General features: G+C 60.9%; 55 protein-coding genes (2 of these 55 running past the window's edge). 19 read left to right on the top strand and 36 right to left on the bottom strand.

The genetic code is table 11. The features are described 5' to 3' along the window. The 3 genes in view from GOX63_RS12675 to GOX63_RS12665 are tightly spaced (at most 45 nt apart) and all read right to left on the bottom strand, a layout consistent with a single transcriptional unit that may run on beyond the window. A protein-coding gene (locus tag GOX63_RS12675) for a GNAT family N-acetyltransferase (protein WP_170326340.1) crosses the window boundary here: on the bottom strand, nucleotides 1-641 show its 5' portion. 547 nt of this gene lie to the left of the window's left edge; the window shows 641 of its 1188 coding nt (coding positions 1-641); its start codon is at nucleotides 639-641; its stop codon lies off the left edge, out of view. 45 nt (nucleotides 642-686) lie between these two features. Further along, on the bottom strand, nucleotides 687-1454 hold the full coding sequence (locus GOX63_RS12670; protein ID WP_170326339.1) for a glycerophosphodiester phosphodiesterase family protein: 768 nt from the start codon (nucleotides 1452-1454) through the stop codon (nucleotides 687-689). After that, on the bottom strand, nucleotides 1451-1906 hold the full coding sequence (locus tag GOX63_RS12665; RefSeq protein ID WP_170326338.1) for a RidA family protein: 456 nt from the start codon (nucleotides 1904-1906) through the stop codon (nucleotides 1451-1453). Before GOX63_RS12665 ends, GOX63_RS12670 begins: the two co-directional genes overlap by 4 nt. 334 nt (nucleotides 1907-2240) lie before the next feature. Between GOX63_RS12665 and GOX63_RS12660 the strand changes: the two genes are divergently transcribed. Together GOX63_RS12660 and GOX63_RS12655 are read left to right on the top strand one after the other, a co-directional pair. Further along, nucleotides 2241-3011, top strand: a complete 771-nt coding sequence (locus GOX63_RS12660; protein WP_170326431.1) for an MlaA family lipoprotein — start codon at nucleotides 2241-2243, stop codon at nucleotides 3009-3011. Continuing rightward, nucleotides 3001-3609: an MlaC/ttg2D family ABC transporter substrate-binding protein gene (locus tag GOX63_RS12655; RefSeq protein ID WP_170326337.1), complete on the top strand. Its 609-nt coding sequence runs from the start codon at nucleotides 3001-3003 to the stop codon at nucleotides 3607-3609. Before GOX63_RS12660 ends, GOX63_RS12655 begins: the two co-directional genes overlap by 11 nt. Before the next feature lie 57 nt (nucleotides 3610-3666). Here the strand turns inward: GOX63_RS12655 and GOX63_RS12650 are convergent, their stop codons facing one another. From GOX63_RS12650 to GOX63_RS12635, 4 genes are read right to left on the bottom strand one after another with little or no spacing between them, the layout of a single operon-like run. Further along, nucleotides 3667-4764, bottom strand: coding sequence for an ABC transporter ATP-binding protein (locus tag GOX63_RS12650; protein ID WP_170326336.1), 1098 nt, complete (start codon nucleotides 4762-4764; stop codon nucleotides 3667-3669). Nucleotides 4765-4769: 5 nt separating this feature from the next. Continuing rightward, on the bottom strand, nucleotides 4770-5669 hold the full coding sequence (locus GOX63_RS12645; protein ID WP_170401212.1) for a carbohydrate ABC transporter permease: 900 nt from the start codon (nucleotides 5667-5669) through the stop codon (nucleotides 4770-4772). Beyond that, nucleotides 5662-6534, bottom strand: coding sequence for a carbohydrate ABC transporter permease (locus tag GOX63_RS12640; protein WP_170545878.1), 873 nt, complete (start codon nucleotides 6532-6534; stop codon nucleotides 5662-5664). Before GOX63_RS12640 ends, GOX63_RS12645 begins: the two co-directional genes overlap by 8 nt. A 59-nt stretch (nucleotides 6535-6593) precedes the next feature. Then, nucleotides 6594-7838 carry an ABC transporter substrate-binding protein gene (locus GOX63_RS12635; protein ID WP_170545876.1) on the bottom strand — a complete coding sequence of 415 codons (1245 nt, stop codon included), beginning with the start codon at nucleotides 7836-7838 and terminating at the stop codon, nucleotides 6594-6596. Between the two features lie 218 nt (nucleotides 7839-8056). Between GOX63_RS12635 and GOX63_RS12630 the strand changes: the two genes are divergently transcribed. Next, on the top strand, nucleotides 8057-8794 hold the full coding sequence (locus GOX63_RS12630) for a response regulator transcription factor (protein ID WP_170326332.1): 738 nt from the start codon (nucleotides 8057-8059) through the stop codon (nucleotides 8792-8794). Then, entirely contained in the window at nucleotides 8791-10242 is a 1452-nt protein-coding gene (locus tag GOX63_RS12625; protein ID WP_170326331.1) for a sensor histidine kinase, read from the top strand. Before GOX63_RS12630 ends, GOX63_RS12625 begins: the two co-directional genes overlap by 4 nt. Nucleotides 10243-10247: 5 nt before the next feature. Here GOX63_RS12625 and fliP read toward each other — a convergent pair whose 3' ends face one another. From fliP to fliF, 4 genes are read right to left on the bottom strand one after another with little or no spacing between them, the layout of a single operon-like run. Further along, nucleotides 10248-10979: a flagellar type III secretion system pore protein FliP gene (fliP, locus tag GOX63_RS12620; RefSeq protein WP_170326330.1), complete on the bottom strand. Its 732-nt coding sequence runs from the start codon at nucleotides 10977-10979 to the stop codon at nucleotides 10248-10250. Next, complete coding sequence (locus GOX63_RS12615; protein ID WP_170326329.1) at nucleotides 10979-11266, bottom strand: FliM/FliN family flagellar motor switch protein; 288 nt, start codon at nucleotides 11264-11266, stop codon at nucleotides 10979-10981. The genes fliP and GOX63_RS12615 overlap by 1 nt, the downstream gene beginning before the upstream one ends. After that, nucleotides 11259-11855 (bottom strand): ABC transporter ATP-binding protein, encoded by a 597-nt coding sequence (locus GOX63_RS12610; protein ID WP_170326328.1) that lies wholly within the window; start codon nucleotides 11853-11855, stop codon nucleotides 11259-11261. The genes GOX63_RS12615 and GOX63_RS12610 overlap by 8 nt, the downstream gene beginning before the upstream one ends. After that, on the bottom strand, nucleotides 11855-13444 hold the full coding sequence (gene fliF / locus GOX63_RS12605) for a flagellar basal-body MS-ring/collar protein FliF (RefSeq protein ID WP_170326327.1): 1590 nt from the start codon (nucleotides 13442-13444) through the stop codon (nucleotides 11855-11857). Before fliF ends, GOX63_RS12610 begins: the two co-directional genes overlap by 1 nt. A 119-nt stretch (nucleotides 13445-13563) precedes the next feature. Between fliF and GOX63_RS12600 the strand changes: the two genes are divergently transcribed. The 5 genes from GOX63_RS12600 to GOX63_RS12580 are packed head-to-tail and all read left to right on the top strand — an operon-like array spanning nucleotide 13564 to nucleotide 18288. Beyond that, nucleotides 13564-14061 (top strand): flagellar basal body-associated FliL family protein, encoded by a 498-nt coding sequence (locus tag GOX63_RS12600; protein WP_254435940.1) that lies wholly within the window; start codon nucleotides 13564-13566, stop codon nucleotides 14059-14061. Nucleotides 14062-14070: 9 nt separating this feature from the next. Continuing rightward, nucleotides 14071-14670 (top strand): hypothetical protein, encoded by a 600-nt coding sequence (locus GOX63_RS12595; RefSeq protein WP_170326325.1) that lies wholly within the window; start codon nucleotides 14071-14073, stop codon nucleotides 14668-14670. After that, on the top strand, nucleotides 14667-15242 hold the full coding sequence (locus tag GOX63_RS12590; protein WP_170326324.1) for a MotE family protein: 576 nt from the start codon (nucleotides 14667-14669) through the stop codon (nucleotides 15240-15242). The genes GOX63_RS12595 and GOX63_RS12590 overlap by 4 nt, the downstream gene beginning before the upstream one ends. 35 nt (nucleotides 15243-15277) lie before the next feature. Beyond that, complete coding sequence (gene motA / locus GOX63_RS12585) at nucleotides 15278-16147, top strand: flagellar motor stator protein MotA (RefSeq protein ID WP_170326323.1); 870 nt, start codon at nucleotides 15278-15280, stop codon at nucleotides 16145-16147. Next, nucleotides 16144-18288, top strand: a complete 2145-nt coding sequence (locus tag GOX63_RS12580) for a hypothetical protein (RefSeq protein ID WP_170545873.1) — start codon at nucleotides 16144-16146, stop codon at nucleotides 18286-18288. The genes motA and GOX63_RS12580 overlap by 4 nt, the downstream gene beginning before the upstream one ends. 67 nt (nucleotides 18289-18355) lie before the next feature. Here the strand turns inward: GOX63_RS12580 and GOX63_RS12575 are convergent, their stop codons facing one another. From GOX63_RS12575 to betB, 3 genes are all read right to left on the bottom strand, one after another. Continuing rightward, nucleotides 18356-19699: an MmgE/PrpD family protein gene (locus GOX63_RS12575; protein WP_170326321.1), complete on the bottom strand. Its 1344-nt coding sequence runs from the start codon at nucleotides 19697-19699 to the stop codon at nucleotides 18356-18358. Further along, entirely contained in the window at nucleotides 19696-22137 is a 2442-nt protein-coding gene (locus tag GOX63_RS12570; RefSeq protein WP_170326320.1) for a GcvT family protein, read from the bottom strand. The genes GOX63_RS12575 and GOX63_RS12570 overlap by 4 nt, the downstream gene beginning before the upstream one ends. Before the next feature lie 120 nt (nucleotides 22138-22257). Next, a complete protein-coding gene (gene betB, locus GOX63_RS12565) occupies nucleotides 22258-23712 on the bottom strand; it encodes a betaine-aldehyde dehydrogenase (protein WP_170326319.1) in 1455 nt (484 codons plus the stop codon). A gap of 192 nt (nucleotides 23713-23904) precedes the next feature. Between betB and GOX63_RS12560 the strand changes: the two genes are divergently transcribed. Next, complete coding sequence (locus GOX63_RS12560) at nucleotides 23905-24234, top strand: hypothetical protein (RefSeq protein ID WP_170326318.1); 330 nt, start codon at nucleotides 23905-23907, stop codon at nucleotides 24232-24234. 13 nt (nucleotides 24235-24247) lie between these two features. Here the strand turns inward: GOX63_RS12560 and GOX63_RS12555 are convergent, their stop codons facing one another. Next, nucleotides 24248-24751 carry a potassium channel family protein gene (locus GOX63_RS12555; RefSeq protein ID WP_170326317.1) on the bottom strand — a complete coding sequence of 168 codons (504 nt, stop codon included), beginning with the start codon at nucleotides 24749-24751 and terminating at the stop codon, nucleotides 24248-24250. Nucleotides 24752-24825: 74 nt separating this feature from the next. Then, complete coding sequence (gene trhO, locus GOX63_RS12550) at nucleotides 24826-25731, bottom strand: oxygen-dependent tRNA uridine(34) hydroxylase TrhO (protein WP_170326316.1); 906 nt, start codon at nucleotides 25729-25731, stop codon at nucleotides 24826-24828. Nucleotides 25732-25847: 116 nt separating this feature from the next. Here trhO and pncA point away from each other — a divergent pair, with 116 nt between their 5' ends. Then, complete coding sequence (gene pncA, locus GOX63_RS12545; protein ID WP_170545870.1) at nucleotides 25848-26441, top strand: bifunctional nicotinamidase/pyrazinamidase; 594 nt, start codon at nucleotides 25848-25850, stop codon at nucleotides 26439-26441. Here pncA and GOX63_RS12540 read toward each other — a convergent pair. Beyond that, on the bottom strand, nucleotides 26438-26878 hold the full coding sequence (locus GOX63_RS12540; RefSeq protein WP_367646715.1) for a hypothetical protein: 441 nt from the start codon (nucleotides 26876-26878) through the stop codon (nucleotides 26438-26440). The genes pncA and GOX63_RS12540 overlap by 4 nt on opposite strands. Before the next feature lie 250 nt (nucleotides 26879-27128). Between GOX63_RS12540 and pncB the strand changes: the two genes are divergently transcribed. Beyond that, a complete protein-coding gene (pncB, locus tag GOX63_RS12535; RefSeq protein WP_170326313.1) occupies nucleotides 27129-28421 on the top strand; it encodes a nicotinate phosphoribosyltransferase in 1293 nt (430 codons plus the stop codon). A 3-nt stretch (nucleotides 28422-28424) separates the two neighbouring features. Here the strand turns inward: pncB and GOX63_RS12530 are convergent, their stop codons facing one another. Genes GOX63_RS12530 through GOX63_RS12505 form a run of 6 tightly spaced genes read right to left on the bottom strand, consistent with a single transcriptional unit; the run spans nucleotide 28425 to nucleotide 35912 of the window. Then, the gene (locus tag GOX63_RS12530; RefSeq protein ID WP_170326312.1) at nucleotides 28425-29876 is read right to left on the bottom strand and encodes an aldehyde dehydrogenase family protein; all 1452 of its coding nucleotides are present in this window, start codon (nucleotides 29874-29876) and stop codon (nucleotides 28425-28427) included. A 32-nt stretch (nucleotides 29877-29908) separates the two neighbouring features. Further along, a complete protein-coding gene (locus GOX63_RS12525; protein WP_170545866.1) occupies nucleotides 29909-31507 on the bottom strand; it encodes an ABC transporter ATP-binding protein in 1599 nt (532 codons plus the stop codon). After that, entirely contained in the window at nucleotides 31504-32319 is an 816-nt protein-coding gene (locus tag GOX63_RS12520) for an ABC transporter permease (protein ID WP_170545864.1), read from the bottom strand. The genes GOX63_RS12525 and GOX63_RS12520 overlap by 4 nt, the downstream gene beginning before the upstream one ends. Further along, nucleotides 32316-33263, bottom strand: coding sequence for an ABC transporter permease (locus tag GOX63_RS12515; RefSeq protein ID WP_170545861.1), 948 nt, complete (start codon nucleotides 33261-33263; stop codon nucleotides 32316-32318). Before GOX63_RS12515 ends, GOX63_RS12520 begins: the two co-directional genes overlap by 4 nt. 40 nt (nucleotides 33264-33303) lie before the next feature. Beyond that, the gene (locus GOX63_RS12510; protein ID WP_170545858.1) at nucleotides 33304-34368 is read right to left on the bottom strand and encodes a hypothetical protein; all 1065 of its coding nucleotides are present in this window, start codon (nucleotides 34366-34368) and stop codon (nucleotides 33304-33306) included. Between the two features lie 56 nt (nucleotides 34369-34424). Continuing rightward, nucleotides 34425-35912 carry an ABC transporter substrate-binding protein gene (locus GOX63_RS12505; RefSeq protein WP_170326307.1) on the bottom strand — a complete coding sequence of 496 codons (1488 nt, stop codon included), beginning with the start codon at nucleotides 35910-35912 and terminating at the stop codon, nucleotides 34425-34427. Nucleotides 35913-36082: 170 nt separating this feature from the next. Between GOX63_RS12505 and panB the strand changes: the two genes are divergently transcribed. From panB to glpK, 3 genes are all read left to right on the top strand, one after another. Beyond that, nucleotides 36083-36922 carry a 3-methyl-2-oxobutanoate hydroxymethyltransferase gene (gene panB / locus GOX63_RS12500; RefSeq protein WP_170326306.1) on the top strand — a complete coding sequence of 280 codons (840 nt, stop codon included), beginning with the start codon at nucleotides 36083-36085 and terminating at the stop codon, nucleotides 36920-36922. Continuing rightward, nucleotides 36919-37761, top strand: a complete 843-nt coding sequence (panC, locus tag GOX63_RS12495) for a pantoate--beta-alanine ligase (RefSeq protein WP_170326305.1) — start codon at nucleotides 36919-36921, stop codon at nucleotides 37759-37761. Before panB ends, panC begins: the two co-directional genes overlap by 4 nt. Nucleotides 37762-37828: 67 nt before the next feature. After that, entirely contained in the window at nucleotides 37829-39307 is a 1479-nt protein-coding gene (gene glpK, locus GOX63_RS12490) for a glycerol kinase GlpK (RefSeq protein ID WP_170326304.1), read from the top strand. Between the two features lie 13 nt (nucleotides 39308-39320). On the opposite strand, the gene smpB is transcribed toward glpK, so the two are convergent. The 10 genes from smpB to GOX63_RS12440 form a co-directional block, all read right to left on the bottom strand. After that, on the bottom strand, nucleotides 39321-39803 hold the full coding sequence (smpB, locus tag GOX63_RS12485; protein ID WP_170326303.1) for an SsrA-binding protein SmpB: 483 nt from the start codon (nucleotides 39801-39803) through the stop codon (nucleotides 39321-39323). Nucleotides 39804-39850: 47 nt separating this feature from the next. After that, nucleotides 39851-40393 (bottom strand): isopentenyl-diphosphate Delta-isomerase, encoded by a 543-nt coding sequence (idi, locus tag GOX63_RS12480; RefSeq protein WP_170326302.1) that lies wholly within the window; start codon nucleotides 40391-40393, stop codon nucleotides 39851-39853. Nucleotides 40394-40601: 208 nt separating this feature from the next. Further along, nucleotides 40602-41015, bottom strand: coding sequence for a c-type cytochrome (locus GOX63_RS12475; RefSeq protein ID WP_170326301.1), 414 nt, complete (start codon nucleotides 41013-41015; stop codon nucleotides 40602-40604). Between the two features lie 113 nt (nucleotides 41016-41128). Beyond that, nucleotides 41129-42145 (bottom strand): P1 family peptidase, encoded by a 1017-nt coding sequence (locus tag GOX63_RS12470; RefSeq protein ID WP_170326300.1) that lies wholly within the window; start codon nucleotides 42143-42145, stop codon nucleotides 41129-41131. A gap of 9 nt (nucleotides 42146-42154) precedes the next feature. Beyond that, complete coding sequence (locus GOX63_RS12465) at nucleotides 42155-42901, bottom strand: SDR family oxidoreductase (RefSeq protein ID WP_170326299.1); 747 nt, start codon at nucleotides 42899-42901, stop codon at nucleotides 42155-42157. A 54-nt stretch (nucleotides 42902-42955) separates the two neighbouring features. Then, a complete protein-coding gene (gene arfB / locus GOX63_RS12460) occupies nucleotides 42956-43375 on the bottom strand; it encodes an alternative ribosome rescue aminoacyl-tRNA hydrolase ArfB (RefSeq protein ID WP_170326298.1) in 420 nt (139 codons plus the stop codon). A 264-nt stretch (nucleotides 43376-43639) separates the two neighbouring features. Further along, nucleotides 43640-44284 carry a queuosine precursor transporter gene (locus GOX63_RS12455; protein WP_170326297.1) on the bottom strand — a complete coding sequence of 215 codons (645 nt, stop codon included), beginning with the start codon at nucleotides 44282-44284 and terminating at the stop codon, nucleotides 43640-43642. A 91-nt stretch (nucleotides 44285-44375) separates the two neighbouring features. Beyond that, a complete protein-coding gene (locus GOX63_RS12450) occupies nucleotides 44376-45257 on the bottom strand; it encodes an esterase-like activity of phytase family protein (RefSeq protein ID WP_170326296.1) in 882 nt (293 codons plus the stop codon). After that, on the bottom strand, nucleotides 45230-46093 hold the full coding sequence (gene mepA, locus GOX63_RS12445) for a penicillin-insensitive murein endopeptidase (protein ID WP_170326295.1): 864 nt from the start codon (nucleotides 46091-46093) through the stop codon (nucleotides 45230-45232). The genes GOX63_RS12450 and mepA overlap by 28 nt, the downstream gene beginning before the upstream one ends. Further along, the gene (locus tag GOX63_RS12440) at nucleotides 46090-47457 is read right to left on the bottom strand and encodes an MFS transporter (RefSeq protein ID WP_170326294.1); all 1368 of its coding nucleotides are present in this window, start codon (nucleotides 47455-47457) and stop codon (nucleotides 46090-46092) included. Before GOX63_RS12440 ends, mepA begins: the two co-directional genes overlap by 4 nt. Before the next feature lie 131 nt (nucleotides 47458-47588). Between GOX63_RS12440 and GOX63_RS12435 the strand changes: the two genes are divergently transcribed. The 3 genes from GOX63_RS12435 to yaaA all read left to right on the top strand — a co-directional run bounded on the left by GOX63_RS12435 (nucleotide 47589) and on the right by yaaA (nucleotide 50807). Then, entirely contained in the window at nucleotides 47589-47879 is a 291-nt protein-coding gene (locus tag GOX63_RS12435) for a YggT family protein (protein ID WP_170326293.1), read from the top strand. A gap of 84 nt (nucleotides 47880-47963) precedes the next feature. After that, nucleotides 47964-50003, top strand: coding sequence for a DNA helicase RecQ (gene recQ, locus GOX63_RS12430; protein ID WP_170326292.1), 2040 nt, complete (start codon nucleotides 47964-47966; stop codon nucleotides 50001-50003). Nucleotides 50004-50036: 33 nt separating this feature from the next. Beyond that, nucleotides 50037-50807, top strand: coding sequence for a peroxide stress protein YaaA (gene yaaA / locus GOX63_RS12425; RefSeq protein WP_170326291.1), 771 nt, complete (start codon nucleotides 50037-50039; stop codon nucleotides 50805-50807). Here yaaA and GOX63_RS12420 read toward each other — a convergent pair. Both GOX63_RS12420 and GOX63_RS12415 read right to left on the bottom strand, forming a co-directional pair. Further along, entirely contained in the window at nucleotides 50798-51256 is a 459-nt protein-coding gene (locus GOX63_RS12420) for a VOC family protein (protein ID WP_170326290.1), read from the bottom strand. The two genes, yaaA and GOX63_RS12420, sit on opposite strands and share 10 nt — an antisense overlap. A 9-nt stretch (nucleotides 51257-51265) precedes the next feature. Then, a complete protein-coding gene (locus GOX63_RS12415) occupies nucleotides 51266-53467 on the bottom strand; it encodes a response regulator (protein WP_170326289.1) in 2202 nt (733 codons plus the stop codon). Between the two features lie 117 nt (nucleotides 53468-53584). Between GOX63_RS12415 and GOX63_RS12410 the strand changes: the two genes are divergently transcribed. After that, the gene (locus tag GOX63_RS12410; protein ID WP_170326288.1) at nucleotides 53585-54430 is read left to right on the top strand and encodes a 2-keto-4-pentenoate hydratase; all 846 of its coding nucleotides are present in this window, start codon (nucleotides 53585-53587) and stop codon (nucleotides 54428-54430) included. On the opposite strand, the gene GOX63_RS12405 is transcribed toward GOX63_RS12410, so the two are convergent. Beyond that, nucleotides 54431-55341: the 3' portion of a hypothetical protein gene (locus GOX63_RS12405; RefSeq protein WP_170545855.1), read on the bottom strand. The gene runs 1132 nt beyond the window's last position; 911 of the gene's 2043 nt are visible here — the last part of the coding sequence; the start codon falls outside the window, past its right edge; it ends in the stop codon at nucleotides 54431-54433.

The raw sequence follows: 55341 nt of genomic DNA, 5'->3' as shown, positions 1-55341 counted from the left end.
CAGGCCTGGGCTCGCTCCTTGCGGATATTCTTGCGTTTTCGCGAGGACAGCGCATCCAGAAAGCCGTCGAAATCCGCGTATGCGTCATTGAGCCAGTGAAATTGCTGCGACGTACGAAGCATAAGGCCCATCTGTTCGCCGGCGATGGCCTCATCTTCGGTGCAGAAGGTAGCGTGCAGCGAGGACACCCGATTGTCGGCGGCCAGTTGCACCGCGCCTTGTACCAGCGCGGACATGCCCACTGCCTCGTATCCCGGTCGTACCAGAAAGCGCCGCCCAGTGGCGGGGGTGAAGGGCACGGCGATCTGCAGCTTGGGGTAATATCGCCCACCCGCGTTTTCATAAGCATGGGCCCAGTTATGGTCGAAGATGTACTCGCCCTGACTGTGCGACTTGGCGTACATCGGCGCCGCCCCGATCAGCATCCCATCCAGATAGGCGGTCAGATATTGCGGCTGCCAGCCGGTGCCCCGCCCGACCGAGCCGCTGTTTTCCAGCGCCGACAGGAACCGATGGGTGGTGAACGGGTCCAGTGGCCGCCCGCCATCAGCGACCTCGGGGCAGGCGCAACTGTCCCAGTCCTCAGAGGAAATCTGCGAGAGCGATCCCAGAACCTGAACTTCGATTTGCGCCTGATCCATGTGCCCTCCGCGTCTGACCTTTATCTGTGACGGAGCGGGACGGGTTCAACCCGGATGTTGGGCCAAATAGCCTTCGAAGGTCACATTGTCGGCAACCGCGCGGGCCAGTGCCTCTTGTTCAGGCGATCGCACCGTCCAGCACAGAATCGGCACGCCCTGCGATTTCAGCTCGGCCACGCGGGGGCGGGACAGGTCTGCGGCCTCATGGCTGATGAAACTGGCACCGACCCGGTCGAAATCGGGAATGTTGCGCAGGTGATCGCAGACCTTCTGCGGCAACAACTCCTCCTTGGGCTGATATGAACAGGTCACGATGCCACGCGGCAGATGCGGTGCAAGCCGCGCCAGTTCGGCCACCGAGTTGGGGTTGAACGACATCAGCGCCACCGGCCCGTCATAACCCTGCAGCGCACGCACCGCGTCCGCCTCAAGCGGCCCGACATCGGAGCCCATCGCGCCGTCCTGGTCCTTGAACTCGATCAGCAGCGGCACCTTGCCACCCACCATCTCAAGCACCTCGTCCAGTGTCGGGATGCCATCTTCAGCGTGCAGCAGCTGGGTGGCCTGCGCCTGCGCCGCCGAGATCTGCTGAATCGGGCCAGACTGCCCGGTCAGGCGCGTCATGTCATAGTCATGAAACACCATCGCTTGGTTGTCCGAGGTCAGTTGCAAATCGATCTCGATGCCGTAACCGGCCTCGATCGCAGCTTGAATGGCCGCCCGGCTATTTTCCGGGCGGTTGTCCGACTTGTCATGCAGCGCCCGATGCGCGATCGGGGTCTGCAGGAACACGGAAGGCAGGGGCGGTGTCATTGGACCTCGAAAATGCCTTCGATTTCGACGGCCACGCCTAAAGGCAGAGCGGCGGCACTGACGGCGGAACGGGAGTGACGGCCAGCATCACCCAGCGCCTCGACCAGGAAATCGGACGCGCCATTGATGACCTGAGGCTGGGCGGTGAAATCGGCAGTCGAGTTCACGAAACCGGTCAGCTTGATCACCCGCACCAGCTTGTCGATATCGCCGCCACAGGCCGCCTTGACCTGCGCCAGCAGGTTGATGGCGCAGACCTTTGCCGCCGCCGCTCCGGCCTCAACCTCCATGTCATCGCCCAGCTTGCCGGTGATCAGATCATCATCCTTGGAGATCTGACCCGACACATAGACGATGTTGCCGACCCGCACAAAGGGGACGTAATTCGCTGCCGGTGCGGGCGCGTCCGGCAGGCTAACGCCGAGGCTTTCCAGTTTTGCTGCGATGCTCATGAGGTTTCCTCCAAATCTTGAGTCGCGGCGAAGCTAACCGGGACGGGCAAATTCGGAAAGTCAGAAAACGGGGATGGACGTGCCCGAAAGGTGGGCGTAACTCTTCTTATTCCGAACAGTTGAAGCGGTGCCGCTTTACCTCAGCCCATCGGGCGGGTTAAACGCTATCTGTTTCATATTGGTTGTGAAACGTATATGTGACGTCGGATTAGGCCGCGCTATGTGGCCATAGGCAGTATTGATTGATAGTTCGGGTCAACGGCCCGAATGGTTTGGAGTTGCAAAGACCGTGTTGAGCAGACCACGCCTGAAACACCTGATCGTTCTGTCCCTGATGGCAGTCCTGAGCGCCTGCGCCACGCGGCCTCCGGAAGGAACCCCGCCAAATGAGGTGTTCGATCCCTATGAGCGAAACAACCGGGGCATTCACAAATTCAACCTCGGCGTTGACCGGTTTCTGTTTCGACCGGCGTCAAAAGGGTACGTCAAGATCGTGCCCGACCCCATGGTGACCAGTTTCAGCAATTTCGCCGAGAATCTGACGCTGCCAGGGCAGGCGGTCGATTACCTGCTGCAGGGCAACCCAAAGCAATCCGGCAACGCGCTGCTGCGCTTTGTCATCAACATGACAGTGGGCGGAGTGGGTCTGTCTTCACCGGCAGACGAGTTGGACCTGCCTCCCGTGGACACCGATTTCGGGGAAACCCTGCACGTTTGGGGTGTGGGTGAAGGCGCCTATGTCGAACTGCCCTTCTATGGCCCGTCAACTCAGCGGGACGCGATTGGCGTTGTGGTCAACCTGTTCTCGAACCCGATCAATTTCAGCCCCACCCGACCGGTCGACAATATCGGTGTCTATGCTGAGGTGGTGCGCCGAATGGGTGATCGGGGCCGGTTCTCGGACACTGTCGATTCGATTTTGTATGAAAGTGCCGATAGTTATGCGCAGGCACGAACAATTTTCATCCAGAACCGCCGCTTCGAACTGGCACGCGATGATGAGGAAGCCTATCTGGGCCTGTATGACGACCCCTATTCCGAAACCGGGACCGACCCTGTCAGGGACCCCTACCTAGACCCCTACGAGGACCCCTATGCCGAATAACCATTTGAACCGACGCGGCTTTATCGCCACCGGCCTGGCCGGTGTGATGCTGACCGCCCTTCCCGCCTTTGCCCAGACCGAAGCCAGCGCCAAGGCCCTGGTTGTCAGTGTCGTGGACGATATCAACCGTGTGATCGCTTCGGGCAAATCCGAAAAAGCCATGATCCGCGATTTCGAAAAGATCTTTGTGCAATACGCCGATGTGCCGATCATGGCGCGCTATGTTCTGGGCGCCGATGGCCGCTCGGCCAGCCCATCGCAGATCAAACAGTTCACCAAGGCGTTTCAGGGCTATATCTCGAACAAGTACGGCCGTCGTTTCCGTGAATTCATCGGAGGTCAGGTGACCGTGCGCAACGCCCGCAAGATCAAGGCAGGTTACGAGGTGCGCACCTCGGTCAAGCTGCAGGGCTCGTCGCCGTTCGAAGTGACCTTCCTTGTTTCGGACAAATCGGGCCGCGACAAGTTCTTCAACATGTTCATTGAAGGGGTGAATATGCTGCTGACCGAACGGACCGAGATCGGCGCGATGCTGGATGCACGCGGTGGCGATCTGAACCGTCTGATCAAGGACATGAACCGCAATAAAGTCGGCTGATCCGGTTCGCAGTTCAAAAAAGCGCCGCGCGATTGGCTTCGCGCGGCGCTTTTGTGTTCAGTTCAGGCGTTCGCCGGATTCCTTGGCAAAGTAGGACACTTTGCTCATGTCAAAGGCGAGGTTCAGCATCTTGCCCGCCTGCGCACTGGTTTCCGCATGTAGACGCGCGGTGACTTGCTTGCCGCCCAGTTCTGACACCACATAAGTGTCGGCGCCTGCGGGTTCGACCATATCGACAAGGCACTCCGCCTCCTGCACGCCTGCACCGGCGCGGAAGCCTGCCTCGGCGATATCCTCGGGGCGCAGGCCAAGGATCACGTCCTTGGGCAGTGACAGGTCGCGAGTATCTTTCAGCACCAGCGTGTCACCCGTTTCGCGCGCGATGGCGATCTCGGTGCCTGAGCCGTTCTTGGTCGCCTGCGCCGGGATCAGGTTCATTGCGGGTGAACCCATGAAATCGGCCACGAACAGGTTCGCCGGGTTGTTGTAGATCTCGGCCGGGGTGCCGATCTGCTGCACGACACCACCTTTCAGAACCACGATCTTGGTCGCCAGCGTCATCGCTTCGATCTGGTCATGGGTCACGTAGACGATGGACGCATCCAGTGTCTGGTGCAGTTTCTTGATCTCGGTCCGCATCTCGACCCGCAGCTTGGCGTCGAGGTTGGACAGCGGTTCGTCAAACAGGAACAGCTTGGGGTCGCGCACCAGCGCCCGGCCCATCGCCACCCGCTGACGCTGACCACCCGACAATTGGCTGGGGCGGCGGTTCAGCAGCGGCTCGATCTGCAGCAGTTGGGCGACCTCTTTCAGCTTGGCGTCCTGAGTGGCCTGATCGACGCCGCGCACTTTCATGCCAAAGGTGATGTTCTTGGCCACCGACATGGTCGGATAAAGGGCGTAAGACTGGAACACCATAGCGATGTCGCGGTCCTTGGGGCTGACATGGGTCATGTCGTTGCCGCCGATGGACAGGGTGCCGCCGGTGATTTCCTCCAGCCCCGCAATACAGTTCAGCAGGGTGGATTTACCGCAACCCGAGGGGCCGACCAACACCAGAAAATCGCCCGGTTCGATCGAGATGTTGATGTCCTTCAGAATCTCGGTCGCACCGTAATTCTTGTAGAGTTTGTTGATATCAAGGATGGGAGCCATGGGTCTTATCCCTTCACTGAGCCTGCGGTCAGACCGCGGATGAAATACTTACCGGCAACGACATAGACGAGCAGCGTCGGCAGCCCCGCGATGATCGCGGCAGCCATGTCGACGTTGTATTCTTTGACGCCGGTGGTGGAGTTTACGATGTTGTTGAGCGCCACGGTCACGGGCTGCGTGCCCGCCTGGCTGAACGACACGCCGAACAGGAAGTCGTTCCAGATCTGCGTGAACTGCCAGATCACGGTCACCACGATGATGGGCAGCGACAGCGGCAGGAAGATCGACCAGAAGATCCGCAGGAAGCCTGCGCCATCAACCCGGGCGGCCTTGGTCAGTTCGGCCGGAATAGTGACATAGTAGTTGCGGAAGAACAGCGTGGTGAAGCCCAGCCCGTAGATCACGTGGACAAAGATCAGGCCCGGAATGGTCCCGGCGATCCCCATCATGCCCAGCAGACGTGCCATCGGCAGCAGAACCACCTGGAACGGGATGAAGCAACCAAACAGCATCAGCGAGAAGATGATGTTGGCGCCCTTGAACCGCCACTGCGCCACGACATAGCCGTTCAGCGCGCCCAGCAGGGTTGAAATCGCCACCGCGGGCACCGCGATCAGGACTGAGTTCCAGAAGTAAGGCCGCAGACCTTCACACTGGATACCGGTACAGGCGCCGGACCATGCGGTTTTCCAGGCGTCAAAGCTGACTTCGCGGGGTAGTGAAATCAGGGACCCGGTGCGGATTTCCTCAAGGCTCTTCAGCGATGTGGTCAACATCACGAACAGCGGCATTAGGTAATACAGCGCGAACAGGCCCAGCAGGACATACAGCAGCCAACGCAGGGCAATCTTGCCAGTGGCGCTTTGGGTGCGGGTTTCGGTATGGGGCATCGACAGATCAGTCATTTTTAGCCCTCAGCTCTGAGTAAAGGTAAGGAACCACGATGGCAAAGACGACCAGCATCATGATCATCGCGGAGGAAGCCGCCTGACCGATATCGCCGCGCGAAAAGGCCATTGCGTACATATAGGTTGCCGGCAGGTCGGTCGCGTAACCCGGACCGCCGCCTGTCAGGGCGATGACAAGGTCAAAGCTCTTGATCGCAAGGTGGGCCAGCACGATGAAGGCGGACAGGAAGATCGGGGCCATCGAGGGGATGATGATCGCCGTATAGATACGCCATGTGGGGATACCATCGACCTGTGCGGCCTTGATGATTTCACCATCCACCGACCGCAGACCGGCCAGGAACAGTGCCATGACGAAGCCCGAGCTTTGCCAGATGGCAGCCATCACAATGGTGTAGATGGCGTAATCCGGGTTCACCAGCCAATCGAACTTAAAGTTTGTGAACCCCCAGCCCTGCACCATGGATTCAATGCCCAGACCCGGGTTCAGGATCCACTTCCACGCGGTACCGGTCACGATCATCGACAGCGCCATCGGGTAGAGGTAGATGGTCCGGATGGCCCCTTCGACGCGGATTTTCTGATCCAGCAGGATCGCCAGCAACAGGCCCAGCACCATCGCAATCACGATGAACAGCGCGCCAAAGATATACAGGTTGTTGATTGCCGTATCCCAGCGGGGCGAGTCGAACAGGCGTTCATACTGGATGAATCCCTTGATCTCGTATTTCGGCAACAGTTTCGATCGGGTCAGTGACACCCAGGCCGTCCATCCGATAAAGCCGTAGACAAAGATCAATACGGCAATGAACGACGGTGCCAGCACCACCTTGGGAAGGTGGTTTTCCAGCCATTCGGACATTTTTTCCTCCGGGAAAAAGAGGTTCTGCCCCGTCAGTATAGGGGCAGAACCGGTTCGGATCAGTAGCTGTTGGCCACTGCGTCCGCCAGTTGCTGAACCGCGTCAGCCGAGGACATTTCCGAGTTGAAGTGAGCGGTCACAACGTCAGTGATTGCGCCGGACTGCGATCCGCGCAGCGCCATACCGTGGGCATAGGACGGCAACAGCGAACCGGCCGCCGAGGTCGACCCCATGTCTTCGGCCGACAGGTTGGCGCAGATGTCAAAGTCATCCAGCGCCACGTCGGTGCGTGCAGGGATCGAGCCCTTGTTCAGGTTGAACACTTTCTGGAAGTTCGGCGCCACGATCAGTTTTGCCAGCAGGTCCTGACCGGCTTTCTTGTCGTCACCGTCCACGTTGAACATGGCAAAGCTGTCGACGTTGTACAGATAGCCGTCGCCGGGGGTCGAGGCACACAGGAAGTCTTCGCCGGGCTTTTTACCTGCTGCCAGGAATTCACCCTTGGCCCAGTCGCCCATGATCTGGAAAGCGGCCTCGCCATTCATCACCATCGCGGTGGCCAGGTTCCAGTCACGACCCGAGAAGTTCTCGTCCACGTAACCGCGCATCATGCGCATCTGGTCAAAAACCTGAACCATCGTGTCCGAGGTCAGGGCTTCGGGATCCAGATCAACCAGTGCTTTCTGATAGAACTCGGGGCCGCCGATACCCAGTACAACGGCTTCGAACACAGTGGCGTCCTGCCACGACTGACCACCGTGGGCCAGAGGGATAACACCGGCATCCATCAACTTGGTCGCGGCGGCGTTGAACTCATCCCAAGTGGTCGGCATCTCGATGCCGTTTGCGGCCAGCACGTCGGCGTTGGCCCAGATCCAGTCGACGCGGTGCACGTTGACCGGCGCGGCGCACCATGTTCCCTCGCACATCATGTGACCCGCGATCGAGGCGGGCAGTACGTCGGCCCAGCCTTCGGCCTCGGCCACGCTCGAGATATCGGCCAGAACGCCTTCTTCGTACCATTCCTGAATGGCGGGGCCTTTCAGCTGAACCGCGGTCGGCGCGTTACCGGCCAGAACGCGGGCACGCAGCGCGGTCATCGCCGCGTCGCCGCCGCCACCGGCAACCGGCATGTCGGTCCAGGTACCACCGTTCGAGGCGAACTCTTCCTGAAGAACGGCCACCGATTTGGCCTCACCACCCGAAGTCCACCAATGCAGAACTTCAGCCTGCGGCTCGGCCAGAACCGACGTCCCGGCCACCACGGCCAAGGTCGATGCAGTGGCAAATACAAAACGCTTCATTACGTGTCTCCTCCCTGAGAACTTTGTGACTGCAAACGCAGCGATGCCGGACATACTGCGCCCAGATTGCTGTCTGGCAACGCGGAATCCGCTTCCAAGCCCGGCCATGGTCCAAATTTTCACCGCTTTTGTTACAGCGTGTTACGTTGACATTGAATCTGTTTCCGTTCGTTACAATGGACGGTACCGGAGGAGCAGAAATTGGGAGGACAAGCCGCGTGAGCATTCCGCGACTACTGGTGGTGGATGACGACCCCGAGATGCGGTCGATGATGACCCAGTTCCTGCAGCAGAACAGTTTTATCGCCCTGCCTGCCAGCTCGGAAAACGAAATCCGATCGCACCTGACGGCAGGTCGGATCGACCTGATCCTGCTGGACGTGATGCTGGGGGATGAGAACGGCGTCGAGATCTGCGCCCGCCTGCGAGCCGAGCAGGATGTGCCGATCATTCTGGTCTCGGCCTTGTCTGCCGACCATCAGCGCATGGCGGGATATGAGGTCGGCGCCGATGACTATATCGCCAAGCCGTTCAACCCGCAGCTGTTGCTGGCCCGTGTCCGCGCGGTGATGCAACGTGCCCGCCGTACCCCGTCGTTGGCCTATCGCCGCCGCACGCGCAGTTTTCGGTTCAATGACTGGGTTTATGATGGCAAACGGGATGAGGTCCACTCGCCCGAAGGCTATCTGGTCTCGTTGTCGCAACGGGAAACCGCGCTGCTGAAGGTTCTGCTAGCCAATCCACATATCCCGCTGACCCGGGATGAAATTGCCGCCGCGCTGGATGTCACCGGCAGCACCGACAAACCCGAGGCGCAGGGCCGCGCCATCGACATGCTGGTCGGGCGGCTGCGGTCGAAGATCGAGGCAAACCCGAAAGACCCGCAGATGTTACGGACCGAGCGCGGTGTCGGCTATGTCTTTGCCGCCGAAGTGTCCGTGGACGAGGGCGCATGACAGCGCGCGCCCCGCGCCTGCGCAGCCTAGGCTGGATCTGGACCGGAGCGGCTTTTGCCACCGGCCTATTGTCCGCAGGGTTGTGGTTTTCTTCGGCCCGCGCCTGGGATGACTTTCTGACCCGCGCCTATGTTGCGGGCTTCGCCGTCTACGAAGAGTTGCGGGTCGGGATGACCCCTCCGCCCGGTGTCACGGTCACGGCCTTATCGCCCGAGGCGACGCAACTGGCCGATGCAGGGCGGTTCGAGCAATTGCCGGGCCTGTCCGACCGCAGCTTTGTCACCAACCTGTCGATCCTGACCGACAACACTGCCCCTCTGACCGGGCGCGAACTGACTTTGGCGGTGATGTCCGACCGGCTGGTCTATCCGGTTTCCGATATCCTGTCGCGCATTGATCAGACCGGGGCCGAAAAGATGGGCAACCTGACCCGCCTGCTGGCCACTTATTGCAGTGAACCCATCCTGATTGCCCGGTTCGGGCGCAACGACTGGCGGCAGGTGGACGGCACCGATGTCTGGGGTTGCAAGGCCGCCCCCGCCGACCTGCGCCTGCCCGCCATTCTCGCCGCGGTCGTGGCGCTGGCGGTCATCCTGACCTCGGTCGGCAATGTCTCGGATACCTTCACCCGGTTTGCAGGCGCGCTGCGCGACCGCAAACGCCGGGGCGGGCCGAACAGCTATGATACCGATGGTCCGGCGGAACTGCGCGAGATCGTCTCGGCCGTGAATGACCATCTGGATGCCGAACGCGCGCAGTTGGAAAAGCGCGCTACCGTTCTGTCTGGCGTCAGTCACGATCTGGGCACGCCCGCCACCCGCGTCCGCCTGCGGGCGGCGTTGATCCCGGATGACGAGCTACGCGAAAAGCTTGAGGCCGACGTGGACCAGATGACCGGCATGATCGAAAGCGTGCTGACATACACGCGGTCCGAGCTCAGCGTCGAAGAACCCCGTCAGATTTCACTGACCGCGCTGGTCGAGTCACTGGTCGCCGATTATCAGGATATGGGCTTACCGGTGACGCTGAAGAAAATCGAACCGGTCGCGGTCGAGGGCGCGCCGTCGGTCTTCATGTCCCGGCGCGGGCATGGGTCATTGCCGGAAACGCGTCGGATGCTGGTGATGGCGCGGCCGATCTCATTGAAACGCGCGCTGACGAACCTGATCGACAACGCCCTGAAATACGGTCGCCATGCCGAAGTTCAACTGGAAACCGATGCGCGCACGGCCACCATCACGGTCGAGGATAAAGGGGCCGATCTGTCCGTGTCGGATATCGAAGCGCTGATGGCCCCGTTCCGCCGCGGCTCGAATATCGGGTCCTCGGACGGGTTCGGCCTTGGCCTGACCATTGTGGCCACGATTGCCGAACAGCATGGCGGTTCCCTCAGTTTCGAGGCCGGGGATCAGGGCCTGCGGGCGCGGCTGCAGATCACCCGGCAATGACCGCTTTAGGTCATGTAACTGCGCACCAAGGCCCCGGCGATCAGCGACCAGCCGTCGGCTATGACGAAAAACGCCAGCTTAAACGGTAGCGATACGGTTGCAGGCGGCACCATCATCATCCCCATCGACATCAGCACCGCCGCCACCACCAGATCGATGATCAGAAACGGCAGAAAGATCAGAAAGCCGATCTGAAAGGCGCGGGCAATCTCGGACAGCATGAAAGACGGCATGAGGATCGAAAGCGGCGCCTCGGGTGAAAGCGCGATGGTATCGCCGCCGGGTCGCAGGGCGGCCATGGAATGAAACGTATCGGGGTCCAGACGCGCAGCCATGAAGGCGCGGAACGGTTGGACGGCGATTTCCAACGCCGGTTCAACCTCCATCGTTTCTTCGACCATCGGTTTGATGCCGGTGGTCCAGGCCTCGGTAAAGACCGGTTCCATGATGAAATAGGTCAGGAACATCGCCAGGCTGACGATCAGCATGTTGGGTGGCGATTGCTGCAGCCCAATGCCTTGTCGCAGGATAGCCAGAACGGTGATCAGAAACGGAAAACAGGTAATCATGATCGCCAGCCCCGGCGCGAGGCTGAGCACCGTGATCAACAGAATCAGTTGGATGGTCCGCGCCGAGATCGAGCCGCCTTCGCCCAGTGACAGCGACAACTCCTGTGCCGCAGCCAAGGATGGGGACAGGGTCGCAAGCGCGACAACCAGCCAAAGCAGAACCCGCATCAACCGATCCCGTTCTGCAAATCCGCAATCTCGGTCAGGCGCACAGCAAGCTGACCCGCCTGATCGCCTTCCATCTCTTCCAGCAGACCACGGGCGACCAGCTGATCACCTACATAGAGGTCGACCGGGTCCTCGATCCGCTTGTCCAGCGTCAGTACGGCATTCTCTCCCATGTTCAGCAGATCGCGGATCAAGGGTCGCGCGCGCCCGACCGAGACTGTGACCTCGATCGGGACGGCTTCGAACGGGTTGGCTTTTTCGGGTTTCGGGGTCTGTGTTTCACTCATGGCTCACTGCCTCTTTTGCCTCAAATACATATGCGTCGAATGCCCCGGCGACCGAGGCGAGCAGACCGCTGCAATCCACCTCGCGCTGAGAGGTGCCGACCTGAAGCCGGGCCTGAGCGGGCTCCAGTGAAGGGTCTTCGATCACACGGGTGGGTGCAGACAGGTCCTGCGGCAACAGGGCCTCAACCTCATCCGTACGGCCTGTGGGTACGAAGATCTGCATCGGCTGGCCGATCTGTTCGCGCGCCATCTCAACCAGTTGTTCAACCAGCCGCACCGCAAAGCCCTGATCCAGCGTCTGGGGCAGGACAACCTGCACCAGACTTTGGAACATCGGCTCCAGCGACAGGGTCATCCGGGTGACGGCCTCGTGATAGGTAAAGGACATATCCTCAAGCGATTTGGCCAGTTCAGCCGAAACCTGCCCCCGGCTTTGTTCCTGCGCCTGAACCGCGTCTTCCCACCCGGCGCTGTAGCCTTGCTCAAAGGCGGCCAGACGTTGCTCTTCCAGCGCATCCTCGTCCAGAAGGTGCAGCTTGCCACCCCCGGCCTGCAGGGTGAAATCCTCAAGAAGATGGGCAATCGACATCAGACACGCTCCTCCCCTTCTTCGAGCCAGCTGCGCAGAATCTCGACCGTCTCTTCCTGCTTGTCGCCGATCATCGCGCGCAGCCGATCCACCGGATCAGCGCCCTGCTGAGCGGCCAGTGCCGGAACGTCGCCAGCGGGTGCCTGACCCGGCAGCGAGGTGAATTGTCCGTTCTCGTCGGTTGCAATTTCGCCGGTCAGATAGGCCTCAGGCTCCGGAGCAGTCCCGGCAGGCAGCAACGCGGGCGCCATTGCCGGTTTCGTCAGGATCGGGCGGATTACGAACAGGCCGAGCACCAGCGAGACAATCGCCAGAACCGCCATCTGGATCAGCGACATCGCGTCGAAATGCATCTTTTGCCAGATCGAGGCCGAGGCCATCGTGCCCTGCGGTTCAACCACCGGCAGGTCCAGCGATTTCAAGGTAATGACGTCCCCGCGCGCCGCGTCGAACCCTACGGCCGAAGCGACCAACTCTTTCAGCGCGTCCATCTCGGCCTCGGGCATCGGCTCAAAGCTTTCCACTCCGGCCGCGTCCACCGTGCGCGTTCCGTTGACCAGAACCGCAACGGTCAGGCGTTTGATCGCGCCGGGGGCGTTGTGGACCTCCAACTCAGTCTCGGACACCTCATAGTTCACCCGTTCCCGCGTCTGCGTCGCGTTGGAGTTCGATTCGTCGCCTCCTGCCCCGTCCCCATCCGGCAGGTTCGACGCCACGGTAACATCGGCGGACTGGTTGCGGGCACTATCCGAGCGTTCTTCGACATCGGTACTGATGGCGACGCGGCCATTGGGATCAAAACGGCGTTCGCGGATGGATTCGGTTTTGGTCACCGTATCGACGCTGACCTCAACCACTGCGTTCCCGTTGCCGACGCGTGCTTCGACCAAACGCATCACCCGTTCACGCAGCTGTTGCGCCTTGTCATCTGCCGTATCAGCGGCCACGGTCGTTTCCTGCGCCCCGATCACCGCTCCGTTCGAATCGACGACGGTGACATTCTCGGGCGCCAGGCCACTGACGGCCGAAGCCACGAGAAATCGGATCGCCTTGGCCTGATCGGATGTAACCTGCGCCCCCGACGGCACCAGATAGACCGAGGCCGTCGGCGCCACGCTGCGCTGGAACGGATTGGTTGACCCGTTGGCGATATGCACCCGCGCCTGGCTGACATGCGGGCTGCCGACGATGGTTCGGGCCAGTTCCCCCTCTTTCGCGCGCCAATAGGCGGCATCGAACATCTGCGACGTGGTGCCAAAGCCGCTGAGCGAATCCAGCAGCTCGTACCCCTGATTGCCGTTGGCAGGCAGGCCTTCGCTGGCCAGGGTCATACGCAGCTCATCCCGCTGCGACCCGGGCACATAGATCGAGCCGCCGCGAATTTCGTACGGAACTCCGCGCTGTTCCAGCGAGCGGACGATGTCTCCCGCAGCACCACTTTCCAGCCCCGCATAGAGCAAGGTCATCGACGGTGCCGTCACCAGACGTGACATCGCAAGGACCCCAAGAAACACCAGCACGACCGCACCGGCAACGATGATTTGTTTACGCCTGTCCAAACTTGCCCAGACAGTTCCGATCTGCTGCACGCTCACCTCCGACTCGCCGACATTCTGCCCGGCGCATCCCCTGTTTGGACGATTGCCCTTAACAATCGGTTAGTCCCTGCCGGGTTATGACGATTGCAGAACGCACAAATGAGGACGTCATGACTGACGCGACTGCAGAACAGGCAGAACCCACGGAAAAGGCTGGGAAAAAGGGACTGATCGTCGGAATGATTCTGGCCGTGGCCGGGGCGGCAGGCGGGTATTTCCTGACCACGTCCGGAATGCTGCCTTTCGGCGGCAAAGCCGCTGTGGAAGGCGCCAAGGACATGGATAAAGGCAAGTCGGTCAAGGCGTTGCCGCAGGTGGGTTTCGTCGATCTGCCGCCGGTAATCGTGTCAGTAAACGCAGGCGATTCGCGGCATCTGAAGTTTCACGCTCAGCTTGAGGTGAACAACGAATACGCCGCCGACGTCGAGAAGATGAAACCGCGAATCATGGACATCCTGAACGGCTATCTGCGCGCGGTCGAAGTATCTGACCTTGAGGATTCGCTGGCCCTGATGCGCATCCGCGGCCACCTGCTGCGGCGCATTGAAATTGTCGTCGGCGAGGGGCGCGTGCGCGATGTCCTCGTGATGGAATTTGTATTGAACTAGGAGGCGAAATTGGAGCTGATTGCAGATATTTTGCTGGTCGCCGGCGCGCTGGGTGCGGGTCTTTATTGTTTTGTGCTGTCCCGGCGGCTCAAGCGGTTCACCGATCTGGAAAAGGGCGTTGGCGGCGCGGTTGCCGTCCTGTCGACCCAGGCCGATGAGCTGAAAAAGTCTCTCGGTGCGGCGCGTGATGCGTCGGACCAGTCCGGTGAGGTCCTGAAAGAACTGACGCTGCGGGCGGAATCGGTCGCCCAGCGCCTTGAGCTGATGATGGCCTCGATGCATGACGTCGTTCCGCCAGAAGAAAAGGCCGCGAAACCGGCCGAGTCGGAACCTGCCAAACCCGCAAAAGAGACAAGCGCAACACCTGAGGCGGATGAGGAAACAACCGCAGCAGAATCGGAAGCCACGCCTGAGTCGAGCGAAAAGCCTGCAGAGCCGGAAGACAGTGTTGAAGCGGCCGACAAACCCGCAGCACTAGAAGACACCGATGAAACATCCGACAAACCCCCAGAGCCGGACAGCGAAACACCTGCCGCAACTCCGGCCAAGCGACCCGACGGTCTGATGTTCTTCCGACACACCCGGTCTCGGGATGAGGCCACGACATGACCCGCAAGCCAACCGAAAAACGCCCAAGGAGCGGCGTGCTGGCGGTCATCTCGTTGCTGATGATCGGATCCGCCACGATTCGCATTGGGTTGGAAGCCGGTCCTGCGCTGGCAAAAGGCGCCGAACCATCAATGCCCGAAACCAAGCAGACACGGGTCGAATTGCCCGGGGCTCAGGTTTTGCTGACCGAGTTGCTGCGCCGAGAAGAGGCGCTGAAACAGCGTGAGGCGGCCGCTCTGGACAAGGAAAAGGCGCTGGCCATTGCCGACCAGGCGATCGAGACCCGCCTGGTTGCGCTGCAAGAGGCCGAAGAAACCCTGCGCGAGACGCTGGCCATCGCCGAAAAGGCCGCCGAGACCGACCTGACACGCCTGACGGACGTTTACCAAAGCATGAAACCCAAAGACGCGGCCGCCCTGTTTGAAACGATGGATCCGAGCTTTGCCGCCGGCTTCCTGTCGCGGATGCCGCCGGATGCGGCCGCGGGCGTTCTGGCCGGGCTGAGCCCCGAAGCCGCCTATACGATCAGCGTCATCATGGCTGGCCGCAACGCCGCGGCGCCGCAGGAATAAATTCAACCCGCACAGGACTTTGCTGGAGACCACCCATGATCGGATTAATCGGAATTGTCGTCATTTTCGCCATGGTGTTCGGCGGCTATCTGGCTGCGGGCGGCAAGATGGCCATCATAATGAAGTCGCTGCCGTTTGAGATGATGATGATCGGCGGCGCGGCTGTTGGGGCCTTTATGATCAGCAACGACATGAGCGCCGTCAAACACACCCTCAAAGACATGGGCAAAGTGTTCAAAGGCCCGAAATGGAAGCCCGAGGACTACCGCGACCTGCTGTGCCTGCTGTTTTCGCTGATCCGCGTCGCCAAGGCCAATCCGGTCGAGGTCGAACAACATATCGAAAACCCGGAAAACTCTGCTCTGTTCTCGGCCTACCCGAAGATTCAGGCCGACAAGGAAGCGGTCGACCTGATCTGCGACACGATGCGCTCCGCATCGATGAACTACGACGATCCGCATCAGGTGGAAGAGGTGCTGGAAAAGCGGATGGAGGCGAATTTCCATCACGCCATGCATTCCAGCCATGCCCTGCAGACGGTTGCGGATGGCCTGCCCGCCTTGGGCATCGTGGCCGCGGTTCTGGGGGTGATCAAGACGATGGGCTCGATCGATCAACCGCCCGAGGTTCTGGGCAAACTGATCGGCGGTGCGCTGGTGGGGACCTTTCTGGGCGTTTTTCTGGCCTATGGCCTAGTCGGCCCCTTTGCCGGCAAGCTGAAGGCGGTGGTGGAAGAGGACAACCATTTCTACCAACTGATCAAAGAGGTTCTGGTCGCCAACCTGCACAACCACAACGCCGCCATGTGTATCGAGGTCGGGCGTCAGAACACGCCGACCCATAACCGCCCGGATTTCACCGAGCTTGAAGAGGCGCTGAAAGAACTCAAGCAGGCGGCGGCATGACCCGGTTTGCGCTGATTGTTTCGGCCCTGATTGCGGCGGCCACCAGTGCCACCGCGCGGGATGTGACCGTACGCTCGGGCGAGCATGACGGCTACACCAGACTGGTTGTTCAGGTGCCGCCAAACACCGGGTGGGTTTTGAAACAGACGAAGAACGGCGCGCGCCTGAATGTCGCGTTGGAGGATGTGGCGTTTCAGACAGGGGCGGTGTTTCAGCGCCTGACCCAGAACCGCCTGGCGGCCCTTTCGCAGGTCGCACCCGGTGGCCCTCTTGAACTGGAGTTTGGCTGCGACTGTGTCGCCTCGGCCTTTCTGTTCAAAAACACGATGATCGTGGTGGACATTGCGCCCGGCACCTACCTGCCGCCGCTCACAAGCGACATTCCAGCCCCGGTCCTGCCCAAGACCCCCAAAGACGACAAGGCACCCGGGCCGGATCAGAGTATCGCTGCATTGGAACTGCCCTTGTTGAACCTGAACGCAGGCGGATTCGAAGACCAGCTTGCAACCCGTCTTTTGCAAGGCGCTGATCGGGGCATCGTCGATCTGAAGGTTACGCCCGTAGGTCCACGAGCCTCCATCGGCAATCAGAGCCTGCTCATGCCGCCTGACGTAGAACTGAATGTTCAGGTGACCTCGATCTTGGACGACCTGAACGGCCTTTTGGGTCCGGATGTGCCGCAGCTGGAACGACGCCCCCCCTGCGTGTCCAGCGCCGAGTTGGCGTTTGATGACTGGTCCGATGAACGCCCGTTTGCCGAACAAGCCGCGCAGCTGAGGGCGGGTCTGTTTCAGGAATTCGACGCACTCGACAAAACCCGCGCGCTGCAACTGGCCAAGCTTTACGCTTATTCCGGGTTTGGGGCCGAAGCCATCAGAACACTGGGTTTACTGGGCGAGCGGTCATTGGAAACCGAACGTATCGCCGCTATTGCCCGCGTTCTGGATAATGGGCCGCTGAATGGATCGAATCCTTTTGCCGGACTACAGCGTTGTGAAAGCGATGCCGCCATGTGGGCCGCCCTGACCGAAGGCAGCTTGCACGAGGACGCAAATCTGGTGGCAATCGAACAGAGTTTTGCGCACCTGCCGGATCATCTTCGCCGCCATGTCGGGCCGATGCTATCGGACATTCTGGTAGACGGGCAGGAACTGGAGGCCGCCCGGCGCGTTCTGCGCTCGGTGGACCGTGTCGAGACTCAGAGCAGCGCAGACACTACGCAGGCCAAGGCAAAGGTCGCAACGGCCGAACATGATGCCCTCCGGACCGAAACCTTGCTGACCGAAGTGCTTGAGGCACCAGACGCCACACTTGAAGCCCCGATGGCACTGGCTCGGCTGGTTGACAAACGCTGGCAGGAGCGCGGCGCGGTCTCACCGCAAGAGCTGGATCTGGCGGAATCCTACACGGTCGAACTGCGTCGGTCAGAAATCGGCCCGATGATGCGCCAAACCTACGCGGTTGCCCTGAGCCTTGGCCAGGAATTCGATGCGGCGCTGGACGTGGTGGCAGAGCTGTCAGGGGGTGACGGAACCACCGAGACACTCAACCGCGTGGTATTCGTTCTGACCGAACGGGCCGATGATGCCACCTTTCTGCGCCGCGTCCTGAGCCTGTCGCACACCCAGACACAAGGGCTGACAATTGATGCGGCAATTGCAGTTGCTGACCGGCTGGCCGGGCTGGGGTTTGCAAGACAGGCGCAGGCTTTAGCGAAACGCCCTCAGGACAGGCTCAAACGTGGAGAAAGAGCCCGGTTGCGGGCCAGGGCGGCACTGCTGGCCCAGCGCCCGCATCAGGCGATGTTGGAACTGGCCGATGATCCGTCGGAGGAGGCCGCTTCACTGCGGGCCACAGCCCTGCAGGCCGCAGGTGATTTCGCAGCGGCGGGCGATCAGATGCGCGCCTCGGGCCAAGTGGAGGAAGCGAACCGGTTGTTCTGGCTGGCCGACCTGTCCGAGAAGGCAGAACCCGACAGCGGGACGAAGTTCAGCCGTGTTGCGAAAACAACCCTGGGTCTGGCGGCCTCACCCGCACGCGTGCCCGAAAAACCATTGGCCGACGCGGAAGTCCTGTTGCAGGACAGTGTGGAAACCCGGCAGAGGATTGCTGATCTCTTCGCGACATTGAAGACAGATTAAATAGGCTCTAACAAGGGGTTTTCAGAGCGGGAAACAGCCATCCCGCTCTATGGCCGGTGCGCACCCCCTATGGACCAAAAACAAGTGATGACAGGTCGGAGTATCGGGAGTTCGGCGCGACCCAGCCCAATATGACGTTGCAGATCGCTTCGGCACGCGTCGCCCCGATGACCGGGGCCGCGAATTCCATGTATTTGTCAATCACCTCATCCCGACTGAATGGAACCTCGGGGCCGCCGCGGGCGTGGATGTCTCCGGACTTCAAAACTTGCCCATCGGTGGTTGTGATGCTGACATCAGCCCAGCGGCCTTCGGGGAATCGGTCGTTGTGGCGATCAGCCTCCGCCACCTGGATGCGCGCCGTCAATTCCGCGACAGCCGGATCAGACAGCCCGGGGCCGGAAATGTGCTCGACCCCGATTCGGCCGTAAATGGCCTGCACGGCCACGGCAAAGGGCAGAGAATACTGGGCCTGAGACGTCGTACCCGGCATCCCCGAATACAGACAGGCCGCCTGATGGAAACTGTTGATCTGAATAGATTGAATCTGGTCATGGGACAGCGTGTTGTCCCGCATCACCGCCCGGACACCATCAATCGCTGCGTGGGCCCAACGGCAAATTGGGTAGGGTTTCACATATTGATGCTCAACCTGCCAGAATTGCCCCAGATCAGCCCAATGGGAGGCGGCGGCCTCTGCTTCGATCGTGATGGCAGGCGCCCCGGTAAAGCCACGCTCGGCCAGAATTGCGGAAGAGATACCAACCAGCGCACCCCAGCCCGAGCCGTCATGCAACATCGTCGGATTGGCAATCTCGCGCATCATCTGGCTGCGGGGGCCGTGGTATTCGGCAATTCCCATCGCCTGCCGCATCTGTTCGGGTGTAAATCCCCGCAGCCGCGCCGCCATCGCCACCACGCCCAACGCGTTCCACGCGCCCGAGGTATGGTAATCGCTGACCGACGCGTGCAACGACAGCCCGGCCCGTCCGGCGATTTCATAACCGGTGATCACCGCGGCCAGCGCTTCGGGTCCGGTCAGATCAGGGCGATGTTCCGCTAAGGCGATCAGCGCAGGCAGTACCACTACCCCGATATGCCCTTTGGTCGGGTTATATCCATCGTGGCCGTCCAGATTGTCGGTCTGAGTTGCGGCGGCATAGGCCGCACCTGCCATGCTGACCGGGCGGCCGTCAAACACCATCCGCGTGCTGTAGGCCGGATCTGAACTTGCATAGAGCAGCGCCGCCGTATCGCGCGCAATGACCCCGGCCTCCATCGGGCCCGAGGCGATCAGGATGCCCATCGTGTCCAGCATCATCAGCGCCGCCGCCTCTTTGGCGCTGTCGGGCATCTGTTCGGCCGGGCGGTTCAGGGTGAAATCGGCAACGTGTGTGAAGGTGTCGGTCATGAGGCGCCCTCCACCACCGATTGGACATCGCGCAACCTGTTTCCTTTTGGATCAAATGGCGGTTCAGCAAGGATCCTGGCCCTGTGCGCCTTGCCGAGGATAAAGACTTCGACCCTGTCGCCCGGGCCAGCCACCTTGGGGTCGGCATATCCGATGGCCAGAGACTTGCCGACCGAGTACCCATAGGCGCCCGAGGTCACGCGCCCCACGGGTGTGCCGTCGGGGGTAAAAATCGGCTCACCGCCTGAGGCATCGGCAACATCAGCGTCGACCTCAAAGATCGACAGAACCTCACGCGCCGGATTGTCCTTGATGGTCAGATAGGCCTCTTTGTGCAGGAACTCCTTGTCCAGCTTGATCAGGCTCGCCAGCCCGACCTCTTGCGGCCAATATTCCTGAGAATACTCGCGGCCCCAGGACCCATAACCCTTTTCGATGCGCAGCGACCCCAGCGCGCGGCCACCGACCGGACCGCCGTTCAGATCCTTTGCAGCGTCCAAAAGCGCTGAATAGAGTCTGATTTGGTCCTCTTCTGCGCAATGCAATTCCCATCCAAGATCACCGGTAAAGCTGACACGGATGGCAAGGCAGGTAACCCCGGCGACCTCGATCATGCGGGAGCGCATGAAGCGGAAACCCTCGTTGCCCAGGTCCGCGTTGGACAGTCGCCGCAACAGATCACGCGATTTCGGCCCCGCCACGTTGAAGCCCGCGATGCGGTTGGTGGCGACTTCGAAGGTGGTGCCATCAGGCAGATCGACCATGTTGAAGAAGCGCTGGTGATAGCGCTCGGCCATGCCCGAGCCGATCATCATATACTCGTCCTCAGCGAACTTGGTGATGGTGAAATCACCGGCCACCCCCCCGCGGACCGAGATGAGCGGGGTCAGGCAGGACCGCCCAACCTCGGTCGGCACCCGGTTGGCGACAAGACGGTCGAGCCACTCGTAGGCCCCTGGCCCCTTGATCACGTAATTGGCGAAGTTCGAGATATCGATGACGCCCACATGATCGCGCAGCATCTGCACCTCGCGCCCCACCGGCTCCCACCAGTTCTGACGGGTGAAGCCGTTGGTTTCCACCGCGCCAGGTTGATTGGCGAACCACAGTGGATGCTCCCAGCCGCAGTTCAGGCCAAAGACGCAGCCCATGTCCTTTTGCATCTGATAGGCCGGGCGCACGCGGGCCGGACGGCCGGCACTGCGTTCTTCGTTCGGGAAGTGGATGGCGAAGCGGTGGGTATAGACGTCCTCGACCCGCGCCTTGGTGAAGGCCTTGTCGGCCCAGTCGCCAAACCGCGCCAGATCCCAGGCGAACATGTCGTATTGCGGCTCGCCCTCAATCATCCATTGCGCCGACAACAGGCCAAGACCGCCCGATTGCGAGAAACCGGGGATGATGCCGGTGCAACAGAAGTAGTTCTTCAGTTCCGGCACCGGCCCCCAGATTGCGTTCGAATCCGGAGACCAGATCATCGGCCCGTTGATCACCCGCTTGACGCCTGCAGTCGCGGCCACGGGCACGCGTTCGGTGGCGCGGATGACGTTTTCCATGATCCGGTCCAGATCGTCGGGGAACAGGTCATGGGCGAAGTCCAGCGGCGTGCCGTTTTCGGCCCAGAACCGCATGTCCTTCTCATAGGCGCCGATCAGCAGGCCGTTGCCCTCCTGCCGGAAGTAGTACTCGCCATCGCGGTCGGCGATTGACGGCAGGCGGCGTCCCAGATTGGCGACCTCATCAATGGTCTCGGTAACAAAATACTGATGCTCGGTCGGTTGTAGCGGCAGCTCGATCCCCGCCAATGCGGCCACCTCACGCCCCCAGAGGCCGCCTGCGTTCACTACCCATTGCGTGTGAATGTCACCCTTTTCGGTGCGCACGATCCACGAGCCATCGGGTTGCTGATCAGTCCCTATTACAGGGCAAAACCGCTCAATCTTGGCTCCCAAAGCACGCGCACCGGCGGCATAGGCCATGGTCACGCCGGACGGGTCCACGTTGCCGCCGTCGGGTTCGTACATGATACAGCGGATGTCGTCGAATTGCGCCAGTGGGTGCAATTCCTTGGCCTGTTCCCGGCTGATCTCATAGAAGTTCAAACCGTAGAACTTCGCCTTGGCCTCTTGCAGGCGCAGCTGGTGCTCGCGATCTTCGGTCTGTGCCAGGTACAGCGAGCCGGGCTGGAACACGCCACACCCCTGCCCGGTTTCCTTTTCCAGCTCTTTATACAGGTTCATCGTATAATGCTGGATACGGGTGATGTTGTTGTTGTCGTGCAGCCCGTGGATATTGGCCGCCGCGTGCCAGGTTGAGCCCGAGGTCAGCTCATCCCGTTCCAGCAAGACGACATCGGTCCAGCCAAGCTTGGCCAGATGGTAAAGGATCGAACAGCCGACAAGGCCGCCTCCGATCACAACGGCCTGAGCGTGGGTTTTCATGGGCGGACCTCCTGCTTGCGAACTATGCGCTTGCAGGAAAGTCAGCCACAGGTCGGGGGCGGCTTATGCTCTGTTCCCGACGTGAAATGTCGGGAACAGAGTTTGGATAGCCGGTTTCGATCAGTAGGGCGCCTCGACATCGTTCATCGAAACGTAAACCGTCTTCATCTCGCTGAAGTGGTTAATCGCCAGCTTCGAGTTTTCACGACCAACACCCGACATCTTGGACCCACCGAACGGCGCCTCAACCGGGGCGAGGTTGTAGGTGTTGATATAGCAGGTGCCCGCCTCGAACCCGGCCACTATACGGTGGGCGCGGGTCAGGTCGTTGGTAAAGACACCTGCGGCCAGACCGAATTCGGTGTCATTGGCGCGGGCCATGACCTCTTCTTCGGTGTCGAAATCCAGCACAGACATGACGGGGCCAAAGATTTCCTCGCGCGCGATGGTCATGTCGTCGGTCACATCGGCAAAGACGGTGGGCTGCATGTAGAAACCGTCGCCGTCGATCCGCTCGCCACCATAGACCAGACGGGCGCCTTCTGCCCTGCCCTTTTCGATATAGCCCAGCGCGATGTTCATCTGGTTTTCGCTAACCATCGGGCCAAAGTTGACCTCTTCATCCAGCGGATCACCGATCTTTGCAGTGGCGAGACGTTCGGACAGGCGGGCAAGGAACTGTTCCTTGATACCTTTTTGCACGAAGACGCGGGTGCCGTTGGAACACACCTGACCCGAGGAATAGAAGTTGCCCAGGATCGCGCCCGACACGGCGTTTTCGACATCGGCATCATCAAACACGATCATCGGAGACTTGCCGCCCAGCTCCATCGTTACGTGCTTCATGCCATCCGCAGCGGCGGCATAGACTTTGCGGCCGGTCGGCACTGATCCGGTCAGAGAAACCTTGGCCACGCGCGGGTCGGTCACCAGCGACGCGCCCACATCGCCATAACCTTGTACGACGTTGTAGACGCCTTTGGGCGCCCCGGCCTCGATCAGGATTTCGGCCACTTGCAGCGCGGACAGGGGCGTGGTTTCCGACGGCTTGAACACCATCGTGTTGCCACAAGCCAGCGCGGGCGCGCCCTTCCAGCAAGCGATCTGGGTGGGATAGTTCCACGCACCGATGCCAACACAGACGCCCAGCGCCTCGCGGATTGTGTAAACGAAATCGCCACCACCCAGCGGGATATGCTCACCGGTCAGCGAGGCCGCCAAACCACCGAAATACTCCAGCGCGTCCGCGCCACTGGTCGCATCGGCCACCAGCGTTTCCTGCAGGGGTTTGCCAGTGTCGTGGGTTTCCAAGACCGACAGGTCATAGTTGCGTTCGCGCATGATGTCAGCGGCGCGGCGCAGAACGCGACCGCGCTCGGTTCCCGACATGGCCTCCCACTTGGCCTGAGCCGATTTTGCACTGTTTAGAGCCTGATTCACGATCTCAGGCGTTGCCGAATGCAGCCGCGCGATGACCTCGCCGGTGGCCGGGTAGATGACGTCGATCGGGGCGCCATTGGTGTCTTCGACATATTCGCCATTGATGAAATGGCTGGCCTTGGGCTGAAACTTCATGCCGCGTCCTTTTCTGTTCGGATGTCCCTTTGGGGGTAGGGAATTGAATGCGTTGGGCACGGATTTAGCTTTTATTGATTTGCCAGTCAATAAAAGCGAAGGCTGGCGGGTTCTTGCCGAGTCAAAGGGGCCTACTCTTGAAATAAAGAGTTAATGTTCCATTTATGTTCTACATAGTCAGAGGATCACCCGATGACCCGGAACATGCGAAATACCGCCCTGAGCGGCCCGTCGAACGACTATCACCTGCTGCCTGTTACCGACCGGCAGATGCGTTATGCCCGCGCCATTGCGGAACAGTCGGCGCTGGACATTCCGGTCGAGGCGCAGCGCGACCGCCGATCGATGTCAGATTGGATTTCGGCCCACAAGCCCCACGATCCGTCCCCCTTTGCCAACTATCCCACGGGCAAACAGGTCGCCTTTGCGGAACGCATTTCGCGCAGCAAACGCAGGCCGATCCCGTCCGAGTGCTTTCGCGACAAACAGATGATGTCGCGCTGGATCGATCACAACAAATAGGCCGGACGCAGGTTCAATGCGGTTGGTGGTTGCGGGAATAGATGCTGACCGCCGCCGCAACGAACATCCCCAACAGCACATAGCCGGTGACGGCCTCGGCCGCCGCAAGCGCGCGGCATAACCCTACGGGGGCCATGTCGCCATACCCAACCGTGGTGAAGGTGACGTATGAGAAATACAGCACGTCCGCCGGCCCTTTGGCACCAAGCACGCAAAGGTCGTAATACCCAAAAGCCCCATAGGCTGCTGCGAACAGGAATGGCACGACCTGTATGAAGGACACGCCCATCAGGAACACCAGACGGCGTGGAGACTTTACCTGCGTCATGTAATACCAGGACTGCGACACGAGCCAGATCACCAACCCGACCGACGTGATCGTTCCGATCGTATCCCCGGCCGCCGCCTCGCTGAGACGGGACAACCCATACCAGGCCATGAAACTGGCCACGATCAGCCCCAGGGCTGCGACCAGAGTCGATTTCCACTCTGCCAGGGTTGTAGGCTCACGACGCATGACACCTCCGATACCGTATGCGCGGAAGGATGATCCGCTTTCCGGCCCAGAGCTGCAATAGGTTTATCAGTAAGTTAGTCGGAGCCCAAATGCTCCTGCCCGCGTTGCCGCGCCAGTTGGATTTGTTTCTGCCGCTCACGGAACCGCGTCTTGTCAGCCTCAGAGGTCTCGTCAATGCACTGATGGCAGGACACACCATGTTCATATTCGGGACGTTTCATGTCTTCGGGCAGGATCGGGCGGCGGCAGCCGTGGCACAGGTTGTGCGGCCCCTCGACCAGCCCATGCCCCACAGAGACACGGTTGTCGAACACGAAGCACTCACCCTGCCAAGTGCTGTCCTCAGCGGGCATCTCCTCGAGATAGCGCAGGATGCCGCCCTTCAGGTGATAGACATCCTCGATCCCCTGTCCCAGCAGAAAGTTGGTGGATTTCTCACAGCGGATACCACCGGTGCAGAACATCGCCACGCGCTTGTTGTGAAAACGGTCCTTGTTCTCCTCCCACCACGCGGGGAAATCGCGGAAACTGGCCGTTTCAGGGTCTATTGCGCCCTCAAACGTGCCAATCGCCACCTCGTAGTCATTGCGGGTGTCGATCACCACCACGTCGTCCGAGCGGATCAGGTCGTTCCAGTCCTCCGGCTCGACATAGTTGCCAACGCGGGCGCGCGGATCGATATCCGGCTGGCCCATGGTCACGATCTCTTTTTTCAGCCGGACCTTCATCTTGCCAAAAGGCGGGTGGTCGGCGGTGGCCTCTTTCCAGTCCAGATCGGCGCAACCCGGCAACGCGCGGATATGCGCCAGAACCGCATCAATCCCGGCACGGGGGCCGGCAATGGTGCCATTGATCCCCTCATGCGCCAGCAAAAGTGTGCCTTTGACCGATTGTGCACGGCACAGGTCCAGCAAAGGGTCGCGCAGCGCGGCGGGGTCAGCGAAACGGGTGAAGTGGTAAAGGGCAGCGATCGTGTACATGCGCGTGATCTAAACCTGCGGGTCCAGTGTCGCAAGACGTTGGATTGATGACCGGCACAAGATTGACGCGCCCGCCCTCGCCCCGTACCGATAGGCAACCCCGAGGAGAACCCGCGATGACCCACGCCCTTCTTGTAATCGACGTCCAGAATGATTTCTGTCCCGGAGGCGCGCTGGCCGTCCCCGGAGGGGATGAGATCGTCGCCCCCATCAACGCCATGATGGAAGATTTCGACGCCGTGATCCTGACGCAGGACTGGCACCCTGCGGATCATTCCTCGTTCGCCAGCAGGCATGACGACAAGAATCCTTTTGACATGAAAGACATGCATTACGGCCCACAGGTTCTTTGGCCGGATCACTGCGTTCAGGGCACCGAGGGGGCCAACTTCCACCCGGACCTGAACACGCATGCCGATCTGGTCATCCGCAAGGGCTTTCGTGAAGGTATCGACAGTTATTCGGCGTTTTTCGAAAACGACCAAACCACACCGACCGGGCTGGAAGGGTACCTGAGAACTCGCGGGATCACAAAACTGACACTGGTCGGTCTGGCTACGGATTTCTGCGTCCATTTCTCGGCCGTGGACGCAGCAAGGCTCGGGTTTGAGGTGACCGTCCGGATGGATGCCTGCCGGGCCATCGATCTGGACGGGTCTCTGGCTGCGGCAGAAACGGCAATGCGGGACGCCGGTGTAACGCTGTCCTAGGGCGCGGTTCCTTCTGACGCCAGATACCTGAGCACCACGATCACAACCACCGCCAGCCCAAGTGCAAACCCAATACGCCCTTGAATCGAGCGTCTTTTGGGTTTGGGCGCTGCGGGTTGCCGCTGTTTCGGTGCCTTGTCCCGAGCCTCCGAGCGGATTTCATCCCGTGGCCGTGCCGTTTTCACGTCGTCCAAGAACTGCCAGAGGTCGAAGGCGCCACAATACTCGCCCTTTACACCTACCGCCCGGATATTGGCGAACAACGCGCGCAGGATACGTTCCCGCTCGGCCGTGTCCTGCGCACGGAAATACCCATGTTCAAGATTGCTTTTGGCCGTTTCCAGACCAAACCCGGCTTCTTCGAATATCAGGCGTATTTTAGGAGATGTTGCGCGCAAGGCCTCGGCGGCATTGGCATCACGAAACAAAGCACGCACCGTCCTGTCTCCGGGCGTTGCAGACCCTGACTTCGTTTTGTCAGCATCAATCGTTACAATATCAAAGTCGTACTCGAAACCCATTCACCGACTAAACCTTGTACTTCCTTCCCCTTCGTCTCACTAAACAATGAAAGTATCATACAATATGCTCTCATTGTGTCGTGACCTTGTCATTGTCTTCGATCCAGCGACTCTTGCCAATCCGCGCACCTATTGATCTAACAACGGAAATCGCAGGAGTTCCCCCATGGTCGATATTGCGACACGCGTGTACAATCATAAATGGAAGATTGACCCGATTGTCCGGTCTTTAATCGACACAGACTTCTACAAACTGCTGATGTGCCAGTCAGTGTTTCGAAATAAGCCCCAAACGGATGTGGTGTTTTCGCTGATCAACCGGTCGAATCACATTCCTTTGGCTGAATTGATCGACGAAGGCGAGTTGCGCGAACAGCTGGATCATATCCGGTCGCTCAGCCTCAGCCGGGGCGAAAGCACATGGCTGCGGGGCAATACATTCTACGGCAAACGGCAGATGTTCCGCTCGGACTTCATGGAGTGGTTCGAGAACATGCGCCTGCCGCCCTATCACCTGGAACGCAAAGGCGATCAGTACGAACTGACCTTCGAAGGCAAGTGGCACGAGGTCATGCTGTGGGAAATCCCGGCCTTGGCGGTGCTGATGGAGCTACGATCCCGTGCGGTACTGAACGACATGCGCCGGTTCGAGCTGCAGGTGCTTTACGCCCGCGCCATGACCCGTGTTTGGGAAAAGATCGAACAACTGCGGGAAGTCGACGGCTTGGGCATCGCCGATTTCGGCACCCGCCGGCGGCATTCCTTCTTGTGGCAGGACTGGTGCGTACAGGCGATGATCGAAGGGCTGGGACCGGCGTTTTCCGGCACCTCGAACTGTCTGATCGCCATGCGGCGCGAGGTCGAAGCGATCGGCACCAACGCCCACGAACTGCCCATGGTCTATTCCGCGCTGGCCGAAACCGACGCGGCATTGGCGCAGGCCCCTTATGACGTTCTCAGCGACTGGCATGACGAACATGACGGCAACCTGCGCATCATCCTGCCCGACACCTATGGCACGCAGGGGTTTCTGGACCGCGCGCCCGATTGGCTGGCGGGCTGGACCGGCATTCGCGTCGACAGCGGCGATCCGGCGGCGGGCGCAGAACGCGCAATCAAATGGTGGAAATCGCGCGGCGAAGATCCAATGCAAAAGCGGGTGATCTTTTCGGACGGATTGGACGTGGACAAAATACGCGAGCTTCACAGCCAATTTGCAGGACGCACCAAAGTCTCATTCGGTTGGGGCACCCTGTTGACCAATGATTTCCGCGGGTTGGTGCCGGACGATGCGCTGGCACCGTTCTCTCTGGTCTGCAAGGCCGTATCCGCCAACGGTCGCCCAACAGTCAAACTGTCGGACAACCCGGAAAAGGCGATGGGGCCGCAGGACGAGATCGAACGCTATAAACGGGTGTTCGGGGTCGGTGCTCAGGAATCAATCGAGGTGATCGTTTAGACCCTAACCATGATGTGCCGCCACGGTTTTCAATTGTGAGAACCCATAGAGGGCCTCGAACCCCTTTTCGCGGCCATGGCCGGATTTGCCAACGCCACCAAAAGGCAGCTCTACACCTCCGCCAGCACCGTAGTTGTTTATAAACACCTGCCCCGAGCGCAGCCGTTTCGCCAACCGCATCTGCCGCGCGCCATCACGGGTCCAGATGCTGGCGACCAGCCCGTAATCGGTGCCGTTTGCGATCTGGATGGCCTCTTCTTCGGTGTCGAAGGGGATCAGAACCTGAACCGGGCCGAAAATCTCGTCGCGCGCCAGAACGTGATCCGGGGGAACATCAGCAAACAAAGTGGGCCGGACATAGGCGCCCGCAATCGGGGCATGGTCAACGATCCGCCCCTGCCCCGCGATATTCAGATCAGAGCCCTTGGCAAGAAACCCGGTCACGATCTCTTTCTGCCGGGCCGAGATCAGGGGGCCGACCCGTAGATCATCCTGCGCCGGGCCGACGGTCAGATCGGCATACGCCGCCGCCATGCTGGTTTTGACCTGCTCATACACGCCGCGCTGCACCAGAATGCGCGACGAGGCGGAACAGGTCTGCCCCGCGTTCTGAATGCCCGCATTCACCAGAAATGGCAGCGCGGCGTCCAGATCGGCATCGTCAAACACCAGTTGCGGGGATTTCCCGCCCAGTTCCAGTGTCACCGGCACCACATTGCGCCCCGCCGCCTGCTGCACCAGCGCACCGGTGGCGACCGAACCGGTGAACGAGATATGGTCAACGCCCGGATGGCCCGACAGCGCAGCCCCGGCCTCAGCTCCCAGACCTGGCACCACATTCAACGCCCCCGCAGGCAGACCGGCCTCTTGCGCAAGATGGGCAAAGGCCAATGCGGTCAGACAGGCCTCTTCCGCCGGCTTCAAGACACAGGCGTTGCCCATCGCCAGCGCCGCCCCGACTGATCGGCCAATAATCTGCATCGGGTAATTCCACGGCACGATATGGCCGGTCACCCCATGCGGCTCGCGCAGGGTATAGACGGTATAACCGTCCAGATAGGGGATGGTCTCGCCCATCACCTTGTCGGCAGCGCCCCCATAGAACTCGCAATACCGCGCCAGGGCCACCGCATCCGCGCGTGCTTGAGTCAGCGGCTTGCCCACATCCATCGCCTCGATCCGCGCCAGTTCGTCCACCCTTTCCAGCACCAACTGGCCCAGTCGGGTCAGAATACGGCCCCGTTCCAGCGCGGTCTTGCGTCCCCAGTCGCCCTGCAGCGCGGCCTGCGCAGCTTGCACGGAAGCATCGATATCCGTCGCGCCTCCACGTGCGATCCGGCAAATCTCGGACCCGTCCGACGGGTTGATCAATGGAATCTCCGCCTGTGACGCGGGGCTGACCCATTTGCCACCGATCAGACACAGGCCGGGATTGAACCAGAGGGGATTGGGCATTTGGGCCTCCTTTCAGGCTCTAACAAAGGGCTTTAAGCGACGTTCACACCGATGTCCGGCAAGACAGGCGCGGCTTCGATCAGGGTTTGGGTATAGGGGTGTTGCGGGTTGGCAAATACCTGTTCGGTTTCGCCCTGTTCAACGATCCGGCCCGCCTGCATCACCATCACCCGATCAGTGATCGTTCGCACCACCCTTAGGTCATGGCTGATGAACAGATAGGTCAGGTCGTATGTGGCGCAAAGCTCGGCCAGTAGGTCCAGGATTTGCGCGCGGACCGAAACGTCCAGCGCCGAGACCGCCTCATCGAACAGGATCAGCTCGGGGCGGATGATCAACGCGCGGGCGATGGCGATGCGCTGCCGCTGTCCGCCCGAGAACTCATGGATGTATTTGCCCGCATCGTCGGGGCTGAGGCCTACGGCTGTCAGCATCTCGGCGATGCGGTCCTGACGTTCAGACCCCGCGGGTGGCGTCTCCAGCAGGTGAAACGGTTCGGTGATCAGACGGGCAACTCGGTGACGCGGGTTGAAGCTGCCATAAGGATCCTGAAACACCACCTGCATCTTGCGACGCACAGCGAGGTTTGGCCTGTGGCCTGCGAATACCGGTTGTCCGTCCAGGCGGATATCACCGCTTTGGACTTCCTCTAACCCCAAAATGGCCCTTGTTAGGGTCGATTTCCCACAACCGGACTCGCCCACCAGCCCCAGACGTTCCCCTTTGTTGAGGGCAAAGCTGACCCCATCCACCGCGCGGTGATGCCCCGGCGTGCCGAACAGGCCTTTGCGGGGCAGACGGTAATCGCGGGTGACCTCTGTCACCTCAAGCAGGGGCCGAGGATCAGCGGCCCGGGGCAGCGACACCTGATGGCCCGAGGCTTCGAACAACATCCGTGTATAGGGGTGCTGCATATTGCGCAGCAGGTGGGTCGTTGCCCCGCTTTCAACCACCTCTCCGCGGCGCATCACCACGATTTGGTCGGCCATATCCGCCACCACCGCCAGATCATGCGTGATCATCAGCAAACCCATACTGTATTCGCGCACCAGCCCTTTGAGCAGGTCGAGGATCTGCGCCTGAGTAGTCACGTCCAGCGCGGTTGTCGGTTCATCCGCGATCAGCAGTTTGGGACGCAGGGCTATGGCCATGGCGATCACCACACGCTGACGCTGACCTCCGGACAGCTCATGAGGGTAGCGAGACAGAGGAAAGCGGTCGGGCGGCAGGCCAACGCGAGTCAGAACCTCCTGCGTGCGCGCCAACGCCTGCGGGCGCGGCATCGCATTGTGAATCAGGATCGTCTCCATCACCTGATCGCCGATGGTCTTGACCGGGTTCAGGGCGGTCATCGGTTCCTGAAACACCATTCCGACGGCGGCCCCACGCAGGGCGCACATCTCGCCCTCGGGGCGGTTTAGCAGATCCTGCCCCTCCAGTCGGATCGCGCCCTGCGCCTGCGCCCCGTTCGGCAGCAATTGCATCACGGCCAGGGCCGTCATCGACTTGCCCGACCCGCTTTCTCCGGTCACGGCCACAATCTGCCCGGGGTCGATGGACAGGCTGACCTGTTTCAGAATTTCGGCGCCGTGGATCGACAGCGACAGGTTTTCGATCTGCAACAAACTCATGCGCGCGCCACCCGTATGCGTGGATCCAGCCAGTCGCGCAGCCCATCCCCCAACAGGTTCAAACCCAAGACGGTGACAATAATCGCCAGCCCCGGAATCAGAGCCAAATGCGGCGCAAAACTGACCATTGTCTGCGCATCGGCCAGCATCCGGCCCCAGCTGGGCGTGGGCGGTTGCGCACCAAGGCCGACATAGGAGAGGCCCGCTTCAGCGAGAATGCCCAGCGAAAACTGAATGGTCCCCTGCACGATCAGCAGATTCGCCACGTTGGGCAGGATATGTTCCGCCGAAATCCGCGCCGCGCCCTTGCCTGACACGCGGGCGGCGAGGATGAACTCCCGCTCCCACAGTGACAACGCGGCCCCTCGGGTGATGCGGGCAAAGACGGGGATGTTGAAGATGCCGATGGCGATTATGGCATTGATCGCTCCGGCCCCGAAAACGGCGGTGATCAGGATGGCAATGACCAGCGAGGGGAAGGCAAAGACCAGATCATTGCCGCGCATGATGACCTCGTCCAGCCACGACCCCTTGCGCGCAGCTGCGGTCAGCCCCAAGGGCACGCCCAGCGCCATGCCGATACCCACCGCCACCAGCGCCACCGCAATCGACGTGCGCGCGCCGACCATGATCATCGAGAACATGTCGCGGCCGAAGTGATCCGTGCCGAACCAATGCTGCGCGTTGGGGGGCTGCAGTTTGTTGGGGATATCCAGCGCCGCATAGTCGTAGGGCGTCCAAACAAATGAGACCAAAGCCGCCAGCAGAATAAGCGAAGACAGCACCGCGCCAAGGATCAGGTTACGGCTCATGTCCGGCTCCTTAGGCGGGGGTCGACGGCGGCATAGGCCAGATCGACCAGAAAGTTCACGGTGATGACGGCGAAGACCAGCAGCATGACGACCGATTCCACCACAATCAGGTCACGGGCGGAAATGGCCTGAAACACCAGCCGCCCGAGGCCCGGCAGGTAGAACACCTGCTCGATGATGATCGACCCCGCCAGCAGGAAGGAAAACTGCAGCCCGATGATAGTCAGCACCGGGATCAGGGCGTTCCGCACCCCGTGCCGCCACAGCGCCTGACGGCGGGACAGGCCTTTGGCTCGCGCTGTGCGCATGAAATCCTCGCCCAGAATGTCCAGCAGAGACGACCGCATCACCCGCGCCAGAATGGCCGCTTGCGGCAGGGCGAGCGCGATGGAGGGCAGTGTCAGGGAATGCAGGCCGATCCAGAGCCCCTGATCCCAGCCCGCAAACCCGCCGGCGTTGAACCAGCGCAGGTTGATGGCGAAGATCAACACCAGCATCATGGCGAACCAGAAATTCGGCACCGCGATGCCCAGCTGTGTTGCGCCCATGACCGTCAGATCCCCGGGTTTGCCGCGACGCGCGGCGGCGTAAATCCCGGCGGGAAAGGCGATCAGCGTAGACAACGTCAGCGCATAGAGCGCCAGCGGCAGCGACACCCACAACCGGTCCGCGATCATCTGCGACACGGGCGTGCGATAGGTGTAGGAGGTGCCAAAATCCCCCATCAGCATCCCGCCGACCCAGTTGAAATACCGCTGTGCCTTGGAAACATCCAAACCAAGCTCGGCCCGCAACGCGGCTAGGGTATCCTCCTGCGCGTTTACGCCCAGCATGAACGAGGCCGGATCACCCGGCGCGACCTCGATCACCGCGAAGATGACCACCGAGGCGACGGCCAGGCTGATCAACAGTGAAATCAGACGTTTGAGAGCATAGCGCAGCATCGAGGCCACGTTAGGCACACAACCCGCGCGGGTCCAGCACCTAGGGCACCAGCAGATAGATGAAAATCGCGTAGGCGACGATGGCGCCATATCCCAAAGGGTAAATCCACTTGATCGCGTAGTTGTCCAGCTTTCTGGCCCCGTCTTCGCGCCCAATCACTTTCATTTTGCGCAAAGCCACGTTGAACACGATCAGCGCCCCGGTCATCAGGAACATGCATTGCAGGATGAAATCCAGAAAGGTCAGATAGCCAAGCTTGGGCAGATCGGCAGAGATCGCCCAGTTGAAAGCCACGAAAACCAGCAGATTGCCCCCGGCGATCTCGATCCGGCGGCGGTATTCGTCAAGGAAGAACAGCGCCCAGCCAACAGTGATCAGAACCAGCATCGGCAGGAACACCCGGATCACATAATAGGTCAGATGCCGCTTGCCCTCGAAGGCCAGCGCAACCTGATCGCTGTCCCGGCCGGACAGGCCGATCACCGTCGAGCGCTCGACTCGGGGGTTGTCCAGAATCCACTCTTCCTCGCCCAGCAGATCGCCAAGGCCCGAGTATTCCTCGAGCGGGTAATAGGTCACGAATTCGGACGGAAAGACCGAGACGACCTCGAAAAAGAACTCCTGCGTGTCGAACGGGTATTTGCGGAAATCGAAATGCGGGGCCTGCAAGGTCAGCGAGGATTTCTCGACATAGATCACATGCCCGTCGTCACGCAGCGAGGCCGCGGATTCGTGAATCCACTTGTTGGATTGCTGGTTGTGGATGACGAAAGCGGGCACAATCGCCCCGAGACCCCGCGCGTGATCGGCCAGAGCCGGCGGGTTGAAGACCTGAATTTCACGCCCGACCTTATCGCGGTCAAAGGCCAACGCAGGGTCGGTCCATTCGGCCCTCAGAACAACGACGGCGCCATAATTCTCGGCCTTCTGATCAACGCTGGTGACTTGATCGATGCGGATACCGATCCCCACCTTCAGCGGGTTTTCAGGCGTACCAACCAGCGGTCCCACCCCGCCTGCCAATCCGTTTTGCGCCTGCGCCCCGCCCCCCGCGGCAAAGAAGCAGGCGACAAATACAAAACACAGGATGCGAAACAGGGTCATTATCAGGCTTACTCGGAAACAGGGGTCCGGGGCCGGTTACAGCCCCGGAGCAGGATTTATTCGGACCAGCTGATCTGGGTCAGGTCGACCGCGGCGGTCGGCGCGTTCTGCCAAAGACCTTGAACTCCGGCCTTGGCGATCCCCAGCTTGGGCAGCTGGAACAGATAGCCGTTGACGAAATCATTCGAAATCAACCGCTGCATGTCGCCCAGCAGTTTCTTGCGTTCCTCCGGGTCGGTGGTGGCGTTCAGCGTCTCCATCAACGTCTGGGCGTCCAGGCTGTCATATTGGAAATAGTAATCCGGGCGCGCATAGATACCGATGTCCATCGGCTCGGTATGGCTGATGACGGTCAGGTCGTAATCCTTGCCCTTGAACACCGATTCCAGCCATTGCGCCCATTCCACGTTGATGATCTCGGCGGTGATGCCGACCTCGGCCAATTGCGCGGCGATGATCTCGCCCCCGCGCCTTGCATAAGAAGGCGGCGGCAGGTGCAGCGTGGTTTCAAAGCCTTCTTCATAGCCCGCGTCGGCCAGCAGCTTGGCCGCCTTTTCCGGGTCATGGGCCGAAGTTCCGGTCAGATCGACATAAGCCGGGTTGTGCGGCGCGAAATGGGTGCCGATGGGCGTGCCATATCCAAACATCGCCCCGTCAATGATCGCTTGCCGGTCGATGGCATGGGCCAACGCCTGCCGCACACGGATATCATCGAACGGAGGCTTCTTGTTGTTGGTGGACAGGATCGTTTCACCCTCGGTCGAGCCGACCAGCACCTGAAAGCGCGGATCGGCCTCGAATTGAGCCAGGTTTTCCGGCGCGGGGAAATTGTCGAACACATCCACATCCTCGGCCATCATGGCCGCGAAAGCAGCGGTCGGGTCCGAGATGAATTTGAACGTCGCAGCCTCTAACGCAGGCTGATCCCCCCAATAATCCGGGTTTCGGATCAACGTGATGCTGTCGCCCTGCACCCAGTTGCCAAAGGTGAAGGCTCCTGTTCCCACGGGGTTGGTCTTGATGTTCTCGATGCTGTCGGAAGAGACGATCACTGCATCGCCCCAAGCCAAGTTGAACAGGAAATTGCCGTTCGGCTCGGACAGGGTGACCTTGACGGTCAGCGGGTCGACGACCTCAACACTTTCGATCCCTTCAAACAACGCCTTTTGTGCGTTGGCGCTGTCTTCGGCGCTGGCGCGGTCGAGGCTGAACTTGACGTCCTCGGCATCCATCGTGGTGCCATCATGGAAGGTTACACCATCGTGCAACTTGAAAGTATAGACGGTGCCGTCCTCGGAAATCTCCCAGCTTTCGGCCAGCCCGGGCACCACCGAGCCATCGCCCATGAACCGGGTCAGCCCTTCAAAAATGTTGGTGTAGACAACCGAGTCAATCGCCTGTGCCGCAGCGCTAGTGGGGTCCAGATGCGGTGGCTCAAGCTGCATCGCGATTGTGATATCGGATTTGGCCAAAGCCCCGGTGGCAAAGACGCTGGCCCCCAGCGCCAGAGCCGATGCTAAGGATTTCAACATCTGATTTGTCATAAAAATCTCCCACCGTTCTAATGGCTGAACCCGCTGTTTTACGGACCTTTCTGCGAGTAATGTCCCTTTAAACCTCAGGTCAATCAAGGAAATGTTCGCGCAACCGGGGTTTCTATAACCTTGTTCAATCTGCTATGCCGCGCTGCAACATGAACACCGGAGGAGCGATCATGAGCGCCACCGCCCATAAAAAAGCCCCTAATGCCGAGGACATCCGCGCCCGCAAAGGGGGCACGCCGCTGGTCTCTCTGACCGCTTACACGACCCCGATGGCGCGGCTTATGGATGCCCATTGCGACTTTGTTCTGGTGGGCGACAGCGTCGGCATGGTTCTGCACGGGCTGGAATCGACGCTGGGCGTGACGATGGAGATGATGATCCTGCACGGTCAGGCCGTTTCCCGCGGGCTGGACAAGGCGATGATGGTCATCGACATGCCCTTTGCCAGCTATGAACATGACAAGGCCGAGGCGTTCCGCAATGCCGCCCGCCTGATGGCGGAAACCGGCGCTGGCGCGGTCAAGCTCGAGGGTGGCGTTGAAATGGCCGAAACCATCCGCTTTCTGGTCAAGCGTGGCATTCCGGTGATGGCGCATATCGGCCTGACGCCGCAGTCGATCAATACGCTGGGCGGCTACAAGGTGCAGGGCCGGGATGAGCAGGCCGAGGCCGTGCTGGCCGACGCCCGCGCCGTGGCCGATGCAGGCGCGTTTTCGGTGGTGCTTGAGAAGGTACCGCAGGGGCTGGCTGACCGGATCACGTCCGAGGTCGCGATCCCGACCATCGGCATCGGCGCCTCTGCGGGCTGTGACGGGCAGATTCTGGTCGTCGACGACATGGTGGGCTTTTTCACCGCCTTCAAACCGAAATTCGTCAAACGCTATGCCGAACTGGGCCCGCAGGCCGAAGCTGCGATCGCCGAATACGCCGCCGACGTGCGCGCCCGTGCCTTTCCGGCCGACGAACATGTGTTCGCGGATCAGGCGCCCTCCAAAGGATCCAAGACATGACCGCCCCCATCCTGCGCCGCTTGGCCGACCTGCGCGCGCTGACCACCGAATGGCACCACAATGGTGAAACCATTGGCGTCGTCCCGACCATGGGCGCGCTGCATCAGGGGCACCTGTCGCTGGTCGAGGCCGCAAAGGCCGGCACTGACCGGGTGATCGTGACCATCTTTGTGAACCCCAAACAGTTCAACAACCCCGAAGATCTGGCCAAATACCCGCGCACCGAACACGAGGATGCGCAAAAACTGGCCCCCTACGGCGTCGATGTGATCTATGTCCCCGAGCCCGAAGAGATCTATCCGCAGGGCTTTGCCACCAACGTCTCCGTCGCAGGCCTGACCGATGTGATGGAGGGCGAATTCCGCCCCGGCCATTTCGACGGCGTCGCCACCGTTGTCGCGAAACTGTTCCTGCAGACGCAAGCAGATCGGGCCTATTTCGGCGAAAAGGACTACCAGCAACTGATGGTCGTTCGCCGCATGGCGCGCGATTTGGACATTCCCATCGAGGTGATCGGCTGCCCCACGGTGCGCGAACCCTCGGGCCTGGCGATGTCGTCGCGCAATCTGCGCCTTTCGCCCGACGGGCTGGCGATTGCCGCCAACAAGCACCGGATCATGCAAGGCGTAGCCCAGTCGCTGAACGCCGGGGCCGCGTTTGGTGGACTGGCCGCGCAGGCCGAGACCGATCTGCTGGCCGCGGGCTTCACTCAGGTCGAGTATATCCACCTGCGCTGCGCCGAAACGCTGGAGCCTCTGACCCACGCCAACCGCCCTGCGCGGCTGTTTGCGGCGGCCTGGGCGGACGGGGTTCGGCTGATCGACAATATTCCCGTCTGAACGCTCTGGTACGATTGTCATTGTTTGCGCTAAAGTCCCGCAAAACCAAACGGGAGGGGCGCGGGGAATGACCTATATTCTCGCCATTGATCAGGGCACCACATCATCGCGGGCCATTTTGTTCGACGCGGAAATGCAGCGCGCAGGCACTGCGCAGCACGAATTCACCCAGCATTTCCCGCAGGAAGGCTGGGTTGAACACGATGCCGAAGAAATCTGGGAAAGCGTGTTGCGCGTCTGCCGCGAGGTGATGGAGAGCACCGGCGTTACCCCAGACCAGATCGCGGGCATTGGCATTACCAACCAGCGCGAAACCACCGTTGTCTGGGACCGCGCCACCGGCAAGCCGATCCACAATGCCATAGTCTGGCAGGACCGCCGCACCGCCGAAATCTGCGCCCGCTACAAACAAGCCGGATGCGAGGATGATGTGACCGCCCAGACCGGTCTGCTGCTCGACCCTTATTTCTCGGGCACCAAGGTGAAATGGCTACTGGACAACGTGCCCGGCGCCCGCGACCGCGCCGAGGCCGGGGAGTTGATGTTCGGCACCATCGACTGTTTCCTGATCTGGCGCCTGACCGAGGGGCGCAGCCACGCCACCGACGCAACCAACGCCGCCCGCACCCTGCTGTTCGACATCCACAAGGGCGAATGGAGTGCCGAGATCTGCGACCTGCTGGACGTGCCGATGACCATGTTGCCCGAGGTGCACGATTGCGCCTCGGATTTTGGGAGTACGACCCTAATTGGGGGAAATATCCCGATTCTGGGCGTGGCTGGCGACCAACAGGCCGCCACCATCGGGCAGGCCTGTTTCCAGCCTGGCATGATGAAATCCACCTATGGCACAGGCTGTTTTGCCCTGCTGAACACCGGAGACGAGCCGGTTGAATCGAAAAACCGCCTGCTGACCACAATTGCTTATCAGCTGGACGGCAAGCGCACCTATGCGCTGGAAGGCTCGATCTTTGTTGCCGGGGCTGCCGTGCAATGGTTGCGCGACGCGTTGCAGATCATCGAGACCGCCCCCGAAAGCGGTGAGCTGGCGCAACAGGCCGATCCGAACCAGCATGTGGTGCTGGTTCCCGCATTCACCGGCCTCGGCGCGCCCTATTGGAAGCCAGACTGCCGCGGTGCGGTGTTTGGCCTGACCCGCAACTCGGGCCGGGCGGAATTCGCCAAGGCCACGCTTGAGAGCATCGCCTACCAGACACGCGATCTGTGGCACGCGATGCAGGGCGACTGGGGTGCGGATACTGACGTGACCCTGCGGGTGGATGGCGGCGCCAGCGCCTCGGACTGGGCAATGCAGGGGCTGTCAGACTATCTTGGGGCCGAGGTCGATCGTCCGGTCATGCAGGAAACCACCGCCCTTGGCGCAGCCTGGTTGGCCGGGATGCGGGCGGGTGTTTATCCGGATCAGCAGGGATTTGCGGAAACCTGGGCACTGGATCGCCGTTTCAAACCGGAACTCTCCGCCGAGGACCGCGACGCCGCCTATGACCGCTGGAAACGCGCCGTTTCGGCGGCCATGGCGTTCTGAAACCGGTGAAGGATCAGCTGTGATCCTTCATCAGCCGCTGTTTCTGACGTGACCAGTCGCGTTTGGCCTGGGTCTCACGCTTGTCGTGCAGCTTTTTACCCTTGGCGATGCCGATCTTCAGCTTCGCCCGGCCCTTGTGGTTGAAATACAGAACCAGCGGCACCAGCGTCATGCCTTTGCGCTGGGTCGCGTTCCACAGATTCGCCAGCTCTTTGCGCGACACCAGCAGCTTGCGGCGGCGGCGTTCTTCATGCTTGAACACCTTCGCCTGCTCATAGGGGGCGATATAGCTGTTGATCAGCCACAGCTCTCCGTCGTCGACCGAGGCATAGCTTTCGGCGATGTTCGACCCGCCCGCACGCAGGGATTTGACCTCGGACCCCTCCAGCACGATGCCGCACTCGATATCGTCCTCGATCGCATAATCGAAGCGCGCACGCCGGTTTTCGGCGATGACTTTGTAGTTCGGGTCTGAGTTCTGCTTTTGCTTGGCCATGACGCGTTGATTTAGGCGGCTTGGGCGGCCCTTGCAAGCCGTAGCCGTCAGGTCTTGGCCGAGATGATCAGATCGGGACCAAAAATCGTGTCGGCATGGTTATGCAGATAGATTTTCAGCCACGGCGTGAACCGCGTCGGATGGCGCTGCACTTCGGCCAGCAGATCGTGATAGTCGATCCAGCGGATATCCATCACTTCGTCCGGGTTAGGCTCGATATTCAACGGACCGCGCACATGGGCAAGGAAGACATCGACCACCTCATGCTCGACCATGTTGTTGCCGACATCGGCGTGGTATTCCAGCCGGTGACGGTATTCGGGATACAGGCCCGTGATTCCAAGTTCCTCGCGCAGACGGCGCACGGCGCATTCCGAGGGCGTCTCACCCCAATCGGGATGGGTGCAGCAGGTATTCGCCCACAGGCCCGGTGTGTGGTACTTGCCCATCGCCCGGCGCTGCAACAGAATCTCGGTGCCGCGGACAACGAAGACGGACACAGCCTTGTGTCTGAGGCCCTTTTCATGCGCCTCAAGCTTGTCCACGGGGGTCAACTCGCCATCAACCCAGGCCGGGATCATGATTCCCATCTGTCGTCTCCTGCTGCCGATCTGTCTAAAGGGCCAAACGTTCGAAAGTGACTAAGGCCGGATCGGCTTGGCTTTGCGCAATCATGCGGGCAAGGCATGACGGTTCGCGCAAACCCAAGGTGGCGCTGATCTATCCTGTGATCAAGCGCACGAAAGGCCGCAGGGGCTGCGGCCTTTTGTAACTTTTAACGATGTGGTGCGTCAGGCGTTATTCGCCCGAAACGCTGACGATATAGGCATAGACGTCTTCGCCGCCCTTCTTCAGCTTGAAAGTCATCTTGGACTTGGCTGCGGTGTCATCCAGATAGGTTTTCAGGAACGTCTTGGGGTCTTGGGCATATTCGACAAAGGTGGCCTCATCCCAGACCAGACCGTTTTCACCGGCTGCGACGATGCTGTCACCGTATTTGAAGCCTTCGACGGTGCCTGCGGTGCGGCCCGCGATGCCATACAGGTTCGGACCGGTCTTGCCGCCTTTGACGATTGCCTCGCCATCAGGGGTGGCGATTTGGTGACAGGACTTGCATTTGTTGAAGGTTTTCTTCCCGGCCTCGGCGTCGCCTTCGGCATAAACGGGTGCGGCCAGAAGGCCGATAATTGCGGTAGCGAGGATGCGATTCATAGCTTGTGCTCCGATACAAATTGGCTGCGCCGAATGGACCGTCAGCGCAAAAAAGAGTCAACGCGCAGATTGCCGCGCGCCGGCACTGTGCCACTGCGGCATATTGGTCGTCCTTAACTTAAGTCATGTGGCGCCGACCAACAGGGCAAAAGATCGCCTTTGGCCGGTGTCGCCAGAAAAACCGCACGCGCGATCGCCCGTGCAAGGCAGACCGAGGCCGCATGGCCGATCAGCCCCAATTCCGTTTCAGCCGCAACCGGGCGCGCGCCGGTGCTGACCCCGAACACCAGATCGCCGTCACCCGGCGTGTGGGCAGGTAGGATCGCCCGGGCAATGCCATCATGCGCCGCCACCGCCAGCCGCTGGCATTGCGACTTCGACAGCGCAGCATCGGTGGCAACGATGGCAATGGTGGTGTTGCCCTTGTCCGGCTTTGCCAGCCCCATGGCCTGAGCCTTGAGGCTGGGCGCAGGCGAACCCAATTCTGCGCGGGAATCAGGCCCTAATCCGCCGAATTCACCGTCACATTCGAAAGGTGCGGCCCAGAAATGACGATCTCCGGGCGTGGTGACGCTGCCCAATGGGTTGGCCGCGACCAGAGCGCCAACGGTGATCCCGGTGTCCAGCACCAGCGACGCAGAGCCCAGCCCGCCCTTGTGTCTGGCGGTCAGCGCCCCGGTGCCCGCCCCTGCGGTGCCCAGCGCGAAATCTTCACCTGCGCCGTCAAACGCGGCCCGACCCAGGGCGCGATATGGGTTTTCGTCCCATCCCTTGTCGCCGCCATTCAGCAGATCGAACAGGATTGCTCCGGGCACAATTGGCACCACGGTGTCGCCGACCGGATAACCCCGGCCTTGCGCGCGCAACGCATCCGACACCCCGGAGCAGGCATCCAACCCAAAGGCAGATCCGCCGGACAAGGTTATCGCGTCCACTTTCGAGACGGATTTGTCCGGGGCAAGCAGATCGGTTTCCCGCGTGCCCGGTGCTCCGCCCATCACATGAACCGAGGCGGCAAAAGACTGATCCGCAGTCAGAACGGTAGTGCCGGATTTCAGCGCAACGTCCTGCGCATTGCCAACCCGCAAGCCGGGGACATCGGTAATCAGGTTCCGGGGACCGGGGGTCATGGACGCACCTCAGATACAGCGGCCACCGTCGACCTCCAAGGCTGCACCGGTGATCATGCTGGCCTCGTCCGAACATAGGAAACAGGCCGCGTTGGCCATGTCTTCGGGTGTGGAAAACCGGCCCAGAGGGATGGTCGACAGGAACTTGGCACGCATTTCGGGGGTGTCTTCGCCCATGAAGGATTTCAACAGCGGCGTTTCCCCGGCCACCGGGCAGATCGCGTTCACCCGCACACCGGACGGCGCCAGCTCAACCGCCATGGTCTTGGTTGCGGTAATCATCCAGCCCTTTGAGGCGTTGTACCAGTTCAGGTTGGGGCGCGGCGACAAGCCAGCGGTCGAGGCCACGTTCAGGATTGCACCCTTTCCCCGCGCCTTCATCGCAGGCACGAATGCGCGCGCAGTCAGGTAGACGGATTTCATGTTCACGTTGAAGACGCGGTCGAAGTCATCCTCGGTGACATCCTCAAGCGGTGTCGGCACATGAGTGACACCGGCATTGTTCACCAGAATGTCCAGATGCCCGAACCGATCCTGAACGATGTCCGCCATCGCCTGCACCGAGGCCGCATCCGCCACGTCTACCAGTTGAGCAATCGCGTTGGGGCCGAGCTGGTTTGCCTGAACCTCAGCCGCGTCACCATTGACATCGGCAATCATCACACGCGCGCCTTCGGAAAGGAATTTCTGCGCGATCCCGGCTCCAAAGCCCGACGCGCCACCGGTAACGATTGCGGTTTTTCCCTCTAACCTCATGATCTTGCTCTCCCTTACGAGACCAGAGTAACAAGGTGCGGGGAAACTGCCACATCAATCTTCCGAGACCTTACCGCGCAGCGCCTTCACGTCCGAGCGCGCCTTTTTCGACGCCAGCCGCCGCTTGACCGAGCCATAGGTGGGTTTTGTCGCAATCCGCCGCTTGGGTTTGACCAGCGCGCGGGCGATCAGTTCGGCCAGACGGGCACGGGCAATCTCGCGGTTGCGGGCCTGGCTGCGGGTCTCTTCACACTGGATGATGATCGCGCCATCCTTGGTCCAGCGCCGCCCGGCCAGCCGTTTCAGGCGGTTCTTGACCGGGTCCGGCAAAGACGGTGAGCGCGCCGCCTCAAACCGCAGTTCAACCGCGGTCGAGACCTTGTTCACATTCTGCCCGCCGGGACCGGACGAGCGAACAAAGCTCTCGGTCATTTCCCAATCTTGCAGGGCGATATCGTCGGTAATGCGCAACATGGGGTGGACCTTATCCGGCACGGGCAGAAACAAAAAGGGCCGCCCCGGCGGGACGGCCCTTCGAAAGTATAAGGAGGTCGGGTCGGTTAGATCAATCGACCAGCCGGAGCGAACGCTCCGCCAAGGGCTGCCTTAACAGGCGATCCCCCCGGTTGTTCCGACACCTCTCTCCAATCTCTTTCTCGACACTGGATCACCTCCTTTTCTATCTGTTGCGGTTAACTTTAAGCCTGACACAAGATGCGCCATTCTCAAAGCACTTTTTTACGCAGGCTGTGCGGTCAGGCGCGCAACGATCACTTTGAACGGGATCAACGCGATCAGCGCCAGCGACAGTTTCACCAGCCAGTCAGCGAATGCCAACGTCACCCAAAGCGGCGCCATCGGACCGGACAGCATGAAGGGCACGGGCTCCCACGCCCAGTTGATCGCGGCATCCGCATTGGCACCGAAGAAGGTGACCGAGGCCGAAAACGCGATAGTGAAGAACAGCGCGGTATCCAGCGCCGAGCCGATCAGGGTCGAGACCAGCGGCGCGCGCCACCAGCGGCCACCCCGCAGTGAATTGAACACGGTGACGTCGGTCAGCTGCGCGATCAGGAAAGCGGTGCCCGAGGCCACGGCAATCCGCAGCGGCACAGCGGCATATGTAAAGCCATCGCCCTGTAGCATGATCTGACTGCCGATCAACGAGCAGATGATACCGGTGACAAAACCGGCGAACACGACCTTGCGGGCCGGACCCACACCATAGACACGGTTCATGATGTCGGTGACCAGAAAGGCCAGCGGATAGGTGAAGGCACCCCATGTCAGCAACCCGTCAAAGATCAGGAACTGAACCAGGATGTTCGAGGCCACAACAATGGCGGCCATGGCAAGAATGCCGGGGATGTAAGCGCGTTGCATTTTCAGATGCCCGTTTTGACAAGGTAGCGGCGACTTGGCCAAGGGACCGTCCCAAGGCAAGCCGTGCGTTTAGACCTTTGGGGGGCCCGAGTCAATCCGGCAGTAAATATTCCACCAATTCGGTGCGTTGCAGGGCCAGAAAGTTGTCGTCCGAGATCATCGTGGCCCGCAGACGCCCCAGATCGTCACGCCAGACCGAAAGCCCTTCAAGGTTGTCATGCGCGCCGGTGCCGCTGGTGAACAGGGTTTCTTCGGCCTCTGGCCCGTCGCCCGTGATCTGCCAGCGGCGCAGCCGTGTACGGAACCCGGTCAGAGACAGGCGGCGCTCCAACAGGTAAAACCGTCCGTCGGGGCCGAAATCGGCCGAGACGGGAAGGAACTTGCCCCGCTGTGGCAGCACAAAGGGCGTCGACCAGCCCTGCCCGTCCCAGCGATAGACGGGAATGTCGCCCTGCCGGGTGCGGCTTTTTTCGGGCAGGGTGTAAAGCCACCCGCGGCTGTCTATGGCCAGCGCCTCGAAGGATCCGTTCAGGTCCAGATCTTCAAACGCCTTGGGGCGCGGCAACACCCGCGCATTGGCATCGGGGGCTGCGTAGTGTGCCACGCGGTGCAGCCATTCAAATGAGATGTAATAGCTGCCATCCGGCGCGACCGCGATGCCTTCGGAATCCCCTGTGCTGCCTGACAGAAGTTGCCCCGTGCTGGACAGGACCGGCCAGTTCCCGGTGATCCGGAGCCCGGTGATCTGATCCCCATCCCGCGCGATGGTTGCACGGACAAGAACCGCCCGGTCGCTGAGCGCGATCATCTGGCGGCCATTGTCCAGGATATGCAGCGCCGAAAACCCTCCGAACCAGTCGGCCTTGTGACGCCAGGCAAAGCTGTTCAGCTGGGTGGCCGTCTTGACCTCGACCGCCCAAACCGATCCGGCCAGCAGAACAGCGATCAGTTGGATTGCAAGACGGCTGCGCATTGCTGAGGCAAATCGGTCAGAACATATTCCCGGCGTTTCTTCGGCGGCGGGGCGTTTGGATCGGGCGGCGGCGGGTTGAGGATATTGCGCACCCATTGCTGCGCCTCGGCACAGCCATCCCCCTTGGGCGGCGGGTCCTGATTGACGCAGCCGCGCGAGCCTTTGGGGCATTTCAGACGTACATGGAAGTGATAGTGATGCCCCCACCACGGGCGGATTTTGCGCAGGTAAGCACGGTTGCCCTTCTCATCCTTGCACATCTGAGCCTTGGCACCGGGGAAGACGAAAATCCGGGCCACGCGCTTGTCTTTGGCGGCCTCGCGCAGCACGGCGTGGTGCTGTTTCGTCCAGTTGCCGTTCACATAAGCCCCGTTGGCCCGGCGCAGGGAAATCGACGAGATATTCTCGCGCGCCTTGCGCGACAGACGCATGTTGTCGCCCGGCAGCATCCAGATATCGATATCCAGACCCAATTGATGCGAGCGGTGACCGGATGTCATCGGCCCGCCCCGCGGCTGGCTGATATCCCCGATATAGAGACCATTCCACCCGGGTTGCTTGGCCGCGAACCGGCTGAGGTCCTGTACATAGTCGACCGCCTCAGGGTGCCCCCAGTTGCGGTTGCGCGACAGACGCATGGCCTGCCATGTCGGCCCGGTCTCGGGCAATTGCACCGACCCGGCTGCGCATCCGCGCGAATAACTGCCGAACGCGGCCGGTTTTTGCTGTGAACTTTGCTTTTGCGCCCCGAACAATTGCTTGGCCAAGGGTTGCGCCCCGGCCGTTCCAGCTAATGTCATCGCGGCGATTATTGCCAAAAAACGTAGTAAAATCATCTGCTCTGATCCCCTTCCGGTTTCACCCAGCGCATTAGGAACAGACCCAGAATAAACAACAGAATGATCGGTGACACCCCCAGACGCGCACTGCCGGTGGCAGTTGTGGCAATCCCGATCAGCAAAGGCGCGGCAAAGGCGGTGGCGCGGCCGGACAGACCATAAAGGCCAAAGCTTTCCACCGGAGCCTTGGGATCGGTGTGACGCACCATTAGTGACCGGCTGGCCGATTGCAGAATGCCGCCCATACCGCCGATCAGCACACCGCAGCCGAAGAACACCATATCCGGCAGGCCCGACCCCTCAGCCAGCGGGATGCCGTAAATCTGCGTCCGGTCCATCGACACCACAGTGATGCAGACGAAGATCAGAACCCAGATCGCCACCAGAATGACCGGTTTGGGGCCGTATTTCTTGTCCATCTTGCCGCCGATCCAGGCGAAAATGGCCGAGGCCAGAACGCTGACGATCCCGAAGATGCCGATCTTGATCAGCCCCCATTCCAGCACCAGCCGCGCATAGACGCCGCCAAAACTGTAAAGCCCGTTCAGTGCGTCGCGATAGAACATGGACGAGCCCAGATAGGTCGCCAGACTGACCCGGTGGCGCAGGTCCGAGATGGATTTGCCCAGCAGGCGCAGCGCCTCACCCAAGCTGCCCGTTTTGTTGGTGTCCGGGTCGTCGCGCACCCACAGGAAATAGGGCACCATGAACAGGACGAACCACCCTGCGGTGAAGGGGCCGACGAACCGCGTGCCCTCTTGCATGGTTGGGTCCAGCCCGAACATCGGGTCCATCCCGATCAACGTCTTGCCGTTGGGTTGTTCGACAAACAGCAACAGCATGATCGCCAGTGAGATTAGCCCGCCGAAATAACCGAAGGCAAAGCCCGAGCCCGAAATCTCTCCGACCTCGTTGTCATCGCCCAGATCGGGCAGTTGCGAGTTGATGAAGATCAGCGCGTATTCTGCGCCCACAAAGCCCAGACCAAAGGCCGACAGCATCAGCCACATGTTCGAACCATCGGGCATCGTGAACCACAGCGCCGCCGAACCCACCGCATACATCACCGAAAATGCGAATATCCAGGGAATGCGCCGCCCCGACACGTCAGCCATTGCGCCCAGCAATGGCGCGCCAAATGCGATGATCAGCCCTGTGATGGTCAGGCAATTGGCCCAAACCGTCTGCGCCCGCGCCGCTGCAGCCTCGGCGTCCAGCCCGGTGCCCGAGAAATACCCCGCCGCAACGCCCGCGAAATAGGGACCAAAGACAAATGTGACCAGAAGAGTGTGATAGGGCTGACTTGCCCAGTCAAAAAACCACCAGCCCCAAATGCGCTTGCGCTTGGAAATCTCTGCCATGACCGCCCCTGTTTATCGTTGCCATCATAAGACGGGCCTTTGTCCCGTTTCGCAAGCGTTCTGTTGGCGCGGGCTTGCTCTTTGAGGCAGGGGCGCTTAGGTCTCGTCAGACGTAACTGGAGTATTCGAACATGATGGCTATTTTCGGCCCAATCGACTTGATATTGAGCATCGCCTATTGGTTCGTCTTAATTCAGGTGATTATGAGCTGGCTGATCAATTTCCAAGTGCTGAATCTGCACCAGCAGTTTGTTGCTCAGATCTGGTATGGTTTGAACCGCATCCTTGAGCCTATCTATCGCCCAATTCGCCGAGTCTTGCCCGATCTCGGCGGCATCGACCTGACACCTTTGGTCGTTCTGGTCATCATCATTTCGCTTCGCAGCTACGTCCTACCGGAACTGTTTATGGCGCTGAGCTGACGCGAACCCTCTTGTTCACCGAATCTTAGTGTGTGATTGTCCTGTCTTAAGAGCAGATAAACCTTAAAACAGGGCAATCCCCGCATGTTCGACGCCGCGCCTATGCTGCGAGATGTCTTTGGATTCGACGACTTCCGCCCCGGTCAGGAAGAGATCGTCGATGCCGTGACCGCAGGCGAAAACGTGCTGGCGATCATGCCGACCGGCGGCGGTAAATCCCTGTGTTATCAACTGCCTGCCTTGATGCGGGACGGGGTGACCGTAGTAATCTCGCCCCTGATCGCCCTGATGCGCGATCAGGTGCGAGGGCTGCAGGAGGCCGGTGTCGAAGCAGGCGCTCTGACCTCCGGCAATACCCCCGAAGAAACCGACGCCGTGTGGGAGGCATTGGAGGCCGGGCGGCTGAAACTGCTCTATATGGCCCCCGAACGGTTGGCTGCCGGGTCGGCGCTGGGGATGCTGCGCCGGATCAATGTCAGCCTGATCGCCGTGGACGAGGCCCACTGCGTCAGCCAGTGGGGCCACGATTTCCGCCCCGACTACCTGCGAATCGGAGAGCTGAGGCGCGCACTGAATGTACCGCTGGCGGCCTTCACCGCTACGGCGGACGCAGAAACGCAGGATGAGATCGTCGAAAAGCTGTTCGACGGCACCACGCCGCGCAAATTCCTGCGTGGCTTTGACCGGCCCAATATCCATCTGGCCTTTGCCGCCAAGGATGGGCCGCGCAAACAGATCCTGGATTTTGCCGCCGCCCGCAAAGGGCAATCCGGCATCGTCTATTGCGGCACCCGCAACAAGACCGAGGTGCTGGCCCAGGCCCTGCGCGATGAAGGTCATACCGCCTGCCACTATCACGGCGGGATGGAGGCCGAAGATCGCCGCATCGTCGAGACCCGCTTTGCCCGCGAGGACGGGTTGATCGTTGTCGCCACCGTCGCTTTTGGCATGGGCATCGACAAACCCGATATCCGCTGGGTCGCCCATGCGGACCTGCCCAAATCCATCGAGGCCTATTATCAGGAGATCGGCCGCGCAGGCCGTGACGGTGGGCCGGCCGAGACGCTAACCCTGTTCGGCCCCGATGACATTCGTCTGCGCCGCTCTCAAGTCGACGAAGGGCTGGCCCCGCCCGAACGGCGCATGGCCGACCACGCCCGCCTAAACGCTCTGCTGGGGCTGGCCGAAGCGCTGGTGTGCCGCCGCCAGACTTTGCTGGGCTATTTCGGAGAACAGGCAGAGCCCTGCGGCAAATGCGATCTGTGCGACACCCCGCCCGAGGTGTTCGACGGCACCACCCCAGTTCGTATGGCCCTGTCCGCGATCCTGCGCACCGAGGAATGGTTCGGCGCGGGTCATCTGATCGACATTCTGCTGGGCAACGAAACCGACAAAATCCGTGCGCGGCGGCATGACAGCCTGTCCACCTGGGGCATCGGCAAGGACTGGTCGCGCCCGCAATGGCAGGCGATCTTCCGGCAGATGATGGGTCACGATCTGGTGCGCCCGGACCCCGAACGCCACGGCGCTCTGCGCATGACCGAGGCTGCCAAGCCGATCCTGAAAGGCGAAGCACAGATCAACCTGCGCAAGGATACGATCCGCAAGGCCACCCGCCGCCCAGCTGTCAAAATGATGGTGTCCGAAGAAGACGCTCCACTGCTGAGCGCCCTCAAGGCCAAACGCCGCGCGTTGGCAGAAAGCGCGCGCGTTCCGGCCTATGTCATCTTCCCCGACCGCACCCTGATCGAGATGGCCGAAAACCGCCCCGTAACTCTGGACGACATGGCCCGCATTGGCGGCGTTGGCGCGAAAAAGCTGGAACGCTATGGCGACACCTTCCTTGAGGTGATCGCCGGTGCGGTCGAAGCCGTCCACCCCGCCCGCCGCAAACTGGCCGGGCGCGATCAGGGCGAAATTTACGACCGGCTGCTTGAGGTGCAATCGCAACTTTCGCGCGGCCCCGACGGGATCGACAAGCCGCTGACCTGCTCGGCCTCGCAACTGGCCAAGGTTGCGCAGTTGCGGCCCGACGATCCACGCGGTTTGGAACAGGTTCTGGGCGACCGCCGTCACGAAAGGTTTGGCGCCGCGTTTCTGGACGTGTTGCAGCAGGCGGGCTAGATACCGCAGGACAGGCAAGGAACGAGGGCAGATATGCTGGTAGTGATTTCCCCGGCCAAGCGGCTGGACTGGGCAGAGCGGGATATTGAGGTCACGCAGCCCGACTTTCAGGATGACGCGATCCGGCTGTCGAAAACCGCCCGCAACCTGACTCTGGGCGACCTCAAGAAACTGATGGACCTGAGTGATGATCTGGCGCGGCTGAACCGCGATCGGTATCGCGCCTTTTCCGATGCACCGGAAGCAGACATAACCCGCCCCGCCGCGCTGGCCTTTGCAGGCGACACTTATCAGGGTTTGGAAGCAGCTTCGCTGGACGCCGAGGAAATGGCCTGGGCGCAGGATCATCTGCGCATTCTGTCCGGCCTCTATGGTGTGCTGCGCCCTCTGGACGCGATTCAAGCCTATCGGCTCGAGATGGGCAGCAAGCTGAAAACCCGCCGCGGCAGGAACCTGTATGAATACTGGCGCGATCAGCTGAGCAAGGCTCTGAACACGCAGGGGGATCAGATCGGCTCGGACGTGCTGGTGAACTGCGCCAGTCAGGAATATTTCGGCGCGGTCGACCCCAAGGCGCTGAAACTGCGGGTCATCACGCCGGTCTTCATGGAAGATAAAGCGGGTACTCCCAAGATCGTCAGTTTCTTTGCTAAAAAGGCCCGTGGTGCAATGGCGCGATACATCATCCAGCACCGCTTGACCGACCCTAAAGGCCTGCAGGATTTCGACACCGGTGGCTATGAATACCGCCCCGACCTGTCAGAGGAAGCCAAACCCGTCTTTGTACGCCCCTATCAGGCCTGATCCAGCATCGACGGGTCAAAGGCGACCAGTTCGACCGTATTGCCCTCGGGGTCTTCGGTGAAAATACCACGCCATCCGATCCAGCCGAACTGTTCGACGCGGTAGGGCTGGTCGATTTCGTCGTACCATCGCATCACGGCCTCTTGTTCGTCGAAAGGCAGGGAAAGCGCGATGTGGTGCAGCGACGATCCGGCCCCGGTTGCGGGTCTGTCGGCACCGCTGGGATGCAGCCCGGGCCGCGGCGCGGCCGTATGGTGAAACAGGGCCAGCACCTGCGTGTGGCCACCGAACCCTTCGGCGATGCGAAAGAATGTGATGGCGCTGTTGTGATCTCCGGTCAGGCGTTCCAGCCCGATCACGTCCTCATAGAACGCGACCATCGCGCCCATATCGGCGCAGCGAATGGCAATCTCTCCCAATCCGCGGGGCTGAAATCCACGATCTGACATGGGATCAAGCTAGCTGGCGGTGGCGTCTTCGGCAATGACGGGCAAGGCTTCCTCGGGCCGGTGATCCAGAATCATCTGATGGATTTTCCGTTTTTGCAGCGGCTTGGTCAGATAGTGGTCCAACCCCGCCGACAGGATACCCTGATCATCCCCGGCCATCGCATGCGCGGTCAGAGCGACAATCGGCACATGCCGCCCTGTTTCGATCTCACGCCGCCGGATTTCTGCCGTGGCCTGTTTGCCATCCATTTTGGGCATCGAGATATCCATAAAAATCAGATCCGGATCGAAGTCCCGATGCTTGTCCACCGCCTCGACCCCGTTGCCCGCGAATTGCAGGTCGATATTCAGGTCCTTGACCATCTTTTGCAGGATCAACTGATTGGTCCGGTTGTCCTCGGCCGCCAGCACGCGCATCTGCCGCTGGCGTTCGCTGGGCTGCACAGGCGGGGGTTCCGGCACCTCCGGTTCCGACGCGGCAGAGGCCCGCCCCAGCGTGGTCAAGCGCGCATACAGCTCGGCCCGGGGGATGGGTCTCTGCAACACCCCCTCGATCAGGTGACAGGCTGGGTTGGCGTGGATGACGCCCGGATTGGCCGACATCACCACCACCGGCAGATCACCCCAGCCCCTGTCCTTGAGCGTGGTCGCCAGTTCCAGCCCGTCCATATCCGGCAGGTCATGATCGCACAGCAGCAGATCGACGCTGTCATCGACGGCGGCCAACGCCTCCCCCCCCGAGGCGCAGACGGTGACGCGGGACCCCAGCCGCCCCAGCTGTTTCGAAAGAATGGCGCGGTTCACGGCCAGATCCTCGACCACAATCACATGGCGCAGACGATCCGCCAGATCGGGCGGCAAGGGTTGCGGCCCTTCGACTGTGGGCAGCGAGACCCGGAATCCGAAACACGACCCCTGCCCCGGTTCACTTTCGACCCAGACCGTCCCGCCCATCAACGTCACAAGCCGTTTGGTGATGGCCAGCCCCAGCCCGGTGCCCTCAAACTCGCGGTTTTTCTCGTCTTCGACCTGATTGAACTCACCAAAGATATGCCCGATCTTGTCGGCCTCGATCCCGATGCCGGTATCCTCGATCGCCACATGGATATCGCAAGTGTTAGTCTCTGAGTTTGGCACCCCGGTCACGCGGATCAACACGTGTCCCTCAGCGGTGAACTTGACCGCATTGCCCACCAGATTAGTCAGCACCTGCCGTACGCGTCCGGGATCGCCCACAAACAGGGTCGGCAGGAACAGGTCATAGTCGACCAGCAAGGACAGTCCCTTGTCGCGCACGCCAGGCTGCAACAGCATCGCAACCTCAAGGATGCAGCGTTCGAAATCGAACTGTTCGGGATGCAGGATCAGCTTGTCGGCTTCGATCTTCGAGTAATCCAGCACGTCGTTGATGATCACCAGCAACGCCTCGCCCGAGTTGCGGATAGTATTGAGATACAGCCGCTGTTCCTCGTCCAGCGGAGTTTCCGACATCAACTCTGTCATCCCGACAATGCCATTCATCGGCGTCCTGATTTCATGGCTCATATTGGCGAGAAAGGCGGACTTGGCCCGGTTCGCGGCCTCGGCCCGTTCACGGGCGGCATTCAGTTCACCCTCATGCCGGACCGAAGCGGTGATATTCAGGCCCAGACTGACCACGTCACCGCCATTGCCCCTCTGGTCGATCATCTTGAAATACTCGCCATTCCACAGCTTGACCACCACCGGCTCGGGGTGCGGTTGCACCCAGCGCTCTAACATTCTGGCCTGCCAGACTGCCGCCTTTTCCGCCCCGGTGTCGATCAGCCCCTCATCGGTCAGAATCTCAAGGATACGCGCGTATGTGATGCCGGGCTCTACTTCATCCAGCCCGTCGAACAGGCTGAGGTAAGTCGCGTTAGCCCCGATCAGGCGGTTTTGATGGTCAAAGAAAGCAAATGCGTCCTGTATGGTCTGCATCGAATGCCACAGGCGGCGCTCGGCCACTTCGATCTTGGCATTGGCTTCGGTCAGGTCGGATTTGACCTTTTCATTCTCATCACGGACGGTTTCAACCTCGGCCTGGGTTTCGCCGATACGTTTGGTCAGGGCCATCGCGTGCAGGCCCAGTTTGCGATTGGCCGCCGAAAGTTCGGCCTGTTTCATCGCCAGCAGACGCTCGGCCGCCAGCCGCGCGCGCCGTTCCTGTGCCAGTTTGTTTGCAAGACTCATCTTTGGAGATCCCGGACCGTTCCGCGACCAGCATCCGGGCAGAGCGTGAAAAAGTGTTTAAGGCCGTTGCCGGACCCGCGCGCCCCGTGTCAGAGTTTCGAAAACCAGAGGTCCACCATGCGAATTATTCTCTCAGCCTCAACGCTTTGTTTTCTTGCCTCAATCGCATCGGCGACCGATTGCGCCACGGATGCGCAGGTGGATCAATACGTGCAGGACTATCTGGCCAACACGCCCACGCCCGCCCTGTCTGCGGGGGGCAGTATGGAGGACGCGTTGTGCACCCAAGCCAAGATTATCGCTGCATTAGAGCCGCATATGGGTCCGGTCATAGGCTACAAGGCAGGCCTGACCAGCGCCCCGGCGCAGGAGCGTTTCGGCGCGTCCGAACCGGTTAAGGGCGTCCTGTTCCGCGACATGATGCTGGAGGACGGAGCGACAGTGCCGATCACATGGGGCGCCCGCCCCGTATTCGAGGCTGATCTGGTTCTGGTCGTCGGGGACGCGGGCATCAATCAGGCCACGACACCCGCAGAGGTCATGGCTCACATCTCGGCCGTCCGCCCCTTTATCGAACTGCCCGACTTGACCCTGGCCGAGGGCGAACCGATCACCCCGGTAACCCTGACCGCAATTGCGGTTGCGCCAAAACTAGGCGTGTTAGGGTCTGAAATTCCGGTTTTCGATCCTGCGGCGATGACGCAGGCGCTGGCAGACATGACCGTCACGCTGAATGCCGCGGATGGAGAGGTTTTGGCACAGGCCCCCGGCGCGGCTGTTCTCGGGCACCCGGCAAATGCAGCCCTGTGGCTGATGTCCAAGGGGGTCGAATTCCAGCCCGGCAACCTGATCTCGGTCGGGTCCTTCGGGCCGCTTGTGCCGCCGACAAAGGGCAAGGGCGGGGCAACGGCCACCTATTCCGGGTTGCCCGGAGACCCGACGGTCAGCGTGGTGTTCGAATAATCAGCGCCGCCCTTCGCGCAACCAGCCAGCAAGCAGGAACCCTCCGGCCAGGACCAGGACCAGCCACGGCGGCAGCAGGCCGGCCTGTGTGACGTCGCGTGTCTCATAGGCATTGCGCGGGGTCAGGCCAATCCAACCGCGCCCCGAGGCCGGACGCCCGGCACGCACATTGCGGATCGAAGGCAATCCGTCCTCCAACCGCATCGCGCCGCCGCGTAACTCGTCCAGCACGGGGTCCAGAAACTCGCTGGTGGCAATGGTGCGCTCGAATTCCTTCGGCGCGGCAGGACCGAGACCGATCACCGCCATCTGCTCACCTTCTTGCAGGCGATAGAGGCCGATCTCGGGGCCATAATACAGCGCCTCGAACCGGCCCGGAGACACTTCGTCCAGCGTGATCTCAAGCGTTTCACCGTTGGGGCGGGTGATGGTCACAGGTCCGACCTCATCCTCCAAAGTCTGGCGGATGATGCGCATGACCTGCCCGTTGGCCTCGGCCCAGAGGGCTTCTTCCTCCAGCTCTGGCTCTTTCATCATCCAATGGGCCAGGCGACGCAGCAGTTCCAGCTGCGGGCCGCCACCTTCGAACCCCCGGCTCCATAGCCAGGCGTGGTCCGAGGCCAGCAGCGCCACGCGCCCTTCGCCCACACGGTCCAACACCAGCAGCGGGCGTTCATCCACACCGGTCATCAACAGCTCACCGGTGCGGTGGTTCACGTCGATCTGGCGCAGCCACGCGCCCCAATCCTCGGAATCACCCAGATTGGTGGTCACCGGGTGACGATGGCCGAGATCGGTAACCATGGGCACAAAGCGTTCCTCAATTACCCGCGCGGTCGGCTGCGCTGGCAGAATCGGCGCCAGCGGTGAGCGGAAGATACTGTCGGCGCTGGCGAAATCCGGCCCAGCGG

The organism is Ruegeria arenilitoris (assembly GCF_013031355.1).
Taxonomy (GTDB): domain Bacteria; phylum Pseudomonadota; class Alphaproteobacteria; order Rhodobacterales; family Rhodobacteraceae; genus Ruegeria; species Ruegeria arenilitoris_C.
The sequence above is the reverse complement of the archived record's forward strand: the minus strand, read 5'-3'. Positions and strand labels throughout refer to the sequence as shown.

Excerpts from the sequence above, each read along its gene's own strand:
- GOX63_RS12515 (WP_170545861.1), bottom strand. The coding sequence starts at position 33,263 with ATGCTGCGCTATGCTCTCAAACGTCTGATTTCACTGTTGATCAGCCTG.
- glpK (WP_170326304.1), top strand. The coding sequence starts at position 37,829 with ATGACCTATATTCTCGCCATTGATCAGGGCACCACATCATCGCGGGCC.
- GOX63_RS12555 (WP_170326317.1), bottom strand. The coding sequence starts at position 24,751 with ATGCGTCGTGAGCCTACAACCCTGGCAGAGTGGAAATCGACTCTGGTC.
- GOX63_RS12570 (WP_170326320.1), bottom strand. The coding sequence starts at position 22,137 with ATGAAAACCCACGCTCAGGCCGTTGTGATCGGAGGCGGCCTTGTCGGC.
- GOX63_RS12465 (WP_170326299.1), bottom strand. The coding sequence starts at position 42,901 with ATGAGGTTAGAGGGAAAAACCGCAATCGTTACCGGTGGCGCGTCGGGC.
- GOX63_RS12455 (WP_170326297.1), bottom strand. The coding sequence starts at position 44,284 with ATGCAACGCGCTTACATCCCCGGCATTCTTGCCATGGCCGCCATTGTT.
- pncA (WP_170545870.1), top strand. The coding sequence starts at position 25,848 with ATGACCCACGCCCTTCTTGTAATCGACGTCCAGAATGATTTCTGTCCC.
- fliP (WP_170326330.1), bottom strand. The coding sequence starts at position 10,979 with ATGCGGGTTCTGCTTTGGCTGGTTGTCGCGCTTGCGACCCTGTCCCCA.
- mepA (WP_170326295.1), bottom strand. The coding sequence starts at position 46,093 with ATGATTTTACTACGTTTTTTGGCAATAATCGCCGCGATGACATTAGCT.
- GOX63_RS12420 (WP_170326290.1), bottom strand. The coding sequence starts at position 51,256 with ATGTCAGATCGTGGATTTCAGCCCCGCGGATTGGGAGAGATTGCCATT.
- GOX63_RS12415 (WP_170326289.1), bottom strand. The coding sequence starts at position 53,467 with ATGAGTCTTGCAAACAAACTGGCACAGGAACGGCGCGCGCGGCTGGCG.
- GOX63_RS12510 (WP_170545858.1), bottom strand. The coding sequence starts at position 34,368 with ATGACCCTGTTTCGCATCCTGTGTTTTGTATTTGTCGCCTGCTTCTTT.
- GOX63_RS12435 (WP_170326293.1), top strand. The coding sequence starts at position 47,589 with ATGATGGCTATTTTCGGCCCAATCGACTTGATATTGAGCATCGCCTAT.
- GOX63_RS12575 (WP_170326321.1), bottom strand. The coding sequence starts at position 19,699 with ATGACCGACACCTTCACACACGTTGCCGATTTCACCCTGAACCGCCCG.
- GOX63_RS12615 (WP_170326329.1), bottom strand. The coding sequence starts at position 11,266 with ATGAGTGAAACACAGACCCCGAAACCCGAAAAAGCCAACCCGTTCGAA.
- betB (WP_170326319.1), bottom strand. The coding sequence starts at position 23,712 with ATGAAGTTTCAGCCCAAGGCCAGCCATTTCATCAATGGCGAATATGTC.
- trhO (WP_170326316.1), bottom strand. The coding sequence starts at position 25,731 with ATGTACACGATCGCTGCCCTTTACCACTTCACCCGTTTCGCTGACCCC.
- GOX63_RS12590 (WP_170326324.1), top strand. The coding sequence starts at position 14,667 with ATGACCCGCAAGCCAACCGAAAAACGCCCAAGGAGCGGCGTGCTGGCG.
- arfB (WP_170326298.1), bottom strand. The coding sequence starts at position 43,375 with ATGTTGCGCATTACCGACGATATCGCCCTGCAAGATTGGGAAATGACC.
- GOX63_RS12635 (WP_170545876.1), bottom strand. The coding sequence starts at position 7,838 with ATGAAGCGTTTTGTATTTGCCACTGCATCGACCTTGGCCGTGGTGGCC.
- GOX63_RS12625 (WP_170326331.1), top strand. The coding sequence starts at position 8,791 with ATGACAGCGCGCGCCCCGCGCCTGCGCAGCCTAGGCTGGATCTGGACC.
- GOX63_RS12475 (WP_170326301.1), bottom strand. The coding sequence starts at position 41,015 with ATGAATCGCATCCTCGCTACCGCAATTATCGGCCTTCTGGCCGCACCC.
- GOX63_RS12655 (WP_170326337.1), top strand. The coding sequence starts at position 3,001 with ATGCCGAATAACCATTTGAACCGACGCGGCTTTATCGCCACCGGCCTG.
- GOX63_RS12600 (WP_254435940.1), top strand. The coding sequence starts at position 13,564 with ATGACTGACGCGACTGCAGAACAGGCAGAACCCACGGAAAAGGCTGGG.
- panB (WP_170326306.1), top strand. The coding sequence starts at position 36,083 with ATGAGCGCCACCGCCCATAAAAAAGCCCCTAATGCCGAGGACATCCGC.
- GOX63_RS12665 (WP_170326338.1), bottom strand. The coding sequence starts at position 1,906 with ATGAGCATCGCAGCAAAACTGGAAAGCCTCGGCGTTAGCCTGCCGGAC.
- panC (WP_170326305.1), top strand. The coding sequence starts at position 36,919 with ATGACCGCCCCCATCCTGCGCCGCTTGGCCGACCTGCGCGCGCTGACC.
- GOX63_RS12560 (WP_170326318.1), top strand. The coding sequence starts at position 23,905 with ATGACCCGGAACATGCGAAATACCGCCCTGAGCGGCCCGTCGAACGAC.
- GOX63_RS12670 (WP_170326339.1), bottom strand. The coding sequence starts at position 1,454 with ATGACACCGCCCCTGCCTTCCGTGTTCCTGCAGACCCCGATCGCGCAT.
- GOX63_RS12640 (WP_170545878.1), bottom strand. The coding sequence starts at position 6,534 with ATGTCCGAATGGCTGGAAAACCACCTTCCCAAGGTGGTGCTGGCACCG.
- GOX63_RS12505 (WP_170326307.1), bottom strand. The coding sequence starts at position 35,912 with ATGACAAATCAGATGTTGAAATCCTTAGCATCGGCTCTGGCGCTGGGG.
- GOX63_RS12645 (WP_170401212.1), bottom strand. The coding sequence starts at position 5,669 with ATGACTGATCTGTCGATGCCCCATACCGAAACCCGCACCCAAAGCGCC.
- GOX63_RS12660 (WP_170326431.1), top strand. The coding sequence starts at position 2,241 with ATGGCAGTCCTGAGCGCCTGCGCCACGCGGCCTCCGGAAGGAACCCCG.
- GOX63_RS12525 (WP_170545866.1), bottom strand. The coding sequence starts at position 31,507 with ATGAGTTTGTTGCAGATCGAAAACCTGTCGCTGTCGATCCACGGCGCC.
- GOX63_RS12470 (WP_170326300.1), bottom strand. The coding sequence starts at position 42,145 with ATGACCCCCGGTCCCCGGAACCTGATTACCGATGTCCCCGGCTTGCGG.
- recQ (WP_170326292.1), top strand. The coding sequence starts at position 47,964 with ATGTTCGACGCCGCGCCTATGCTGCGAGATGTCTTTGGATTCGACGAC.
- GOX63_RS12610 (WP_170326328.1), bottom strand. The coding sequence starts at position 11,855 with ATGTCGATTGCCCATCTTCTTGAGGATTTCACCCTGCAGGCCGGGGGT.
- GOX63_RS12520 (WP_170545864.1), bottom strand. The coding sequence starts at position 32,319 with ATGAGCCGTAACCTGATCCTTGGCGCGGTGCTGTCTTCGCTTATTCTG.
- motA (WP_170326323.1), top strand. The coding sequence starts at position 15,278 with ATGATCGGATTAATCGGAATTGTCGTCATTTTCGCCATGGTGTTCGGC.
- GOX63_RS12530 (WP_170326312.1), bottom strand. The coding sequence starts at position 29,876 with ATGCCCAATCCCCTCTGGTTCAATCCCGGCCTGTGTCTGATCGGTGGC.
- GOX63_RS12650 (WP_170326336.1), bottom strand. The coding sequence starts at position 4,764 with ATGGCTCCCATCCTTGATATCAACAAACTCTACAAGAATTACGGTGCG.
- GOX63_RS12580 (WP_170545873.1), top strand. The coding sequence starts at position 16,144 with ATGACCCGGTTTGCGCTGATTGTTTCGGCCCTGATTGCGGCGGCCACC.
- GOX63_RS12440 (WP_170326294.1), bottom strand. The coding sequence starts at position 47,457 with ATGGCAGAGATTTCCAAGCGCAAGCGCATTTGGGGCTGGTGGTTTTTT.
- smpB (WP_170326303.1), bottom strand. The coding sequence starts at position 39,803 with ATGGCCAAGCAAAAGCAGAACTCAGACCCGAACTACAAAGTCATCGCC.
- idi (WP_170326302.1), bottom strand. The coding sequence starts at position 40,393 with ATGGGAATCATGATCCCGGCCTGGGTTGATGGCGAGTTGACCCCCGTG.
- GOX63_RS12450 (WP_170326296.1), bottom strand. The coding sequence starts at position 45,257 with ATGCGCAGCCGTCTTGCAATCCAACTGATCGCTGTTCTGCTGGCCGGA.
- GOX63_RS12410 (WP_170326288.1), top strand. The coding sequence starts at position 53,585 with ATGCGAATTATTCTCTCAGCCTCAACGCTTTGTTTTCTTGCCTCAATC.
- pncB (WP_170326313.1), top strand. The coding sequence starts at position 27,129 with ATGGTCGATATTGCGACACGCGTGTACAATCATAAATGGAAGATTGAC.
- yaaA (WP_170326291.1), top strand. The coding sequence starts at position 50,037 with ATGCTGGTAGTGATTTCCCCGGCCAAGCGGCTGGACTGGGCAGAGCGG.